Raw genomic sequence first — 48593 nt, 5'->3', positions numbered from 1 at the left:
GTAATAGCTGATATTCCTTATAATTTAGGCAACAATGCTTATGCTTCATCTCCTGAATGGTATATAAATGGGGATAATAAAAATGGAGAAAGCAAAAAAGCAAACAAGGCGTTTTTTGATACAGATAATGATTTTAGAGTTAGCGAATTTATGCACTTTTGCTCTAAAATGCTTATAAAAGAACCTAAAGAATGCGGTAAAAGTCCTTGCATGATTGTTTTTTGCTCTTTTGAACAACAAACAATGTTAATTGAAGTAGCTAAAAAATATGGCTTTAATCATTATATAAATTTGGTTTTTAGAAAACAAGGATCATCTCAAGTTTTAAAAGCAAATATGAAAATAGTTGGAAATTGTGAATATGCTTTAATCTTATATCGTGAAAAACTTCCAAAATTTAACAATGATGGAAAGATGATTTATAACTGCATGGATTGGCAAAAAGATGAAGGTATTCCTAAAGTACATCCCACACAAAAGCCTGTTAAATTACTAGAAAGATTAATCACTATTTTTACAGATGCAGGTGATGTTGTTATAGATCCATGTGCTGGAAGTGGTAGCACTCTTTTAGCAGCGACAAATTTAAACCGCAAAGCTTATGGCTTTGAGATTAAAAAAGACTTTTTTAAAAGTGCTAATGAAATTATGTTTAAACATATAGAAAGAAGTCTATTTGCTTAAGTTAGAAAGGATAAAAAATGAAAGAATTCAAAGAATACATAAAAGCTAAAATAGCATTAGAAAAAGAGCTAGAAAATACGCAAGAAATGTTAAAGCAAACGATAAAAGAAATGTTGCTTTTAAGAAACGACAATGCTTTTAATCAAAATGCAAACGATGAGATGTTAAAAGCTATTAATAAAAATTGGAAAATAACAGCTTCGCTTGAGAGTTTAAGTGATACATTAGAAATTAAAGTGCTAGAACAAAGCACGAGCTATAATCGCTTTTGTTTTGGTGATGTTTTGATTTTAATCAGCAATTTTTTAAGCTATGAAGAGCAAAAAGCAATTATTGCAAAATTAGGCTTTGATTTAGAGAAAGGAGTATGAAATGGCAAAATTTGGTAAGATAGAAAAATTATTATCAACAAAAGAAGTAGCGGAGTATTTGGGTATTTCGCAATATCGTATAAGATTTATGCGAATGCGAGTAAATCAAAATAAATTTAATTTTCCTAAAGGGATTAAAATAGGTCCTACTTTTAAATATGAAAAAGCCGAAATTGATAAATGGTTGCAAACTTGCAAGGTGATTTAAAAATCCCCTGCAAGTTTTTCGATATAATCTCCCCACCACTGCATTAACTTTCTTTTTAATTCTATATTTTCACTACGATTATAAGCTTTTAAAATGGCGTTTTTTTGCTCGTGTGCTAAACACTGCTCGGCTATATCCATACTCACACCATGATCTAATTGATGTTCGTTGGCTAAACTTCTAAACATAGCACGAAAGCCATGTGCACTTTGAATGCCTTTATATCCTAGTCGTTTATTGATATTACAGGTAATATTCTCGCTATTACACCCATTTTTTGAACTTCCAGCAAATATATAATCATTGACTTTCATTTTCTTTTGTTCTTTTAAAATTTTAAGCACTTGAGAATTTAAAGTGATAATATGTTCTTTTCTCATTTTCATTTTTTCAGCTTTAATAGTCCATATAGCATTTTTTAAATCAATTTCATCCCAAGTTGCTTTTATAACATTACCGGGGCGTTGTGCAGTCAAAAGATTAAAAAGCATTAGATTTTTATGTGTTTTTTTAAGATCTGAATTTTTTAAGGCTAATATATATTCTTTAATTTTATCGTTTTCTAGTAAAGTTGGCTGATGAATTACTTTTGAAGCTTTTTTAAAAACTATGGAATTGTCAATACTTGTCACAGGGTTATTTTCTACGATTTCAAGTTGCAAAGCATATTTAAAGATTTTGTTAATCCAGCCTTTAGCTTTTATAAGTGTAGGGATTTGATGCTCTATGGTTTTAAGTGTTTCGATGACATGTGAACGCTTGATGCTTTCTATATCTACATCTTTGAAATTCTTAAAAACGCCATTTTTGTATTTTAATCCTCTTTGTATTTCTTTTAGGCTTAATCCATCAGCCTTACATTTTTCTAAAACTTCATCATATATATCGCCAAATTTAAGTCTTTTAGCGTTTTTTATGTTTTGTCCTTTTGCTTTTAGCTTAAAAGCATTTAAAGCGATTTCTCTAAGCTCTGCTAAGGAAAGTAAAGGATACTCTCCTATTTTTATATAAGTATCATTTGCTTGTCTTATTTTAAATAATTTTTTACCACTAGGATAAATAAAAACATATAAGCCTTTTAAACTCGGATCAGCAAATTTTATAAATTTTTTATCACTTTCGCATTTAATGCTTTTTAAAAAACTATCGGTAAGTTTGTTAATTTTTGCCATTAATTTTCTCTCTTTTTTAGTGTCTATTTTGGTGTAAAAAGTAGCCCATTTTGTAACCCATTTTTATAAAAGTGACCCACTTTTTACGCAACATTTTAACACAAAAAACAACAATATACAATAAGCTTTAAGACATTTTATTATAGGCATTTGATTAAGATATTAAAGCAAAATAGGGATTTGATAAAAAAGAGTAATGGTGGATTTAGCAGGACTCGAACCTGCGACCAACCGGTTATGAGCCGGTTGCTCTAACCAACTGAGCTATAAATCCGCCTAAGTTGAATTAAAAGATAAAATTATATCTTATTAATGCTTAAAAATATTTTATTTAGCCTTTATATCCATCCAAAAATATCTAAAAGTGATTAAATGCTGTAAAATTCCAAAAAAAATCATAAAAATAGTAAAAGAACTTCCACCATAACTAAAAAAAGGCAAAGGGATCCCAACTACTGGTGCAAAACCTATAGTCATTGAGATATTTACTGCCGCATAAATAAAAATAAATAATGCAACACAATTAATAGCAACTCTAGTAAAATAATCATCTTTAAGTTTATAATTTAAACTAAGTAGATGAAAAATAAGTAAAATATAAAATATAATTAATGTCAATCCCCCAATAAATCCAAATCTTTCTATCATATAAGCGAAAATAAAATCACTAGTTGAAATAGGTAAAAATTTAAAATGAGTTTGCGTAGCTTCATCTTGAGATTTTCCAGTTAAACCACCATTTCCAATAGCTATCATTGATTGGGCTACTTGATAACTTGGTTTTTCTGAAATAAAATCATGAATTCTTTGCTTTTGGTAGGGTTTTAAAAGATGTGTATAAATAATAGGAGAGCTAACACTTATAGCTATAACAATACTTAACCAAATTTTATAATGAACTCCCATGATAAAAAGCACTCCAAAACCAACAAGTAGTAAAACCATAGCACTTCCTAAATCAGGTTCTTTTGCAATTAGCAAAAAAGGCAAGATGATGTAAAAGCTAAGTTTGATGAATTGTTTAAGTTTGTATCCATTTTTTGGAGGAGGATTTTGATAAATAAGATAGGCAAGCATTAAAATAAAACTAGGTTTAAAAATTTCAGAAGGTTGTATAGTAAAGTGAGTAAAAGGAATTTCAAGCCATCTTTTAGCACCTAATTTTTCAACCCCAAAAATATCTACGCTTAGCAATAAAAAAATATTAATCCAATAAGCAACAGGAATAATCCAAATAAATTTCCTTATAGGAAAGAAGAAAAAAACCATAAAAGCAAACAATCCCACACAGGCATAAACAAACTGTTTTTCTGCTAAAAAAGGATTAGCTTCAAAGATCAAGAAAAATGAAATAAGAATTATGGGTAAAAATAAAATGGGTTGCATATAGTCAAAATGAGTTAAAATTCTTCTATCTAATCTAAACAAAATTTGCCTTCAGTTGGTAATATAAAGCTATAATTATAAACTAAAATTTTAAATTTATCAAAACCTCCAAGGAAAAAATGCAAACTTTTTTAGTAGATGAAAATTCAAGGCTTGATGTGTTTTTGGCTAAAAAATTAAACCAAAGTCGCAATCAAGTTGCTTTACTTATAGAAAAAGATTGCGTACAGGTTAATGATAAAATTCAAGATAAAAATTCATTTAAGCTTAAAAATGGTGATATTATTTCTATTGCAAGTTTAAAGCTTTGCAATGAGATAAAACCTCAGTTTGAAGTGGATTTTGATATTGATGTGTTATACGAAGATGAAGACTTGCTTGTTTTAAATAAACCTTCAAATTTAGTCGTTCATGGAGCAAGTAGCGTTAAAAATGCCACTTTGGTGGATTGGTTAATAGAAAAAAAATATACTTTATCAAATTTAGGAGGAGAGATAAGAGCTGGTCTTGTTCATAGATTAGATAAAGATACAAGCGGAGCTATACTAATAGCGAAAAATAACTTCACCCATCAAAAATTAAGCGAACAGCTTGCAGATAAAAGCATGGGAAGAATTTACCTTGCGTTAATTGATTTGCCACTAAAAGAAGATAAAATTATAGTAGAAAAATTTTTAATGCGTTCGCCTTCTAATGCTATTAAAAAAATAGCCATAGATAAGGAAAATAAATTCAGTAAAAATGCAAAATCAGCTTTCATAAATGTAGTAAAAACTGAAAATTTAACTCTGATGGCTGCTAAGCTTTTTACAGGAAGAACTCATCAAATTAGAGCGCATTTGGCTAGTTTAAATCGCCATATTTTGGGCGATAGTTTGTATGGTTATAAGGGTAAGTATGATTGTAGGATAATGTTGCATGCCTATTTTTTGTATTTTATCCATCCAAAAACTAAAGAGCAAATTTTTGTTAAAGCACCTTTGATGGAAGATTTTAAAAACATTATGTTTGAACAAATTAATTTAGGAGAGAATGATGAAAAGATTTCGCTTGAGTTTTTACTTGAGTTTTTTAACTCTTTTGCTTAGCGCTTGTAGTGTTTCGCAAATGAATTCGCTAGCTTCAAGTAAAGAGCCTGCCGTAAATGAAAGCTTGCCAAAGGTTGAAAGTTTAAAAAGTCTTAGTGATATGAGTAATATTGCTTTTGAATGGGAGCCTTTATATAATGAAAATATCAAAGGATTTTATTTGTATCGTTCTAGTGATGAAAATCCTGATTTTAAACTTGTAGGCACTATTAAAGATAAGTTTCAAACTCATTATGTAGATACTAAATTAGAGCCTGGTACTAAGTATCGTTATATGATGAAAAGCTTTAATGAGCAAGGACAAATTTCAGAAGATGGCAAGGTTATAGAAGTGAGCACAGCTCCAAGACTTGAAGCTGTTCCTTTTATTCAAGCTGTGACCAATTTGCCTAATCGTATTAAACTTATTTGGCGTCCGCATCCTGATTTTAGGGTTGATTCTTATATTATTGAAAGAACTAAAGGTGATGATAAAGAATTTAAAAAAATTGCAGAAGTAAAAAATCGCTTAAACGCTGAATACATCGATAGTGATTTAAAACCTAATGAAAATTCAAGTTATAGAATTATTGCTGTGAGTTTTAATGGGATAAAGAGTGAGCCAAGTCAAGTTGTAAGTTCTACAAGCAAGGCTTTACCCCCTCAAGTTGAGCATTTAAGTGCTAGCACAGATGGTTCTAATAAAATCATTTTAACTTGGGATGCTCCTACATATGAAGATTTTTCTTATTATAAAGTTTATTCTACGAGCTCAAGCTTCCTTCCTTTTAGTGTTTTGGCAAAGACTGATAAAAATTCTTATGAGGATATAGTAGAAGGAGCAGGTAAAAGCAAGTATTATAAAGTAACAATAGTGGATAAAGATGGTCTTGAAAGTCCTATGCCAAAAGATGGTGTAGAGGGTAGAACTTTAGATAATCCTTTGGCTCCTAGTATTATTTTGGCTCAAAGCACAAGCGAAGGGATAAATTTAGAATGGAGTGATAATGATACTAGAGCTGTTGAATATGAAGTAAGACGCTATGGTGGAGAGCAAAATGCAGTTTTTAAAGGCATTAAAGAAAAGCGATTAAAAGATGTAAAAGCTTTACCAGGGGTGGAATATAGTTATGAAGTTATTGCTATTGATTCGGCTGGGCTTCGTTCAGAACCTTCAAGCAAAGTTAAGGCGGCTCAGTAGTGCCAAATTTTAGAAGCAAAAAGATCAAAGAAATGAATCTGCCTTATAGCAAGGATGATGTTGAATTTCTTTGGCTTGCTAAGAATGATAATGTTAGTCTTATTTATACAAAGGTTCAAGAAGAGAGTTTTTTTCTGCAGATTAAAAAAGCACAAAATGGTTTTGTGATTAAAGGCGATAAACATACAAAACCTTCTAAAATAGGTTATCTACAAAAGGCTTTAAAAATCTTTAAAGAAGGTTTTTGTGAGGATATTATCAATGAAGCTTTTGGACTTAAAAACAATGCTTTAATTGAAAAAACACCATTTATCGTTGATAACTTTGATGAACTTTTATCTAGACTTCAAGGTAAAATTTATATAGAAATAGGCTTTGGATCAGGAAGACATTTGCTTTATCAAGCAAAAGAAAATCCGAATGTTTTAATTTTAGGGGTGGAAATTTACAATCCAGCTTTAACTCAAGTAGCTAAACTTGCTAAGGCGCAAAATGTAAATAATATTTTGCTAATCCAAAGTGATGCGAGATTGTTATTGAGTGTATTAAAATCAAAATCAGTTGAAAAGATTTTTTTACATTTTCCTGTTCCTTGGGACAAAAAGCCTCATAGGCGAGTTATTGGGAAGGATTTTTGCAAAGAATGTGCTAGGGTTTTAGTTCAAAATGGTCGTTTTGAGCTTAGAACAGATAGCTTTGAGTATTTTAATTTTACTTTAGAGCAATTTTTGACTTTTCCTGCGCCAAAATTTAGTCTTAGAAAAAATGAAAATTTAGAAATTTCAAGCAAATATGAAGATAGATGGAAAAAGCAAGAAAAAAATATATATGATCTTTGGGTGTGGAATTTTAACCAAGAGTGTAAAAACTATGAGTTAAATGAATTTAATCTCTCATCGGTTGAATTTTCTAAAGAGGATTTGAAAAAAATAGAGCAGAACTTTAAAAATATTACTATAAAAAAAGATGATTTTTTCTTGCATTTTGAAAGCATCTATAAACAAGATGAGAATTTGCTTTTAAAGGTTGCTTTTGGAGCTTTTAATAAGCTTGAACATTGTTATTTGCATCTTGATAAAACGATTGATTTTGCTTTTAAAGAGCCATTTAAAATTCAAGAAAATATTAAAGCGATAAATGAATTAAAAGAAATTTTAAAAGTTCAGTTTAAAATATAATTTTTCTTGAAAATTAAGCAAAAATAAAGCATAATTTAAAAATTTAAAAAGGGAAATTAAGGAAAAAGGATGCCTAATTTAATCCAAGCAAATAAACTTACTTTAGGTTATGATGAACTAGTTATTAAAGAAGCGAGTTTTGCTTTTAAGGATGATGATTTTGTTTTTATTACGGGTAAAAGTGGGAGTGGTAAGAGTACGCTTTTAAAGTCTTTTTATGGAGATTTAGAACCTATTTCTGGTAAACTTGAAGTATGTGGATCTTTGATGAATAAAATTGGAAATTTAGAACTTTTAAAATTACGTCAAAGAATAGGGATTATTTTTCAAGATTATAAACTTGTACAAGAATATAGTGTTGAAAAAAATGTTATGTTGCCTTTAATGATTAAAGGTTATAGCAAAAAAGTATGTCATGATCAAGCTGCTAAGCTTTTAAAGCATGTAAATTTAACTTTTAAAGCAGATAAATTGCCTAATCAACTTAGCGGTGGTGAGCAACAACGCGTCGCTATGGCTAGGGCTTTAGCTCATAATCCAAAGCTTTTGCTTTGTGATGAGCCAACGGGAAATTTGGACGAGTATTCTTCTGATATTATATGGACTCTTTTAAAATCTGCTAGAGAGCTTTTAGGAACTTGTGTTATAGTGGTAACACATAGAATTCCTAGTAATTTAAGAGTGGATTATCGTCGTTTTAATATAGAAAATGGAAAAATGAATGAAATTTTTTAAAACACATTTATCTTTAATTTTACCTTTACTTTTTATGATGTTTGCTTTTGAATTTATTTTGGTTACAAATGCAACTTTAAAGCATTATGAAGAACTTGTTAATAAAGATTATAATATTATAGTTGTCAGCAAAACTGAACTTGATCAGAATGTAGTAAAAACAAAAGTACCATTTTTTGCTGGACTTGAATCTTTAGATCCTAAGGGTTTAATCGATCGTTTGAAAAATGATGTTTCTGAAAAGAATTTGAAAGTTTTAAAAGATTCTCTGCCGAAATTTTATACTTTAAAATTAAATTCTTTGCCCGATCAAAATGAACTAAATTCGATTAAAAATCAACTTTTAAATATTGTAGGTGTTAGTAAGGTTGAAACTTTTTCTAAAACCCATGATAAGATATACTCTTTGCTTATTTTGATGAAATTTGTTTTTTGGTTGTTTTTATTTATCATTATTTTGCTTGCCTTTGTTTTGTTTTTAAAACAGATGAGAATTTGGCTTTATGAACATACCGATCGTATTGAAATTATGTGTTTATTTGGAGCTCCGTTTTGGTTTAGATCTTTTATGCTTTATAAGGTGGTTGTGGTTGATTGTTTTATTGCTTTTGTTATTTTACTTGCCTTTTTTACGCAAATTTTTGATCTTTCTATTATCCAAGAAAGTTTAAAGGCTGTAGATATTATTTTTCCACCTATTAATTTTATTTTACATTTGACTTTAATTTTTTTAGCTACTTTGTTTATTTGCTTGTTGTGTGTAAATACGGTTATGTTTAAGGTTAAAAGATGAGAAAAAATATTCTTATCTTTTTTTGTTTTTTTTTGTTTGTTGATATAAGTTTAGCAAACGCTATAAATGAAAAAACAAAAAGTTTAGAAGAAAATAAACGCATACAAGAACAGTTAAATAAAAAACTTGAAGATTTGGCTAGCGATATTTTAAATGGTGAAAAAAGTTTGAAAGATCTAAGTTTTCAAATTGAAAGCTTAAATTCACAAACTTCTAAGCTTGAAGCAAGCGCTAAGGCTCAAAATCAAGAGTTAAACACCCTTACAAGCCAAAATGAAGATTTGCTTAAAAGTAAATCAAATATGGAAAGTAAGCTTATATCTTTAATGGCTAAAGATTTTGCTTATGATTTACCTATCCCTCAAGGCTATATTGAAAGTGAAGAAAGTTTTATGGCTTTTGAAATTTTAGGAAGTTTAAACAAAGTTTTAAATGAAGAAATTTTAAAAATTTCTAAAGATTATGAGGGAGTAAATAGGCTTATTGATGATAAACAAGCTCAGATTAAGAAAATCAATGATAGTCTTAAGGATTACAACGCTCAATTAGCTAAACTTCAAAGTTTAAAACAAAAACAAATTAGCGAAATCAACAAACAAAAAACAGATCGAACCATATATGCAAAAAAACTTGATGACTTACAAGCTCAGCAAGAAGAGCTTAGAAAAACATTAAATCAATTAAAAATTATTAATGATAAAGAAAATGTAAATTCAAGCAAAAATGATACTAAAATAGTAAAAAATAATCAACAAATAAGGCAATTAGGTTCAAGCTATCAAGGAGGTTCAGTCAAGCGTTACACAGGAAAAAAAACCATAGCTCCATTGGATTCTTTTACTGTGAAGCAAAAATTTGGAAATTATGTTGATCCTGTTTACAATCTTAAAATTTTTAACGAGAATGTAGTTTTAAGAAGCAATAAAAGCGATGCAGTTGTTAAAAATGTGCTAGATGGAAAAATAGTTTTTGCCAAAGATACTAGTATGTTAGCTCGAGTTGTTATTGTTGAACATGATAATGGCATACATACAATATACGCACATTTAGATAAGATTGCTCCTAATATTAAAGTTGGTAAGAATATTAAAAAAGGTGCCGTAGTGGGTAGAATAAAAAATGATCTTACTTTTGAAGTAACTCAAAAAAATTTTCATATCAATCCTTTGGAACTCATTAGCTTAAATTAGCTAAATTTAATGGAATTTAAAATATAATTTCAAGTTAAATAAGGAGAAATAATGCAAGAGAGAAAAAGAGTTTTAGTAAAATTTTCAGGAGAGGCTTTAGCAGGTGAAAATGGCTTTGGCATAGAAAATTCTATTTTAAAATTCATAGCTTCAGAGATTAAAGAACTTGTAAAAAATCAAATAGAAGTAGGCATAGTTATAGGTGGTGGCAATATTATTCGTGGAGTAAGTGCTGCTAAGGGCGGATTGATTAAAAGGACAAGTGGCGATCATATGGGAATGCTTGCTACGGTTATCAATGCTATTGCCATTCAAGAAGCCTTGGAAAGCTCTGGGCTTGAAGTGAGGGTTCAAAGTGCTATTCAGATGGAAGCATTTTGTGAAACTTATATTATGAGAAGAGCACAAAGACACTTAGAAAAGGGTCGTGTTGTGGTTTTTGCTGCAGGCACTGGAAATCCTTATTTTACTACAGATACAACAGCTATTTTAAGAGCTGTAGAAATTGATGCAGATATGGTAATAAAAGCTACAAAAGTTAATGGAGTTTATAATAAAGATCCAAAAAAATTTGATGATGCAGTATTTTTAAATACTTTAAGTTATGATGAGGCTATGCAAGATAATATTAAAGTGATGGATGATACAGCGATAGCTTTAGCTAAAGACAACAAACTTCCTATAGTGGTTTGTAATATGTTTGAAGAGGGTAATTTGCTTAAAATTATACAAGGTGATACTAGCCTTTGTTCAATCGTTAAAAATAATTAAGGAGAAAATTATGGATAAAAGAATAGAAGAAGTAGCGGCAAAAGCTTTGGAAAAAATGGGCAATGATAGATATCGTCTTTCTTTAGTGGTGGCAAAAAGAGCAGAGCAATTAGCAAATGGTGCGACTCCTTTAGTGGATTTTGATAAAAATAAAAATAAACTTGCAGATATAGCTTTATATGAAATTGCAGAAAATAAAATCACTTTAGAGGGTTTAGTTGAAACCAATCGATGAAGAATTATTACTTGAACAATTAATCGATAATGTAAAAAATTGTAAAGATTTAGAAGCTGCTAAGGTTTTACTTTTCGAAATTTGTGGCCATGATGCCATTCTTGAAAAAGCAGTAGATTACTGTATATTTTGCCATGAAGGGCAGTTTAGAAAAAGTGGAGAGCCTTATGCGGTACATCCTATTTTAGTAGCAACACTGGTTGGATTTTTAAGTGAAAATAAAAGCAATATTTTAGCTGCTTTATTGCATGATGTGATCGAAGATACAAACTGCACCGAAGAAGAACTTAGAGAGCAGTTTGGTTCTGAGGTTTTAAAACTTGTTTTAGGGCTTACTAAAATTATAGAAATTAGAGAAGATAATCTCATTTCATCAAAATCTAAAAAAAGTTTAACTAAATCAGCCTTGACTTTCAGAAATATGCTTTTAGCAAGCATTGAAGATGTTGGGGTTTTGATTGTGAAGTTATGCGATAGGTTGCATAATATGCTTACTCTTGATATTCTAAGAGAAGATAAGCAAAAAAGAATCAGCGAAGAAACTTTAGTTGTATATGCCCCAATAGCTCATAGACTTGGTATTTCAAGCATAAAAAATTATTTGGAAGATCTTAGTTTTAAATATCTTATGCCAGATGAGTATAAGCTTATTGACAATTATATCAATTCCAATAATCAAGAAATGCAATTAGGTTTAAATGAATTTATTTCCAAAATCGAACTTTTATTTTTGAGCAATGGCTTTAGACAAGGTAGTTTTGAAATTCAAAAACGCATTAAGCATAGTTATTCTATTTATCTTAAAATGCAAAGAAAAGGCATTGGTATTGAAGAAGTTCTTGATTTACTTGGGGTAAGAATTTTGGTTGAAAAAGTAAGTGATTGTTACTTGGCTTTGGGAATTTTACATACGCATTTTAATCCCTTGGTTTCGCGTTTTAAGGATTATATAGCCTTGCCTAAACAAAATGGTTATCAAACCATACATACCACACTTTTTGATACTAAAAGTATTATAGAAGCACAAATTCGAACTTTTGATATGCATAAAATTGCGGAATTTGGTATAGCAGCGCATTGGAAATATAAAGAAGATGGCAGCGTGGTTGCACCTCGTCTTGATTGGCTTACAGATATTTCAATGCAAAGTATAAACAATCTTGAAAATGCAGAAGATTATAATGCTATTGAACTTTATGAATATGCTAAAGATAGTCTTTATGTTGAAGATGTTGCAGTTTATTCTCCTAAGGGAGAAATTTTCACTTTGCCTCGTGGTGCAACGGTTCTTGATTTTGCTTATGAAGTGCATACCAAAGTAGGGCTTCATGCAAAAAGCGCTTATGTAAATCGTATTAAAGTGCCTTTGTTAACTGAGCTTAAAAATGGCGATATTGTGCGAGTGGTTACTAGCAATGATAAATTTTATCGCTGTTCTTGGATAGATAGTGTTAAAACAGGAAAAGCAAAAGCAAGTATAAGGGAATTTTGTAAGCAAAAAATCAGAGAGATTAATCTAGCAAGTTCTATTAATATGTTAAGTTTTATTTTTGGAGTTGATAAAAACAGAATTGAAACTTGGATAGAAAAAGAAAATTTAGCCAGACGTATTAGACAAGTAGCAACAGATAGTGCTTATTTGAAAGATATAGTTAATGGTCTTAAAAAATACGCCAAGAAGTCATATTGGTTTGATAAATATGAGATTAAAGAACAAAAAATAGGAAATTTTACTCTATATTGTAACCATAAAATTGCTAATGTGGATTTTGATTTTTGCTGCCATCCAAAAAGAGGTGATGCTGTTTTAGCTTTTGTTAAAGGTGGTAACGCTATTGTCCATCATAAGCTTTGCGATAGAGCTGATAAAATGATAGATAATAATCAAGATATGGTATTTATAAAATGGGATTCTAACATCCCTAAATCTTATAAATTGATTTTTTCTTTGGAAAATAAAAAAGGTGTTTTAGCGGAATTTTTGGCATTTTTAGCTAAAATGCAGATAAATCTATTAACAATTAATTTATCAAGTGATTTAAATTCGGCGGTAGATTATTTTGAGATTACAATGGAAATTCCTGATAATATCAATCCAGATAGTGTCAAGGATAGGTTAAAATCTCGTTGTAAAATTTTAGATTTTACATCTTTAAATGATGCTTATAAAGAAGGTTAAAAAGGTTTATTATGGATATAAAAAAAATATTAGCAGAAGTTAAGCGTGGCTGTGCAGAGCTTATTGATGAAGAAAGAATAGAAAATTTAATTAAAAATTATTATGAAAAGGGTGAAAATTTCTTTATAAAGGCAGGGTTTGATCCTACAGCGCCTGATTTACATTTAGGCCATAGTGTGGTTTTAACAAAAATGGCTTTTTTGCAAAAACATGGAGCTATTGTGCAGTTTTTGATTGGAGATTTTACGGGACAAATTGGCGATCCAAGTGGAAAAAGTGCAACGCGTAAAAAGCTGGATAAAGAGCAAGTTTTAATCAATGCTAAAACTTATGAAACGCAGGTTTTTAAGGTTTTGGATAAAGAAAAAACACAGATTAAGTTTAATTCTACTTGGCTTAATGAACTTGGAGCTGCGGGTATAGTAGAGCTTACTTCAACTTTTAGTGTAGCTAGAATGCTTGAGCGTGACGATTTTACCAAGAGATTTAAAGAGCAAAGCCCTATTTCGATTTGCGAGTTTTTGTATCCTTTACTTCAAGGATATGATAGCGTGGCTTTAAAAAGCGATATTGAAATGGGCGGAACGGATCAAAAATTTAATCTTTTAATGGGAAGACAGCTTCAAAGGGTTTATAACATAGGAAAAGAACAAGCTGTGATTATGATGCCTTTACTCGAAGGTTTAGATGGTGTAAACAAAATGAGTAAGAGTTTAAATAATTACATTGGTGTTACAGAAAAAGCTAATGATATGTATGCTAAAATTTTAAGTATTAGCGATGAATTGATGTTTAGATATTATGAACTTTTAAGTCAAAAAAGCCTAGAAGAAATCGCGCAAATAAAAAAAGATATAGAACAAGGCAATTTACATCCTAAAAAAGCTAAAGAAAATTTAGCTTTAGAGATTACGGAGCGTTTTCACTCCAAAGAAGAGGCTAATAATGCTAAGTCTGAATTTGATAGGATTCATTCTCAAAATGCTTTACCAAGTGATATGGCTGAGTTTGAAATACAAGGAAAAATTTGGCTTGCTAAGGCTTTGGTTGAATGTGGTTTGGAAAGTTCTACTTCTGCAGCAAGAAGAAGCATCATCGCTAATGCAGTAAGTGTAAATTCTCAAAAAGTTAGCGACGAGCAAATGCATTTAGAACAAGGAGAATACATCTTACAAATAGGTAAAAGAAAATTTGCAAAATTAAAGGTAAAAGAATGAATTTACAACCCTTACAAATAGGAAAACATACTATAAAATATCCCATTTTTCAAGGGGGAATGGGACTAGGCATAAGCTGGGATAGATTAGCTTCTGCAGTTTCTTTAAATGGTGGACTTGGGATCATTTCTTCTGTGGGAACAGGATATTATGAAGAAAGAAAGTATGCGAGTAAAGAATTAAACGCTAAGCCTTATGGAAGTGAAAATTTTTACTCACGCAAGGGTTTGCAAGCTTTAATTAATAATGCAAGAAAAGTTTGTGGCGATGCACCTTTGGGGTGTAATATCTTATGTGCAAGTAATGATTATGCAAGAATAGCACGCGATGCTTGTGAGGTTGGTTTTAATGTGATTGTTTCAGGCGCTGGGCTTCCTACAAATTTGCCTGAATTTACTGTAGATTTTCCTGATGTGGCTTTAGTGCCTATTATTTCATCTGCAAAGGCTTTAAAAATTATTTGCAAAAGATGGCAAAGCCGTTACAACCGCCTACCTGATGCAGTGGTTTTAGAAGGGCCAAAAAGTGGAGGTCATCAAGGTTTTACTTATGAGCAGTGCTTAGATCCAAATTATCAGCTAGAAAAATTAATCGCTCCTGTGGTAGAAGAGGCTAAAAATTGGGGATCTTTTCCTGTGATTGCCGCAGGTGGAATTTGGGATAAAAAAGATATAGAAAACGCTATTTCTTTAGGAGCTAGTGGTGTTCAAATGGGAACGCGTTTCATAGGAACTTTTGAATGTGATGCAAGTGAAGAGTTTAAAAGTGTTTTGTTAGCTTCCAAAGAAGAAGATATAGAGCTTATTAAATCTCCTGTGGGCTATCCTGCTCGTGGAGTTAGAACCAATCTTTTAAATTTGGTAGATAAAAGAATGGGTCCAAAGATCAATTGTATAAGCAATTGTGTAGCACCTTGTGGACGCGGAAAAGAGGCGACTAAAGTAGGGTATTGTATAGCAGATAGGCTTTTTGATGCGTGGTCAGGTAAAAAAGAAACGGGGCTTTTCTTTACAGGTGCAAATGGATATCGTTTAGATAAACTTATCAGCGTTAAAGAACTTATGGAAAAATTGGTTAATGGTGAATAATGGCTAAAATTTTTGTATTTTTAGTATTTGTTTTCACAACTCTTTTTGGAGCTTATGAAAATGAACTTGCAAATTTCGATAAAAATTTTATCAGTTCTAAAAGCGAAGTGCAAGTAAAATTTCATCATCAGCTAAAAAGCCTTTATATACAAAGTGTTATCAATGAAGATGAAAAAACTAAAATTGAAATCTTAAAAAGATTGATCATCAGTTCAAATACTTTAAATTTAGACGACAAGTCATATGCTAATGAGTTAAAAGAAAGTGGTATAAGTGAAGCAAGTATCAATGCTTTAAGAAAGGCTGTTATTAAAGATATTAAGGTTCAAAATATTTCTCAAGATACTGAAAAGTCAACTTTTAAACCTGTAAAAACAGTTCAAAAAAGTGAAAAAAAATCACCTAATGAACAAATAAAAAATATAGAAAAAATAGATTCTAAAACTTCACAAGAGCCAAAGAGTAGTATCGTTTCTAAAACAAAAAGTGATGATAAAATTTACGTTTTAAGGTCAAGTAAAACAAGCCAAGGTGTAGAGCTTGAACTAAATGCAAATTTAGATAAGAATCAATTAAAAAGTTTTGCTTTAGATGAAAAAGGAAACTATCGTTTTATTAGTGATTTTGATGGGGTTTTAGAAGGAGGTAAAAAAGAGTTTAAATTTGATGACTATCGTTTAGTGATTTCACAATTTAATCCCAAAACCATACGCATAGTGGTTTATGCTAAAGAAAAAATTCCTATTGATATATCTTTTAAAGAAGAAAAAATAATTTTTTCAAAAGAAATTACTAGCCAAAAAAAGACTGAGCAAGTTAGTAAAATTTCAGAGAAAAAGCAGGATCAAAAAACAGAAATTAAAACCAAAGTTTTAGAAATAAAAAAACAAGATAAAAAAACCAATAACGAAAAAGAAGATCAAGGACCTTTATATGTTTTAGATGTGGATAAAATTTCTAACGCTGTGGTGTTAAATTTGAGCGATGATTTGGATGAAAAAGAAATAGCAATATTTGAAACCAAAGATCAAAAATTCCGATATGTTGTAAGTTTTAAAGGTGTGTTAGAAGGTAATAGAAAAAGCTTTACCTTTGGACAAAATACAATTGTCGTTACGCAATATAATCCAAAAATTGTTCGTGTGGTTTTGAGTGCTCCTAAAGAATTTAAACTTTTAAAAAAGTTGGATAATAAAAATCTCACTTTAGGTTTTCATGCGCAAACTTCAAGTCAAAGTGTAGATAAAAAAGCAACTCAAAGCTTTAATAAAACCTTAAGTACGAGATATAAATCAGGAAAACTTATAGTTATCGATGCGGGGCATGGTGGAAAAGATAGCGGTGCTCTAAGTGATAAAAAAGGAAGTTTAAAAGAAAAAGATATAGTTTTAAGCGCGGCTTTAAAACTTGGAAATGAACTTAAAAAACGCGGTTATAAAGTGCTTTACACTAGAAGTTCGGATAAATTTATCAATCTTCGCGATAGAACTAAATATGCTAATGATAAAAGAGCGGATTTGTTTATTTCTATACATGCTAATGCAGCACCCAATGCTGCCAAGGCCAAAAGTAGCGAAGGCGTGGAAACTTTCTTTTTAAGTCCTGCAAGAAGCGAAAGAAGTAAAAAAGCAGCAGAAAAAGAAAATCAAGGAGATTTTGAAGAGATTAATTATTTCTCAAAACAAAGTATTTTAAATTTCTTAAATCGTGAAAAAATCGTTGCTTCAAATAAACTAGCCATTGATGTACAAAAAAATATACTCACTCAAACACGCAAAAAGTATAAAATTGTAGATGGCGGTGTAAGAGAAGCACCTTTTTGGGTTTTAGTGGGTGCGCAAATGCCTGCAATTTTGATTGAAATTGGCTATATCACACATCCAAATGAAGGTAAAAGAATCGCCAATAAAGCTTTTCAAGATTTATTGGTTAAGGGTATTGCTGATGGAGTTGAGAGTTATTTTTATAACAACCGATGAAAAAAGCTAAGCTAATTTTTAAGGATAATACTCCTTTTTCTTTGGATTTTGATGATTTTTATTTTAATTCCAAAGATGGCTTAAATGAAAGCAAATTTGTTTACACTCATTCTTTTGAATGGAAAAATCAAGAAAATTTTATTATCGCAGAGAGTGGTTTTGGTATAGGTTTAAATTTTTTTCTTACTTTGAAACGCTTTTTAGAAACCACTCCTTCTAAGCGTCCCAAAAAACTTTTTTATATCAGTATAGAAGCTTTTTATATCGAAAAAGAACAATTAAGAGAAATTTATCAAAAACTAGGATTTTATGAAGAGTTTAAAGAGTTTTTAGAGCAATTTTTAAAATTTTATCCTAAAGCTAAAGAAGGAATTTATCGTTTTTATTTTGAAGATTGTTTTTTAGATCTTGTTTTTGAAGATATTGCTATTTTAAAAGAATTAGATTTTAAAGCTGATGTTTGGTATTTAGATGGATTTTCTCCAAATAAAAACTCGCAAATGTTTGATGAAAATTTAATTTTTGAAGTGGCAAGACTTTCTAAAAAAAATACACAAATTTGCACCTTTTCTTCGGCAAGTTTTTTACAAAAAAATTTAAAAAAATATGGCTTTAGAGTAGAAAAAACCAAAGGTTTTAGAAAAAGAGAAATGATTAAAGCTTATTTGGAAAATGAGCTTGAGTTTAAAGATAAAGAAGCGTATTTTTCAAGAACATTTTCATCTTTAAAAAATAAAAAAGTAGCTATTATTGGTGCAGGTATATCAAGTGCTGTTTTAGCTTATGAGTTTAGTTTAAGGGGTTTTGAAATAGATGTTTTTGAAAAACATTTAGAATTAGGCAAGGGTGCAAGCGGAAATGAAAGTGGAATTTTAAGCTCTTTAATCTTAAAGCCTAAGGTAAATTTAGGGGAGTTTTCAGAGCTTTCTCTTATAGAGGCAAGTCGTTTTTATAGACAAATTTTAGATTTAGAATTTAAGGGTGTAGTCGAGTTTGCACATAATGATTTGATGCAAGAAAGATTTGATACACAAAGAGAAAATGTTTTGTTTAAAATTTCAAAAAATCAAGCTTTTTTAGAAGATGGTGGAGTGATTTTTCCAAAAAATTTGGTTAAAAATCTTTTTGAAAAAAGTAAAGCTTGTATATATTTTAATCATGAATTTCAAGCTTATAAATTTGAAAATGAGTGTTTTGTTTTAAAATTTAAAAATAATATTGTTAAAAGTGATTATGCGGTTTTGATTTATGCTATGGGTGCAGATACAAAAGATTTTGTTTTTTATGATGAGATGAAATTAAGTAAAGTAAGAGGTCAAGTTACACACCTAAAACCTTTTTTAGACTCTCCATTTCCTTTATCTTCTAAGGCTTATATTTGTCCTATAAAAGATGATTTGCAAGTGATTGGAGCAAGTTATGATAGGCTTGATACAAGTTTAGAATCAAAAGAAGAAGATGATAAACAAAATATAGAAAATATAGCCGAATTTATAGATAAAAATATAAAATTAGAAATCATAGGTTCTAAGGTAGGTTTTAGATCTTATTCGAGTGATCGCTTTATGATAGTTGGAAATGCTTATGATGAAGTGTTTTATAAAGAAGAATATAAAGCTTTATTATGGACAAAAAACAAGGAGCAAAAACCAGCTAAAATGTCTTGTAATTTGTATTTTAATTTTGCTCATGGATCAAGGGGTTTTAGCACAAGTGTTTTAGCGGCAAGGTATTTGTGTGCATTGATAAATAATGAACCCTTGTGTTTAGAAAAAAAATACATCCACGCTATTCACCCTGCAAGATTTTTGATTCGCAAACTCAAAAAAGGCTTATGATTAAACTTTAATTAAGATTGATACTAATATTTGCTTATGAGAGTAAGTTTTTAATTTTATTTTAACTTCCTTTATTTTATTATTATAGAGAATAAATTTCATATTATAAAGGAAATATAATGATTGATTATCATCAAATAGAGTCGCGTTTATCGGCTCTTGAAAAGCTTCCTTCTTTAAAAGACAATGATAGCATTGCAAAAGCATTAGAAAAGTCAGGTTTTTCTAGAAGGGATTTTATGAAATGGGCAGGTGCTATGACGGCATTTTTGGCTTTACCAGCGAGTTTTACTCCTATGGTAGCAAAAGCTGCTGAGCTTGCTGATAGACTTCCTGTTGTGTGGCTTCATATGGCTGAGTGTACAGGCTGTAGTGAGAGTTTGTTAAGAAGTGATACTCCAACGATTGATAGTTTGATTTTTGATTATATTTCTTTAGAATATCACGAAACAGTGATGGCTGCAGCAGGTTGGCAAGCTGAAGAAAATTTAGAAAGTGCCATTCAAAAACATAAAAATAAATACATTTTAATGGTTGAAGGTGGCATCCCTATGGGTGATACAGAGCATTTTTTAACCATAGGTGCACATGGAAAAACAGGCTATGAGCTTTCAAAAATGGCAAGTGAAAATGCTTTGGCTATTTTTGCTATAGGAACCTGTTCTAGCTTTGGAGGAATCCAAGCAGCAAGACCAAATCCTAGTAATGCGCAGCCTTTAAGTAAAGTAACAAGCAAAACTGTGATCAATGTTCCAGGCTGTCCTCCAAGTGAAAAAAATATAGTGGGTAATGTGCTTCATTATTTATTATTTGGTGAGTTACCAGCACTTGATGTATATAATAGGCCAAAATGGGCTTATGGCTTAAGAATTCATGATCTTTGTGAAAGACGCGGACATTTTGATGCGGGTGAATTTGTGCATGCCTTTGGAGATGAAGGAGCAAAACAAGGTTTTTGTCTTTATAAAGTAGGCTGTAAAGGGCCTTATACTTTCAATAACTGTTCAAGAGAGAGATTTAACCAGCACACTTCTTGGCCTATCCAAGCAGGGCATGGTTGTATAGGTTGTTCCGAGCCTGATTTTTGGGATACTATGGGACCTTTTGAGGAGCCTATGGCTAGTCGTAAATTTGATACTGTTTTTGGTTTGGGCGCGGATAGTGTTTCAGATAAAATCGGCATAGGCGTGCTTACGCTCACAGGTGTTGCTATAGCAGCGCACGCAGTTATATCTTCCATGCAAAAAGATAAGGAATAAAAATGAGTCAAAAAATAATTGTAGATCCTATTACAAGAATTGAAGGGCATTTAAGAGTTGAAGTTGTTGTTGATGATAACAATGTGGTAAAAGAAGCTTATGCGGGCTCTACTTTGTGGCGTGGTATTGAAACCATAGTAAAAGGGCGTGATCCAAGAGATGCGGGTTTTATGACACAAAGAATTTGTGGAGTTTGTACTTTTTCACATTATAAAGCAGGTATAGTTGCTGTTGAAAATGCTTTAGGTATTACTCCACCTTTAAATGCGCTTTTAACAAGAACTTTAATGAATGCAGCTTTATTTTTACACGATCATATCGTGCATTTTTATCAACTTCATGGGCTTGATTGGGCTGATGTGGTAAGTGCTTTAAGTGCTGATGTTAAAAAAGCAAGCGATGAAGCTTTTAAATACACTCCAAATCCTTATGCAACAGGTGCGGATAAACTTCTTGAAGTGCAACAAAGACTTAAAACTTTTGTAGATAAAGGAAATTTAGGACCTTTTGCTAATGCGTACTATGGTCACCCAACTTATCGTTTAAGTCCTGAACAAAATTTAATCGTTCTTTCTCACTATTTAGAATGCTTAAGAATCCAAAGAATCATTGCTCAATGTATGGCGATTTTTGGAGCTAAAAATCCACATCCACAAAGCTTAACTGTTGGTGGTGTAACTTGCGTTATGGATTTACTTGATCCTGCAAGAATGGGTGAATATATGGTTAAATTCCAAGAAGTACAAGACTTTGTTAATCGTGCGTATTATCCTGATCTTGTGATGGCAGGAAAAGCTTATGCACATGAAGCAAGCGTTTTAAATGATATAGGGGTAAATAATCTTTACACCTTTAAAGAATTCCAACTCGGAAGAGATGAATGGCTTTTTGAAAGTGGTATTATCAAAAATGGAGATTTAAGCAAGGTTTATGAAGTAGAAGAAGATAAGATTACTGAAGAGGCAACTCATTCTTGGTATGCAGACAATGAACCTTTACATCCTTATGATGGCAAAACAAATCCAAATTATACAGGACTTGTAGATGGGGAAAGCGTAGATCATCATGGAAATAATGTTCATTCTAAAGTGTTTGATACTAAGGGTAAATATAGTTGGATTAAAGCTCCACGCTATGAAGGAAACCCTATGCAAGTAGGACCTTTAGCAAATATCGTTGTAAATTATGCCAAAGGTAATCAAAATGTTGTTCCTGTGGTTGATGAGTTCTTAAAAGAAACAGGACTTCCTTTAAATGCTGTATTTAGCACACTTGGAAGAACAGCTGCGCGTTGTATTGAAGCAAAAATCGTTGCAAACAATACTTTAAAAGCGTTTAATAATTTAGTTGAAAATTTAAAAGTAGATCAGAGTACTTGTGCGCCTTATGTGATCGATAATTCTAAAGAATACAAAGGACGCTATATGGGGCATGTGCCACGCGGAACATTAAGTCATTGGTGTAGAATTAAAAATGGCGTCATTGAAAACTGGCAAGCTGTGGTGCCTTCTACTTGGAATGCAAGTCCAAAAGACGCAAATGGCGTAGGTGGAAGTTATGAGCAATGTTTGATAGGACTTAAAATCGCTGATGTAAAACAACCGCTTGAAATCATTAGAAAAATTCACTCTTATGATCCTTGTATTGCTTGTGCGGTGCATGTAATGGATACTAAGGGCAATAATCTAAGCGAATATAAAGTGAATGTCAATTTATAAGGAGGCTTTCATGCAAAACAAAGAAGAAAAATTGCAAAGAAAAGCTGAATATGAATTTAGCATAGGTTTGCGTTTAACGCACTGGGTAAGAGCTATTGCTATAGTGATTCTTATTGGCACAGGGTATTATCTTTCTTATGTGTTTCAAAGTCCTATTAGCAACGGCGAACCCGTAAATTTTATGCAAGCAAAATACCGTTTAGTACATCAAGCGGTGGGTTTTGTTTTAATCGCTTGTATTATTTTTAAAGTATATTTGTTTTTCTGCGATAAGGTAAGTGCAAAAGAACGCAGAAGTGTATGGGATATTTTTAATATCAAATTATGGATAGAACAAGTAAAATTTTACATTTTCTTAGGAAAACATCCGCATTTAAAAGGGGTTTATAATCCTTTGCAATTTGTAACTTATTTTTTCTTTTATCTTGTGATGTTAGGTATCATTCTTACAGGGCTTATTCTTTATACTCATACTTACCATGAGGGCTTAGGTGGGCTTTTATATCATATTTTAAGACCACTTGAAGCTGCAATGGGCGGTTTGGCTGATGTAAGAACTTATCATAGAATTTTGATGTGGGTGATTATGATTTTTGTACCAGTACATATTTACATGGCGATTTTTAACGCAGTAAAAGGTAAAGATGGTGCTATGGATGCTATTATTAGCGGATATAAATTTGTAAAAGAAGAAAAGCATTGAAATTCTTAGTCCTTGGAATAGGCAATATCATGTTTGCAGATGAAGGCTTAGGCGTTCATCTTTGCAAACAACTTGAAAAAAACTACAAATTCACTCATCCTGAATTTACTTTAGATTTTATTGATGGTGGAACTTTGGCTTTGCAACTTAGCTATATCATCGCTAGGTACGATAGACTTATCGTTTTAGACTGCATAGAAGCGCAAGATGCGAGTATAGGAGATGTATTTTTCTTTCCTTATGATGCTATGCCTAATAAAATTAGCTGGAGTGGAAGTGCTCATGAAATAGAAATGCTTCAAACCTTGCAATACATGGAGCTTGCAGGAGATTTGCCTAAAACACACATCTTAGCTTGTGTGCCAAAGCGTATTGAAGCGATGAGTTTTAAGCTTTCAGATGAGCTTATACAAGGGGCTAAAATCATGGAAAAAACTTTACTTGATTTTTTAAGCAAGGAAGGTTTTGTTTATGAAAAGATTGCAGATTTTTCCTTGCAAGAATTAGCCGATATTTCTTATAAAAATTTCTAAATTTTTGTTCTAAAATTCATAGCTTTATTTAAAGAGATTAAATCCACATTTTCTAAATTTACACCACTTGGAATTCCTTGAGCGATTTTACTAAAAGTTAGGTTTAAATCTTTAAATTTATCTTCTATAAAAAAGATAGTTGCATCAGAATTAATGCTATGTGTCAATGCAAAAATGAGCTCAGAGATATTTAGCTTAAGTATGATTTGCTTTAGTTTTTCAAGTTTTTCTTCATTTAACTCATCTAAAACAAAATATAGCCCATTGTAACTTTGACTCTCTTCGAGCGTTAGTATATCTTTTGGACTTTCAACTATACATAAAATGTTTTTATTTCTTTCTTCATCACTGCAAATTTCGCAAAGCTCATTTTCGCTTAAAGCACCGCATTGCTCACAAGGTTTTATAAAGCGGATAGCATTTTCTATATTGTGTGCGAGTTTCATACCATCGATTTGATTATTTATGCAAAGGTGATAAGCAAGCCTTATGGCAGTTTTTTTCCCTATGGTAGGTAAATTTGCAAAACTTTCAACAAGTTCGTTGAATTTTTCTAGGCCTTTTGCCATTATTTTTCTTTATCTCCAAAGAAAATTTTAAAACAATGCTTTCCATCATCATAAAAATAAATCAAATCAAAATTATGCAGTTTACATACCTCTGAAACTATATAAAGTCCTAGCCCCATACCTTTGACCTGATTGTGTTTTTCTCTTGCGAAAGCTTCAAGATAATGTTCTATAGGCTCTGCTAAAGGCTTGCCTGGATTTTTAATGGTAAAACATTCTTTACAACAAAAAAGCTCACAAGTGCCATTGTTTGAGTATTTTAAGGCATTATCGATAAGATTTTTTAAAATTACAGAGAAAATTTCCATATCAACATTGATTAAAGCATCATCTCTGATATCGACTTTTACAACTTTATTAAAATCATCTCTCATAAGGTGTTCTTTAGCTTCCTCAAGTATAGTGCTAAAACGACTAGGTTTAAAGTGTAAGTTGTAGTTTTTTGAAAATAAATTTTCGATTTTGGCAAATTCATTGATCAAAGAATCCATACGTAAAAATATAGCGATAAGTCTTTCTTTTTGTCTGTCTTCTTTGATCATTTCAGAAATAATTCTCCCTTTTCCTATAGGGGTTTTTAACTCATGCATAATTGTTCTTAGGAAAAGTTGTCTTGATTGGATTAATTCTTGATTTTTTTTAAAAGCTTTTTGAAATTCAAAGGCGATTTTTCCTACTTCATCTTCTTGATAATCTAAAAAATCAGGTTGCTCCCCATTTGCAACTTTAGCAACTTGCCTTCTTAATTTTTTTAAAGGTTCTAAAGATTTTAATACCGAAAAATACATAAAAACAACCAACAAAGAAAAAGAAAAAAATCCTATTAATAAAAGATTATAAACTCTATCGCTAGTATTTTCTTCATATAAGCCATCAAAATCTTTACATTGAACATCAAAATAAAGATTGCTATGATATTTTAAAGAAGAAAGGGTGCAAAATTCTCCATTTGCTTTAAAAAGTGATTGTCCATTATTTCTTATGCTTTTTACAAGATAGGGATTTTGTATAGTATTAAAACCGCTATTTTCAAGATAGGATCCTATTTTAGCACCTGAAGTGTTTTCATAGGAGATGAGTAAATTTTTTATAAGATTTTCTTGTTTTAAACTTTCTTCTTCGTTGTAAGCACTTCCTTCTATTTTCAAAAGAACGATAAAAAGCACACAAACTAAGAAAAAAGTAACAACAAATAAAATAATTAGCTTGGTATAAATAGAATAATTTTTTGTCATCCTATTAGTTTATATCCTATACCTCTAACAGAAAAAATATGTTTTGGAGATTTTGAACTATCTCCTATTTTTACTCTTAATCGACCAATGATAACATCAAGACTTTTAGAATCTTTATCTTTTAGATTTTTACAGCGACTTACAAGCTGTTCTCTTGAAACGCTATATCCGTGCTGCTGGATAAGGTATTCTAAAATTTCAAACTCAGCAGGAGTAAGTGTTAAAACCTTATCTTCATAGGTGATCTCATGCCTTCTCTCATCGATTTTGAAAGCAGAATTAATATTTTCATTATTTGCGTGTTCAACTCTTTTTGTGCGACGAATAAGACTCATAATCCTTGCATACATTTCTTTTGGATCGTAAGGCTTTGGTAGGTAATCATCAGCACCAATTTGAAGCCCTACAACCTTATCGCTTAAGTCGCCTCTAGCTGATGAGATAATAATGGGAATATTGCTTTTTTGTCTGATTTCTCTACAAACTTCAAGACCATCAATTCCTGGTAAAGTTAAATCCAAGATTAGACAATCATAGCCTTGGATGCCTACATTTAAAGCACTTTTAGGATTTTCAAAATTTGTGATTTTAATATTAAATTGCGCTAAATATTCAGATAATAATTGCGCAAAATCAGGATCATCTTCTATCATCAACACGTTAATCATTTTGGCATCCTTTAAATTTTTATCTAAGATTTATAATATTTGCATAATTTTATTTAAAATTTGATAAATTATTGATTTTATTTTTGCTAAAATTAGATTTTTGAATTTTTAAGATTAAAATTCTAGCAAAATTTTAAATTTTTTAAAGGAATAATGTGGAAATAAGTTATTATGAAATTCTTGAAATCACGCAAAGTGCTGATAAAGAAACCATAAAAAAAGCCTATAGAAAAATGGCTTTAAAATACCATCCCGATAGAAATCAAGGCGATAAAGAAGCAGAAGATAAATTCAAGCTTGTTAATGAAGCCTATGAAGTTTTAAGTAATGATGAAAAGCGAGCTATTTATGATAGATATGGAAAAGATGCTTTAAAAGGCGGTGGATTTGGTTCTAGTAGCTCAGGTTTTGGTGGTTTTGAAGATTTAGGAGATATATTTTCTAGTTTTTTTGGAGAAGGCTTTGGCTCATCATCGCGTCGTAGAAAAAGTTCAAATGATGAGAAAATCCCTTCAGATTTTATCGTTAATTTAAAATTAAGTTTTAAAGAAGCGGTTTTTGGTTGTAAGAAAAATATAGACTTTACTTATAAATGCTCTTGTAAAACTTGTAATGGAACAGGGGCTAAAGATGGAAAACTTCAAACTTGTCCAAAGTGTCAAGGTAGGGGACAGGTTGGAATTTCTCAAGGTTTTATTACTTTTGCACAAACTTGTCCTGATTGTCAAGGAAGTGGAGAAAAAGCTAGTGAAAAATGTAGCGATTGTAAAGGTTTAGGTTATAATGAAAGCAAAGATAGTGTCGAGCTTAATATCCCAGAAGGTGTAGATACAGGTATGAAACTTCGTGTCAATGCTAAAGGCAATATCTTAAAAAATGGCACTAGAGGGGATATGTATGTTAAGATCATCGCTGCTGAAGATGATACTTTTATAAGAGATGATGATGATATATATATAGAATTTCCAGTGTTTTTTACTCAAGCTATCTTAGGAGAGAGTATAAAAGTACCTACCATACGCGGTGAAGCAAGTTTAAATTTACCAAAGGGTGCTAAAGATGGGCAAAGATTTGTTCTTGAAAAAGAAGGAGTAAAAGATGTTCATAGTTCTCGCATAGGAAATCAAATCGTTCAAATTTCTATCAAATTCCCAACTTCTTTAAACGATGAACAAAAAGAACTTTTAGAAAAACTAAGTGAAAGTTTTGGTATCAAAGATGGTATGCATCAAGAGCAAAAAGGGCTTTTTGAAAAAATCGCTAATTGGTTTAAGTCCTAATTTTCCTAAAGCTTTTTAGCTTGGGAAAATCTTTTTTTTATATAAATTTAAGTTTTAAAAATCAGGCATAAAAAAAGGCGGGGTAAAATCCCGCCTTAAAGTTAAACTTGAAAACCCCTTAGAATTTGTAAAGAGCTTGAAGTCTTACAGCATCGTGATGAGTGCTTTCAGGATCTGTATTAACATTTACATAAGAGTAGAATGCTGAGAAGTTAAGTTTTGGAGAGTATTTGTAATCTACTCTTGCAACAGCTTCAAGTTTCTTACCACCATTGCCAATTTCCCCTGTTTTTGTTCCACCGTATACAAAGTCAGCACCAACGCGAACTGTTTCATTAAAAGTATATCCAGCAGTTACATAACCAAAGATATTTCTACCAATATCGCCATTTAAATTAGAACCATTAGTATAGAAAATTTCTTCACCTGCAAGCAAAGAGCCAAGATTACCTTGATCTTCAATTGTGGTTAAAGTAACTTTATCTTTTTTACCATAGTATAAACCACCAAGGCTAGCATCCCAACCATTTAATTCAACACTACCTCTTAAAGCGAAGAAATTACCGTTAGCTGCATGATTTGAAAGTGCATTTTTAAGTTTGCTATCCAAGGAATTTCCTAGGTAAGCTCCTTCAAGAGTCCAGTTGATTCCATCAAAGATAGTTGTGCTATAAGCTGCATCTACAGCATATAAGAATGCATTATCACTCATATAAGCTAACCATAATTGAGGATTAAATTGTCCACCTAAGAATTCATAAGAACCTATGGCAGCAGCACCATAAAGATTTTTATCCCAGTTTAAAGCACCGCTTGTATCGCTATCACCTTGAGGATTTCCACGATTAAATTGAACTCCTGTAATTTTATTACTAGGATTTTGAGTGATTATTACAGTAGAGTCTGAAGCTTCGTTGAAACTATCTACTGCAAAAGCAGCTAGAGTTAAACCATCGATGCTGTTGTTTACTACTTTAATACCTGTTCCAACTAAACCATCAACTCCATTATCAGTCCAGATAGTGTTTAGTTGTTGTTTACCAGCGATTACGCTTGTTGCAACATCTTCATTTGTATAAGTTAAATATAATTGGCGAACACTTAAGGTATCACTTGTGTTGCTGATGCTATTTTCACCATAACCACCATCTTTCGAATTATAGTCAAATTGAACAAAAGCTTTGAAGTTATCAGCTATAGCGGCATTAAAGTTAACTTGTGCTCTGTATTTATGATCTTGTTTACCAGAAATACCAGAACCAAAATTATCATTGCTCCATGGATTGCTACTTTCATATCTGTATCTTAATACTCCAGATACATCGATATCTTTGATCGCTTCTTCAAGTGGAGTAGCGTTAGCTGCTGAAAAAGCACCTGCAGCAAGAGCTGCAACTAAACTAAGTTTAACTAGTTTCATGAGAATTCTCCTTGTCAAAAATTAATAAAACATCGTAATTGTAGCACATAAATTTGGAGTTTTTTCTTAAGAAGCACTTAAAATAGTAAAAATTTTAAATCTGAAGGATAAAAACATCTAAAGAAAAGCCTAGCTAAAGGGATTTAAGCTAGGCGTGTAATTTTAAGGAGTTTTTCTTATGAATGTTTTTCGGTTCGTTTAGAAGTATAAGTCTAAAAAGTAAACGAGAAGTAATATATAGTTGTTTTAAATTATTTTGATAAAAAAACAAGTAAATTTTTACAAGCTAGGGATAAAATTTTATAAGTTTCATCAAAATTCCCACTATACCAAGGATCAGGGACTTCATCATAGTTTAGACTAGGACTAAAATCAGTGATTTTTAAAACTTTGTTTTGGGTGTTGGTGAAGTTTTTTAAAACATTTTTGAAGTTAGAATTGTCCATGGTGATTAAAAAATCGCTTTCATCGCAAAGCTTTTGAGTGAGTTTTTTGCTTATGAAATTTTTGTGTTCTATGTTAAGTTGGGCAAGTTTGTTTTTGGTACCATAGTGCATACCTTCTCCATCGTGTTCTCCTGAAGTTCCAGCACTGCTTATAAAAAATTCTTTTTCTAAATTTGCTTTTTTGACAAGATCTTTCATGATAAATTCTGCCATAGGCGAACGGCATATATTGCCTAAGCATATAAAGAGTATTTTTTTCATTTTTATCCTTGAGTTTTAATTAAAAATTATAAAAAATATCATACAATAAATCCATGGAAAATTTCAATAGAACTTTGCTTGTGTGTTGGTTTGGTGTTTTTACCACAAGCATGGGGCTTAGTCAAATCGCTCCGATTTTGCCTTTTTATATCAAAGAACTAGGACATGTTGATACGAGTGAAATAGCGTTTTACTCAGGACTTGCTTTTGGGATCACTCCGCTTTTTATGGCTGTTTTTTCACCTTTATGGGCTTTTTTGGGTGCAAAGTATGGTTATAAAAATATGCTTCTTCGTGCAAGTTTTGGAATGTCGGTTTTAACCTTATGGCTTAGCTTTGCTCATAGTGCTTTAGAAGTGGTTTTTGTGCGGGGTTTAACAGGGATAATTTCAGGTTTTACTTCTGCTGCTGTTGTGTTTATCGCTGTGATAGCGCCTAAAGAAAAAGTGGCTTATGCTTTAGGAACTCTTTCTACGGCTTCTATAAGTGGAAGTTTGCTTGGGCCTTTGTTTGGTGGCTTTGTGGCTGAATTTTTTAGCATTAGTGCGGTTTTTGATGTGGTGGCTTTTTTGATCGCTTGTTCTTTTGTGACGATTTATTTTTTTATCCATGAGAGAAAAATTCAAAAAGAGGCGAAGAAAAATACTCAAAAAGTAAAAGAAAACAAAACCCTTATCATCGTTCTTTTTATCACTACTTTTGTGATACAATTTGGCACTTTTGGAGTGATGCCAATTTTAAGTATCTATGTTGAGCAAATTCATCAAGGTGGAAATTTGGCTCTTTGGGCAGGTATAGTAGTGGCTGCAAGTGGGATTAGTAATCTTTTTTTTGCACCAAAACTTGGAAAAATCGCTGATAAGATAGGGCCTAGTAAGATTATTTTGATAGCTTTGATATTTTGTGGAATTTGCTTTTACTTGCAGGCTGTAGCAAGTAATGTTTATATGCTTATTTTCGTGCGTTTACTTATAGGTGTAGGACTTGGAGGGCTTTTGCCTTGTGTGAATGCCTTGCTTAAAAAAAGCGTGAGTGCTAAAAATTTAAGTGTGATTTTTGGTTTTAATCAAACTTGTCAATTTTTGGGAAATTTTTGCGGTGCTTTTGGTGGAGGGCTTATGGCTTCTCATTTTAGCGTGGAATTTGTTTTTACTTTTGTGTGTTTGATTTTTATCATTAATGCTTTTATTTTCTTAGCGTTTGAGAAAAAATATATCTTTTCAAATCAAGGTTTATAAATTTAGAAAGGTTTAAAATGGAAATGATTTTATTTGTTTTAGTGATGATTTTACTTGTACTTTTGTTTGTAGTGCTTTTTAGGCAGTATAAAAGCCCTAAAATAGAAGAAAAAAGCACGCAAAGTTTTAGCGATATCATGCAGCTTAAATCCATAGGAGAATTAAGTGTTTTTCAAGTTTTTAGTAAAGAGATTGTCACTAAAAAAGATAGCGCTTTTAATGGAATTTGGAAAAATCTTTTAGGATGGTCTTTGAGTGAAAGACAGATTGCTTTGATTTTTGAATTTGAGATCACTTTCTTGTATGATTTAAGGGATAAAAACTTTGATATTTTGCCTTTAGGGGACGATGCTTATAAGATCATCATGCCAGAGTGTAGATATAAACACAGCATCATAGATATGAAATTTTATGATGAAAAAAATGCTAAATTTTTACCTTTTTTACTACCTGATTCTATCAATAGTACGGGGATTAGTTTTAGCGAAAGTGATAAAAACAAACTCATAAAAGAAGCCAAAGATGAGGTTAAAGACTTGTCTTTAAATCTTATCCAAAATTTAGAAAGCAAAATTCATAAAAGCGCTAAGGATACTTTAGAAGCTATTGCTAAAGGTTTTGGGGCTAAGAGAGTGGAATTTGAATTTAAAGATAACACACAAAAGTTAGATGTAAACTAGCTTTTTTTCTTTTCTTGCTTGGGTAATGCTTAGTTTGCTATTTTGTAAATTTTTTGATTATTTCATAGTTTTGTAAAAGCTGTTCAAAAGAAAAATTTAAATTTGCAGGAGAAGTTGAGGGTAGGGCTACGGCTTTTAAATGAGAGTGAAATTTAGTAAAAAATTTATAAGCACTTTGTCCGGTGGTAAAAATGGCTTGGATTTTAGCTTGAGAAAGGATTAGGTTTAAATCATTGGCTTTTGCATAGCTTATGGTTTTATCATCTGAATTTTTTATCTTGCAACTTTGAAGTACATCCCAAAGAGCGATATGTTTTTTTCTTAAAAAGGCTTGTTGTTCTGTGATATTTTCTAATTTTACATCAAAAAGTGTTTCTAGTATAGGCCAAAAACGATTTCTTGGGTGTTGATAATAAAAGCCGTCTTGTCTTGATTTGATAGAAGGAAAAGAGCCCAAAATTAAGATTCTAGAATCCTTGTCAAAAAAAGGCTCAAAAGGGTGAGTTAGAAATTCACTCACTCGCACAAATCCACAGAAATTTTTCCATTTTTAATTTCGCTGATTTTAACTTTTAAGCTTTGGTTTTCGCTTAAATTAAGATGCTTGCTTTTTGAACTATGCAATAAACCATCAACACCATTTTTAAGTTCCACAAAGGCTCCAAAAGGAGCGATTTTTTTAATAATACCTTGAAATTCTTGCCCAAGTTCAAAGTCTGATATATCTTTGTCTTTAGAGCCTTTTTTAGTTCCTTTTTGAGAGCTTGTGATATTTATGATGTAGTCTTTTGCGGCTTTGATTTGCTCGTTTTGATTACCTGCTATTTTTACTTCACCTTTTTCGCGATCTAAGTCTATAGAAACGCCAAATTTTTCTATGATTTCTTTGATGGTTTTTCCAGCTTGCCCTATGATATCAACGATTTTTGAAGGATCAACGCTAAAAAGCTCAAGTTTAGGTAAAACTTCTTCATTGACTACGATTTCTTTGGCAGCTTCTTCCATGATATTTAGGATGTGAATTCTTCCTTCTTTGGCTTGGTATAAAGCTTGTTTTAGTGTTTCTTGATCGATTCCGCCTAGTTTTATATCCATTTGAAGAGCAGTAACGCCGTCTTTGCTTCCTGCTACTTTAAAGTCCATATCCCCATCATGATCTTCAAGCCCCATGATATCTGTTAAAACAGCAAATTTGCTATCTTCAAAGATAAGCCCCATGGCTACTCCTGCAACAAGTTTTAAGCTTGGCACTCCTGCTGCTTTTAGGGCTAAAGATCCGCCACAAACCGTTGCCATAGAACTTGAGCCATTGCTTTCTAAAATTTCACTGACTAAGCGGATTACATAAGGATAGTTTTCATCTATGCTTGGATAAAGTGCTCTTTTGGCTAAATTTCCATGTCCTAGCTCTCTTCTTCCTGGAGCTTTGATAGGACTTGCTTCGCCTACTGAAAAACCTGGAAAATTATAATTTACCATAAAGCGTTCGCTTATAGGATTTTTTTCTGTAAGCAAGTCTATCATTTGAGCATCGTTTTCTCCGCCTAAGGTTGCAACCACTAGAGCTTGAGTTTGTCCACGAGTGAAAAGACAAGAGCCATGAGCGTTTGGCAAGAGATTGGTTTCTATACTGATAGGACGCACCTCGTTTAAACTTCTACCATCAGCTCTTTTGCCTTCATTTAAAATTTGCTCACGAATAAGTTTGCGTTTGACTTTAGCTAAGGTATTTAAGATACTTTCTTCGCTCCAGTCTTTAGCGATTTCAAGATTTAAAATTTCTTTAGCAATTTTATTTAGTTCGCTTGCTCTTTCGCTTTTTGCCATTTGGTTGATGGCTTCTTTGATTTGTTTTTGGAAATTATTTTCTATAAAAGCTAAAATTTCAGGATGTTCAATCTCATTTTTTAGTTCGATTTGAGAATTTTTTTTGTGTTTGCTAAAGGCTTCTTCATAAGCATTTGAGCCATTTAATATAGCTTTTTGAGCTAAATTTAGAGCTTCTAAAATTTCATCTTCGCTAAGTTCATTCATATTTTGTGAAGTGGTTTGAGTTAAAACATCAGCATAAGGAGCTTCGATAAAAATTTCATTTTCTTTTTGATCAGGTAAGGCTCTCATTTCTATCATCAAAAGCTCATCTTTTACACCTGCTACATAGAGATCTAGAGTGCTATTTTGAAGCTCTTCATTGTTTGGATTGAGTATGAAATTTCCATCTATCTTTCCTATGCGAACACCACATACTGGAGCTTTCATAGGTATATCACTAAGATAAAGTGCCACGCTTGCGGCATTTAAACTCATTACTTGCAAATCTACTTTAGGATCGGCTGAGAGAACCATCACAACGATTTGAGTTGGATAAGCATAGCCTTTTGGAAAAAGAGGGCGTAAGCTTCTATCAATGATGCGTGCTGTTAAGGTTTCTGCATCACTTGGCTTGGTTTCTCTTTTGACATAACCACCAGGGATTTTGCCCGAGGCATAAGCTTTTTCGATGTATTGGACGGTTAGAGGTAAAAAATCTTCTTCAACTTGTTTTTCTTCTCTTGCAACTGTAGCTAGAACAACGCTTTTGCCTTGTCTCATTAAAACAGCACCAGCAGCTTGTTTGGCGACTTTATCTATATCAAATATTTCTGTATTTTTGTTAATTTCTATGCTGTATTGCATTATTTTTCCTTTTTTACCAGATAATAAATTCGTAAAATTTTTTAAAATATTTAGCAAATTTCATCCTTTTTAAATTTTGTTTTCACTTTCTGCTAAAGAGAAATCGTATTTTACTCCTCCTAAAGGATAGAAGTTGAAAATAAAATAAACTCCGCTTTGATTTTTAGCTGTGATACCACCACTTGTGAGTTGTGGATCGATTCTTTCTCTATACATTAAAGAATAGTTCCAACATTTTCTTTGATAGGTATAGCCAAGTTCCCACATGTTTGCATGAGCTCTTTGAGTATCAAACCAAATTCCACCAAATAAATTGTAATTAGGTGTGGCAATATAATTTGCTCTTGTGCCAATAAAGCTATATTTTCCATACTCATCGTTTTGATAAGCATGAGAAAACATCCAATTAAATTTTGAATTTGTATTGACTTCTATTTGGCTGATGACATTGGTAAAGCGACTTTGCTCATAAGAGTAAAGCACTTCGCTGTTGAGATTGATGTTTTCATTAAAATAATAAGTTAAAAGATTTTCAAGTTCATAGAATTTATTTTGTTTATTGAGATAGTCAAGTGAAAATCTGTGTTTGAGTTTTTTTTGTCCTTCGTTGTTATAGAAATATTGTACAGCATAAAGACTTGTATGTTCGTTTTCTTTGTCGTATTCTTCAAGATAATCTTGCGTGATTTTACCTGATTTTGCTCCTGGTAAAATGTAATTCACTCCTAAATTTAAAGTATGAAAGAAATTTTCATAAGCTTTTGAAAGATCGGTGTAGAGATTAAAATCATGAGTGTTTCTAAAATAATGCTCATGGTTTCTTTCGGGATCGTTGCTATAATTTACAAAAGAAGCATAAAATCTTTCTGTAAAAGTAAAGTGTAAAAAGTTTCCAAAAAAAGCATTGTGATACGAGATAGGCAAGTCTAAATTTAACTCATTTGCATAAGAACCAGCAGGTCGGTAAAAATTATGAAATGAAGCATCAAATGAATAACGTAAGCGTTCATCAAAAAGGTTATTTAAAAATCTATGATATTGAAAGCTTGGATATTCTTGCAAGGTTGTATTGTTGCTAAGTTTAGATGTGTCGATATAATATCTTGCATAAGCTCCATAAAAATTGTTTTCATCAGCTAAAAAATAATTGATTTTGGAGGTTACAAGCGAGTTAAGATCTCGATAATCTCTACTTCCTAAATTTAAATAATCCACATCGTTGAGATAGGTTGCATCTATCCATAGACCTTCTTGAAAATTATCACTGAGCAAAGATTTGATTAAATCATCTCTTGAGTATTTTAGTTCTATTCCATAGTGGGTTTGGTTTTTCAAATTTTCATCGTGAAAATAGGAGCTATTTTCTCTAAAAGCACCAAAATTTAATTCTCCTGTTGAATATGGAGAATCAAGAAATCTTAAAGTAGAATAAAGTCCAAAACCACGGTTTGTTCGAATTTGTGGATCAAGTTCTAAATCCCAATTTTCTTGAGTGGCAATATAAATAGGTTGTTCATAGTATAAGCCTTCGCTACTTTTTAAAACGATTTTTGGGATTAAAAGTCCGCTTTGTCTATGAGTATCAGCACTAAATCCAAAATAAGGTAGATAAAAAACCGGGGTATTTTTAACATATAATCTTGCATTGTAAAGATGAACAAAATTGGTTTCCCGGTTAAGCCAGCCTTTTGAAAAACGAATTTCCCAATCAGGATCTTCAACATTGCAGCTTGAAACTGCTGAAATTTTACTTTCAAAGACTTTATCATTTAGATGGCTTGTTTTGCTTTGAAACCATACTTCAAGATTGTTATTGGAAAAGAAAAAATTACTAAAATCGGCTTGATTGGAATTTAGGTTGATTTTAGCATAATCAGAATGTGATCTTTCGTTTTGTCCCCTTAGGATGTTAACATCGCCAAAAAGCTCAACATCTCCGGTTTTTTCATTGTAAATTGCTTTATTGGCAGTGATGAAATAAAAATCAGAAAAAATAATAACATCATTGTTTGCAGTAAGAATATCACCTTCTTTTTTTGCATCAAGAGCGTAAATATCAACTTGTGCTGCACTTAAAGCTATGCTAGTTCCTAGCAATAAGGAAAATTTACGCCACATCGACTACTATTGTCCTTGCTAGATAATCCTCCCAAGCTTTGCGTAAATCATTGCTTAAAGCCCAAGCAAATCCAAGCATAAATGCCATAGCACTAACCTGTCTTATGGCAGATCTGATGCAACTTTGGATGAGATTGGGTTTGTCAAGAAGATTTTCATCCAAGATGATAATTTTGCATAATATTTTTCCCAAACTTGCCCCATAAAGATAAGTAAAAATTGCTTGATAACTAAAATGAAGCAAGATGAAGCCAAGATAAAAATTTCCTATAATTTGAGTTGTTTCAAATAAATCTTTTGCTTGGATTAGACGATCATAAAAAATGATAAACACAATCAAAGAAATAATCATATCATCGATTAAAAAAGCTAGAACTCTTTTTCCAAAACTTGCTATTTTTAGATTTTCACGCTCTAAGCGGTCTTGTAAATTTTCTTTCATTTAAGAACCTGATGAGCGATGTCTTTTCTGTATTGCTTTCCTTTGAAATTTACATTATCACAAAGTTTATAAGCATTTTTTTGCGCTTCTTCTATACTTTTTCCTGTGCCAACGCAAACCAAAACTCTTCCACCATCAGCCATTAATTTGCCATCTTCTAGGCTTACTCCAGCATAAGAGATATGAGAGTTTTCAGGAATGTTATTTACAGTAATTTCACTTTTTGGTGAACTTTTGTAAGGATAGTTTTCACTCGCGCATACAACCCCTACTGCAAATTCTTTTTTGATTTTGATTTTTGTGTGTCTTAAGCGTCTTTGAGTAGCAGCTAAAATAAGCTCCAAAGGATTTTCGATTAAAGGCATTAAAACTTCACATTCAGGATCGCCAAAGCGAACATTAAATTCTAATACATAAGGTTTATTTCCAACGATCATAGCACCTATAAATAAAACACCACAAAATTCCGCTCCTTCTTTTTTCATGCCTGCTAAAGTCGGTAAAATAATATCTTTTTGAACTTTTCTAAGCAAGCTTTCATTCGCTAAAGAGCTAGGAGCGTAAGCACCCATTCCGCCAGTATTTGGCCCTTGATCATTATCGAGTAATTTTTTGTGATCTTGTGCTGCAGGAAGTAAAACAAAATCATTGCCATCACATACTGCAAAAATGCTTAATTCATAACCATCTAAAAATTCTTCAATTACAACGAGTTTTCCAGCATCTCCAAAGCTTTCTCCGCTCAGCATTTTAGCTGTTTCTTCTATAGCTTCTTCATGAGTCTTAGCTATGATAACACCTTTTCCTGCACAAAGTCCATCGGCTTTTACTACTATAGGAGGGGTTAAACTATGTATAAAATTTTTTGCTTTTTCAATATCATTTGTGTTTAAAAATTTGGCTGTTTTGATACGGTATTTTTTAAGAAAGCTTTTCATAAAAGATTTTGAGGTTTCAAGCATTGCAGCAGCTTTACTTGGCCCAAAAATAGCAAGTCCTTGTTGTTTAAAAATATCTACAACACCTTCAGCTAAAAAACTTTCACTTCCTACTATACAAAGATCAAAACCTTTTTCTTTCGCATAGGTTGCTAAAACTACTGGATCTTTTAGGTTTAAATTTGTTCCAAGACTTTCGGTAGCGCCATTTCCAGGAGCAAAATAAAACTCTAAATTTTTGTCTACTCTTCTTAAGGCTAAAGCAATAGAATATTCTCTTGCACCACTACCCAAAATCATTATTTTCATTTATATCTCCTTTTAAACCCAAACAGCCGTTTAACAAAGATTGACCCCAAAAAGTCAAAGAAAACCGCTAGGTAATTTTTAAAGGCTGCAACTTCTCGCTTTTTTCAAAGCTCAAACGATGCCACAGAACACGGTAAATCACACAATCGCAGTTAATAAAAATGTGTTGGATCACTTTAAATACCACAAACTGTTTAGGCAAGGAAATTATAACTTAATTTAGCTTAAATTTCTATGTCTTAAATCAGTTTAAATTTGGTTTTTCCTGATTTGTCAAAATGCTTTCCTTGTAAAATAATATCGGCAACATTTTCCCAAACATGTTTTTCATCAATATAGACTATATCAAAGGTGTTATCACGCATTAAAGACTGATAATTCACTTTTTTAGGTGCGTATTTTACTAAATAATACGGATTTTGTGAAAAGTTTTCAATTTTTAATTTGCATAATAAATCTAAATCCGATGTGACAACTAAAAATTTTTTTCTTTGTTCTTTTGTAATTTTTTGAATATACACTAAAAGTTTTTGATCAAAAGGATTTAGAGCGGATTTATTTAAGCGACTTAAGTAATGTTCTGCAAAAGAAAGAGAACAGAAAGAATTTTCTATATTGCTCATGGTAAAATAAGAATTTTTAACCCCTGATGATTTTAAAGATAAGTGCCAAATTTTAACATCCATTATGGTTGCACATAGATTTAAACCTGTGACAATTTTTTTAAAAAGCTTTTCTCGTGAAAGCTTAAAAGCATTTTCGAAAATATTGTAATTTTTCTTATAAAAATCTTCCCTTATAGCATCAAGTCTTTTTAGTGTTGTTCTGTAGTATTCTGCTTCTTTTTGTAGTTTAGCCAATCTTTCTTGTCGTGCTTTAAGTTTTTCAGGGTCTGTATTGGCCGCATTGCTTTTAAGATTTATTTCAGATTGCAAAGTTTTCATTTGTGCTTCAAGTGAGGCTAGACGATTTTTTCTTGTATCTATGGTGGCTACTAAAGCTTGGTAATGACACTGCAAAGATAAAAAAGTTTCGTTAAAAATTTTAGTGATATTTGGTTTTTGATCAGCTATCATTTGCTTATATGAATTCTCTAAATGCATCATGATACTTTTTAACGCGCTAAATTGGGTTTGGTCTATGCTATTATCCATAAAAACTAAAGTATCATAAGCTTTAAATAAAAATCTTTTAAGTATAAGATAATCAAGTATGCAAGGAATTTCCTTTTCATCTTGTAGATTGGCTTGAAGTGTTTCTACGGATAAAATTTCATGGGCAAAATATTTTTGTATAGCTTGAGGTATAGTAAAAGAAAGAGGAATTTTTTCTATACTGTCAAAGTCTGTTGTTCTATAGAGTTCTGTTATATAAGCACTTCTTCTTGAGTTTTGCAAGTCTTCTAATTCATCATCATTATCAGTTTTCCAAAAATCATGCTCAGTGATAAAATCCCCTTCTTTAAATTCTTGAAATTTTGAAGGTTTTATACCCGTTATGGTTTTGCTTGTTTGAACGGGCTTGCCGTCTTCTGCTTTTTTTTCGCTAGAAAGAGTTCTAAATTCCACAAGCATACCAACACTTGGCATACTTTTTTTATCATTCCAAATTTGGCGATTGAAGTCAAAAAAGGTATTTGCTGAGTTTGTAACGGTTCCACGTCCTGTAGAATCCATATAAATAGCTATTTTTCCATGCATATTTCTTCCTTGAAATTTCTTAAATAAATTCTAGCCTTATTTTTATAAAAATTTTATAATAAAAATAAGAGCTAGAAAAAATGAATCATTCCCATTCTATGGTTGCAGGTGGTTTGCTTGAGATATCATAAACAACGCGGTTTATACCTTCTACTTCATTGATGATACGGCGACTTATGTTTTCTAAAACTTCGTAAGGTAAATGCGAGAAAGTAGCTGTCATACCATCACTTGCATCTACAACGCGTATGCAAACTGCATTATCATAAGTGCGGTTATCCCCCATAACCCCAACACTTTTAACATTTAAAAGCACACAAAATGCTTGCCAAGTTTTATCATACCAACCTGTGCTTTTAAGTTCTTCAAGTAAAATTACATCAGCCTTACGCAATAGTTCTAAGCTAGGGCGATTTACTTCTCCCATAATGCGTATAGCAAGCCCTGGTCCAGGGAAAGGATGGCGATAAACCACTTCTTTGCTAAGTCCAAGCTCAAGTCCTAGGGCACGCACTTCATCTTTGAAAATTTCTTTTAAAGGCTCTATGAGTTTAAGATTCATTTTTTCAGGTAAGCCCCCTACATTATGATGGCTTTTAATGGTTTTGCTTGCACCTACAACAGAACTTTCTATGATATCAGTATAAAGTGTTCCTTGAGCGAGATATTTTACATCTTTATGTTTTTTTGCTTCTTCTTCAAAAACTTCTATAAAGGTATTTCCTATGATTTTTCTTTTTTGCTCAGGATCTCTAACATTAGCCAAGCGACTTAAGAAAATTTCACTTGCATCAATGCTGATAAGATCGATACCTAAGGTATTTTTAAACATAAATTCAACTTGTTCTTTTTCTCCGCTTCTTAAAAGTCCATTATCTACAAAAACTACTATAACTTGCTCTTTTATAGCACTGGCTAAAAGTGCAGCAACTACACTACTATCTACTCCGCCACTTACAGCACAAAGCACTTTATCACTGCCTACTTCTTCACGGATTTTTTCCGCTTGAGTTTTTGCAAAAGAACCCATATTCCAAACGCTTTCACAATTACAAGCGTATTTAGCAAAATTTTTTAAGATATTTTTGCCAAATTCACTGTGTTGTACTTCTGGGTGAAATTGCAGAGCAAAAAATTTCTTATCTTCGTTGCCAAAAACACAAAAAGGACTATTTTCACTTGTGGCTAAAACTTCAAAACCTTGAGGTAAATTTTCTACTTTATCAGAATGACTCATCCAAACGGTTTGTTTTTTTGGAAGATTTTTAAATAAAGCACTATCTTTTTTAACTTCTATGTTTGCTTTACCGTATTCTTTATGTCCTGCAGGTGCAACTGTAGCTTTGTAATGATGTGCCATAAGCTGCATACCATAACAAATTCCAAGAACAGGTAAACCTAAGTCAAATATGCCTTTATCGCAAAAATACGCATCAGTTGCATATACGCTTGCTGGACCTCCGCTTAAAATAATACCTTTTGGTTCTTTTGCCTTAATATCAGCTAAACTTACATTAAAAGGTAAAATTTCTGCATAAACTCCTTGTTCCCTTAGGCGTCTTGCTATAAGCTGAGTGTATTGAGAGCCAAAGTCTAAAACTAAAATATCTGCTTTTTTCATTATTTACCACCTATGTAATTGTTCGTATTTTTTAATGGTTTTTACCGAACCATTTTGTTCATAGCTTGTGTATTGAGGGTTGCCTTTATATCCGCAAGCACAGAAGAAAATTAAGAAAAGAAATGCTAAAATCATCTTATGAGAAAAAGAAATAATATTAAGATGACTAAAAACGCTAGTGCTGTTATTAATGAATTGATGGATAAACCTCATTATAAGCCTTTAAAAACCTTATTTTTTTGCAAAGATTTTTTAAGTTCTTTTCCGCTTGCCAAGCAACGTTTGATTGCTAAAATTTATGTAAAAAATCATATTTTAAATATAATAACCTTACATCCAGCAGCTTATCAAGAATTAAATCATGATGATAGCAAAATTTATATTAAATTTCTCATAAAAGCATATGGGCAAAAATATCCTTTAAGCGGATTTGTTGATATAAAAGATATAAAAATTTTTTCCCAAAAATACACTTATGCAGTAAATAAAAACAAAAATGATGAAAAACTCTCTAAAAATTCTTATTTGGAGCTTTCTAAGGGTGAATTTAAAAATTGCTTTAAAGATGAAAAATTATTTAAGAAATTTGAAGATTTAAGAGAACTTATAAAAAAAGGTTCTAATCTTGACTAAAGAGAATTTAGAAAATGAGCTAAAAACTCTTCCCAATAGTGCTGGAGTTTATCAATACTTCAATCAAGAAGGAAAGCTTTTATATGTAGGTAAGGCTAAAAATCTTAAAAATCGTGTCAAATCTTATTTTGCTTTTGCTCCAAATTTACATGCAAGTCCAAGAAATTCTTTAAGAATTCAAAAAATGATTGAAGAAACAGTGCATTTGGAATTTATCTCTACTAATTCAGAGGCTGATGCTTTGATTTTAGAAAATTCTTTTATCAAACAACTGCATCCAAAATATAATATTTTACTAAGAGATGATAAAACTTATCCTTATATTTATGTGGATTTTGAAGAAGAATTCCCACGCTTTGAGATCACTAGAAAATTGGTAAAAAAAAGCAAAATCAAATATTTTGGTCCTTTTTTTAAAGGTGCTAGAGAGCTTTTAGATGCGCTTTATTTATATTATCCTTTAAAGCAAAAAGCAAGTTGTAAATCCCCTTGTATTTTTTATCAAATTTCTCGTTGTCTTGCGCCTTGCGATAAACGCATCAGCAGGGAAAAATACCTTGAAATTTTAGATGAGGCTATGCACGCACTTTTAAATCCTAGTATTTTAATAAAAAATTTAGAAAAACAAATGCTTGTTTTAGCACAGAATGAAAATTACGAAGAAGCAGCTAAAGTAAGGGATCAGATTGCAACGATTAAAGATTTGGAAGTTAAGGTTGAAATAGATATTGCAAAATTAGAAGATTTTGAAGTATTTGCTTTAGCCTTTGAAAATTCCATGCTTTCAACCTTACGCTTTGTGGTGCAAAATGGAAAAATTATCAGTGCAAATTCTAAGATTACTCCTATAAAAAATGATATACAAGAGGATAAAAATGAAATTTATAAGCAATTGATTTTAGAAAATTTTAGTATGGACATTCCTTTGCTTGCAAATGTTATTTATGTTTATGAAGAATTTGAAGATAGAGTGCTTTTAGAAGAAATTTTAAGCCAAAGATTTGATAAAAAAATCAGTATTAAAATCCCTAAAATAGGAGAAAAAAGAAGAATTTGTGATTTGGCTTTTCAAAATGCCCTTTTAAATATAGAAAAAGAGCAAAAAAATCATGGTTTTACTATACAAAAAGAATTAAAGTCTTATTTTGAGCTTGAAAATTTACCAAATGATATAGAAATTTTTGATAATTCTCATTTGCAAGGCGTGGCAAATGTTGGAGCTATGGTAGCTTATAGAATAAATTCTTGGGATAAGTCAAAATATCGAAAATTTCATTTAAAACATAAAAATGATTATGATCAAATGCGTGAAGTTTTAACGCGTAGGGCTTTGGACTTTGATAAAATACCCCCTCCTGATTTATGGCTTATAGATGGAGGAAAGGCTTTGCTTGATTTGGCTAAAGAAATCATTGTAAGTAGTGGAGCTAATGTCGATATTTTAGCTATTTCAAAAGAAAAGATCGATGCAAAAGCACATAGGGCTAAAGGAGGTGCTAAGGATAAAATTCATTCCTTAAAAGGAGAATTTAGCTTAAGTATTAACGATAAAAAACTACAATTCTTACAGAAATTAAGAGATGAAGCACACCGTTTTGCTATCAGCTTTCATCAAAATACTAAGAAAAAACAGGACTTGAAAAGTTCTAAGCTTGCAAATTTAGGACTTAGTTCAGGGGTTATACAAAAACTTTTAGCGTATTATGGAAATTTTGAATCTATATATAAGGCTGATTTTAAAGATCTTGCAATGCTTGTAGGCAAGAAAGCGGCGCAAAAAATAAAGGAAAATTGATTTGATATTAGCAGGGATAATTTTTATTTTTAATCTAATTTTAGCGTATTTAAGTATTGATATCTCAAAGCTTGATAGTGTTGCTGAACAACTGAAAATAGGTATGTTTTCTAGCATTTTTGTTTTATCTTTAACACTTTTTATTTTTGCTTTTAGACGAAATAGAAATATAAACAAAATATATCAAAAAATTTTTTGCATGCAAAATGATTTTTTAAATTTTCAAAAAAAGATTGATGTTGATAGTGCGCTTGATTTGTTAAAGGAAAAATTTGAAACTACGGGACAAAATTTAACTAAAATATCCCATGAAAAAGACAGATATTTGCATTTATTAGAAGAAAATTTATATCAGCTTGGAAATATATCCAATGCAATGCGTTGCTTAAATGAAGGGTATAATAAAGAAATTAATTCTTTGATTTTAAATGCCTTAAATTCTCAAAAAGATCAAATTAGATTAGAATTAAATGAGGCTTTAGAGCATCATAAAAGCATTATAGGGACATCTCATGGAAAGGTTTTGCAGTTTGAAGCAAGTGTGGCTATAGTTAATAATGATGAGCTTGAAAATTTTTTACTTGCAAATTTACTTTCGTATTTTGGCATAGAAAGTACTTGTTTTAAAAATTTAAGTTTTGATGTTAATGACTTTCATTTGATTTTTATCAAGGATAAAATTTTAAATGAAAATGTAAAGAAAAACTATGATTTTATAGTGATGGGTCGGCATAAAAATACACATTATGAGTATTTTTTAACTTTACCTTTTGAAAAAAAAGATCTTGAAAATATTTTGCAAAACAAGCTTGATAAGGTTTGCACTTTAAAATTTAAAACCCCTTATCAAAATAATGTATTGCTTTTTAAACAAAATGATTTTGATGCAACCTTATTTTTCAATATAATAGAAAAACAATGCGATAAAAATATATGTATAAATTCTTTTAGTCAATTAAAACAAGAATTAAGCAAGGAGACTTATCGTTTGATTTTGCTTGATTATGAATTAATTAAATTTGATCTTGAGCAAATGAGAAATTTGCTAAGTGCTTATAAAAAACAGCATCCACAAAGCCATATCATCTTTTTTTCAAAGGAAAAAGTTAGGGATTTTGATTGTGTGAGTGAAGTTTTAAGTGATGTAAGTAGAAATGATCTTATAACTTTACTTAGAAAGTATTTACCAAAGGTCTAAACTTTATAAAATTTAACTCCAGCTAAATCGAGAATTTTTACCTTTTTTTCTTTGATAAGTTGATTTAAGAGAGTTTTGGATTGTTCATCAAATTTCACTTCAATGTCTATTTCGCTTTGTGAGCGTAAATGAAGCATTTTTAATAATTCTTCTTCATTGAAGCTTAGTTTTTCACCTTCATAATGCCTTTTGGCTAAGAGTACAGGAGTAGAATCTATAAGTTTGGAAAGTTCTAAAAGTTTTTCTTCGCTTACTTTTTTAACGGCATAAGCAGGAGGTCTATCTATGGTACTTAGATCAACTCTTAAAGGTATGATTTTTTTTAAAGCTTGATTGAGCGCTTTAAATTCTTCTTCGTTGTCATTAAGATCTTTAACAACTAGAATTTCCATAATCAAATCTCCATTAAACCTAGCTCTAAAATCTGCCATTTTTTCTATCATTTTTTCTAAGTCAATGTTTTTTAAAGCTCTATCAATACGATAAAAAGTTTTAGCAACTGCACTATCTAGGCTAAATTTGACCACATCTAGTTTTAGCAAAGCATTAAATTTGTCTTCATCTAATACAGCTGTGCCATTGCTTAAAATAAGCAATTTTTTATCTTTAGCAATGCTGCGTAAAGATAAAATAAGCTCATTTAAATAAGGATAAAGACTAGGCTCTCCGTTGGCAGTAAGGGTAAGAAAATCAAATTCAACATTTTTTTCAAGCACAACTTTAACTTCGGAGATAATTTTATCTATGCTGATAATTTCATCCTGTTTTTCTTGGGCTTTTTTTGGATCAAGCTCACAATAAACACAATCAAAATTGCATTGTTTTTTACTAGGGCTTAAATCTATACCCAAAGATCTTCCAAAACGCCTTGAGCTAACAGGACCAAAGAGTATTTTCATTTAGCTGAACTTTCTTGTACAAGCTTGATAAAATATTTTGCATTTTCAACAGGAATATCAGGCAAGATCCCATGTCCTAAGTTGAAAATATGAGCTTTATTTTGCATGGTTTTTAGTATTTTTTCCACTCCTTCTTTGATGGCATTTTTATCATAAAGTCTGCAAGGCTCCATGTTGCCTTGAAGAGTGTATTTGTGTGATAGTTTATCACGTGCTAAATCAAGCGGAGTGCTCCAATCAACCCCAAAAACATCAAAATTACCATCGATTCTATCCAAATAACCGCTAATGCCTTTAGGGAATAAAATTACAGGTATATTTGAGTATTTGCTTTTAATAAAATTTGAAATTTCAAGCATATAATTAAAAGAGAATTCAAAAAACTTATCGTATTCTAAAGCACTTGCCCAGCTATCAAAAATTTGTACAGCATTGGCACCTGCTTTAATTTGCTCTTCTAAATAAAGTTTTAAAACTTGAGTTAGTTTGTTTAGAATTTTATGTAAAAGTTCTGGGTTTTGATAGAGCATTTTTTTACACTTTGCATAATTTTTACTTCCGCCTCCTTCTATCATATAGGTAGCTATAGTCCAAGGGCTTCCGCAAAATCCTATTAAAGCCTTGTTTTGAGATAATTTTTCTCTAGTAAGCTTTAAGGCATCATAGACATAATTTAATTTTTTATGCGCATTTTGATCGTCAAGTTTTTCTAAGTCTTCTAGGGTTGAAATAGGATTATCAAAAATAGGCCCTTCTCCTTTTTCAAAGCGTAAATTCATGCCCATTTCGAGAGGAACAACTAAGATATCTGAAAAAATGATTGCTGCATCTACATCTAAAATATCAATAGGCTGTAAAGAAACTTCAGAAGCTTTTTTATAGTCTTTACACAAAGAGAGAAAATCGCCCGCTTGTTTTCTTACTTCCATATATTCTGGCAAATATCTTCCTGCTTGACGCATCATCCAAATAGGGGTATAGGGTGTAGGTTTTTTAAAGCAAGCATCAATAAAAATCATTATTTTCCTTTGTTTTTGGCAAAATTATAACAGAAATTGATAAATTAAATTGGTCAATTTTTCTATATTTGCTTCATATAAAGGAAATAATAAATTTTTTCATTTTATCTGGAGTTATTAGAAAATTTACGAGAATTATTGGAATTCTCGTTTATGTAATTTGAGTTTTGATTGATTTGTATATTAAGCCTTTGTATTGTTTGTGGCATTTCCTGCGTCAATTGTAGCAAAAAGCTTATTTAGCAAAGTCTCCTCATTTTTTTTGTATTGATCTTCTTTCATTTTTTGCCAAGCATAAGATCTAAAATCTTCTCTAACAGCACCAAGATCAATGTCTTCGTTGGTAAATTTGCTTGAACTTGTTTTTTCTTCTTCCTTTTCTTCTTTGTTTTTTGCTTCATTTAATGTGGCTTGAAATTCATCTGCTGAAGTATTTTTCTCTTTAACCTTTGTTGTGGTGCTAAAAATAGCATTTGATGTTTTTTGAGTATTATCTACTACCATTTTCTCCTCCTTTATTTAACTTTACATTAAACAAACAAGCAATTTCTATTCCAATTTATATCTTTTTTAAACTTTTTCTTTGAAATTTTTTATAATTTAATTTATCTTTGGCAAAAAGTAAGGCAAAAATCAAAGCAGGGCTTACAAAAAGTGCCGAAAATAAAGCATTAAATTCTATGCCCAATCCTGCTAAAACAATCCCACCTAAAAAACTTGCTAAAGCTATGCCTACATTAAAAGCTGCTTCATTTACACTTACTGTGCTGTCTATGACTTTATAAGTATGGCGTTTAGCTTTAGCAATGCTAAGCATTTTTAGCGCAGGTATAGTGGAAAAGGCAAAAAATCCTATCAAAGCTACGCTAAAAATGATTAAAATTTTAGAATGCATGGTGAGAAATACGCTTAAAAATACTAGAACTTGTATGCTTAAAATAAGACGCAGGGAAAAAATAGCACCTTTTTTATCTACTATTTTTCCGCCCCATAAATTTCCACAAATTGCACAAATTCCATATAAAAGTAAGATATAAGCTGTATCTTGGACTTTAAAACTGCTTATTTCTACGAGTAATTTTTGCAAATAAGTATAAAGAACAAATTGAGCCCCACAGCTACAAATGGTTATAGTATAAGTTTTTAACAAATTTTGATGCGAAAAAGCAGGGATTAGATTTTTAAGACTTGTTGGACTAGGATGTAAATTTTTGGGCATCATATGCCATACTCCAAAAAATGCTAGGCTTGTAATGATAAAAATAAGTAAAAAGATAAATTTAAAGCCAAAATAATGCCCTATGAAAGTTCCAAGTGGCACTCCAGTAACCAAGGCTACAGTAAGTCCTGTGACCATTATAGCTAGAGCGCTTGATTTTTTATCATCTGGGGTTATAGCACTTACAGCTAAGGTAGCAATGACAAAAAATACTCCATGTTGTGTTCCTGCTACAAAACGCGCAAACGCTGTAAGATAGAAATTTTGGCTAAAAAAGATAATGAAATTTGCTAAAGCAAAAATTCCAAGATTGATTAAAAGTTGTGTATGTCTGTGAAAACGACTTAAAGGTATAGTAATAAGAGGAGCACCTATAACAACACCTATAGCATATAAGGTTGTAAGATAGCCCGCAGTTTTTGCATCTACGCTAAAATACGCTTCAACATCAACCAAAACTCCTGCCATAACAAATTCGGTTACACCCATACAAAAAGCACTAAGAGCTAGTGCAAAAAGAGCTTTTTTGTAATTTTGCATTTTAATTTCCTTATAAAAATAAAAACGCATTATAATAAAATAAAGGCTTAATTTCCTTAAAAAATTCAAAATATTTTTGTTAAAATAAAATAAAAATTTTAAAGGTAAATAATGAAAAAAATTATTTTATTGCTTGGTTTAAGTTTGGTGAGTTTAGGGGCTTTGAGTTTTGATGAGCTTATGA

General features: G+C 31.3%; 44 protein-coding genes, 1 tRNA gene and 1 pseudogene (1 of these 46 running past the window's edge). 27 read left to right on the top strand and 19 right to left on the bottom strand.

The window, feature by feature from the left end; all coding sequences use genetic code 11:
* The 3 genes from AJ884_RS08945 to AJ884_RS08935 form a co-directional block, all read left to right on the top strand.
* Window positions 1-684, top strand: a 684-nt coding sequence (locus AJ884_RS08945; RefSeq protein ID WP_070286504.1) for a DNA-methyltransferase, incomplete at its 5' end; no start/stop codon positions are given.
* A gap of 17 nt (window positions 685-701) precedes the next feature.
* The gene (locus tag AJ884_RS08940; protein WP_002787307.1) at window positions 702-1055 is read left to right on the top strand and encodes a hypothetical protein; all 354 of its coding nucleotides are present in this window, start codon (window positions 702-704) and stop codon (window positions 1053-1055) included.
* 1 nt (window position 1056) lies between these two features.
* Window positions 1057-1263 carry a helix-turn-helix transcriptional regulator gene (locus AJ884_RS08935; RefSeq protein WP_044780132.1) on the top strand — a complete coding sequence of 69 codons (207 nt, stop codon included), beginning with the start codon at window positions 1057-1059 and terminating at the stop codon, window positions 1261-1263.
* On the opposite strand, the gene AJ884_RS08930 is transcribed toward AJ884_RS08935, so the two are convergent.
* From AJ884_RS08930 to AJ884_RS08920, 3 genes are all read right to left on the bottom strand, one after another.
* Window positions 1260-2435 (bottom strand): tyrosine-type recombinase/integrase, encoded by a 1176-nt coding sequence (locus AJ884_RS08930; RefSeq protein ID WP_070210339.1) that lies wholly within the window; start codon window positions 2433-2435, stop codon window positions 1260-1262. The genes AJ884_RS08935 and AJ884_RS08930 overlap by 4 nt on opposite strands.
* 197 nt (window positions 2436-2632) lie before the next feature.
* A tRNA-Ile gene (locus AJ884_RS08925) sits at window positions 2633-2709 on the bottom strand.
* A 53-nt stretch (window positions 2710-2762) separates the two neighbouring features.
* Window positions 2763-3863, bottom strand: coding sequence for an FtsW/RodA/SpoVE family cell cycle protein (locus AJ884_RS08920; protein WP_044780131.1), 1101 nt, complete (start codon window positions 3861-3863; stop codon window positions 2763-2765).
* Between the two features lie 77 nt (window positions 3864-3940).
* Here AJ884_RS08920 and AJ884_RS08915 point away from each other — a divergent pair, with 77 nt between their 5' ends.
* The 17 genes from AJ884_RS08915 to AJ884_RS08835 all read left to right on the top strand — a co-directional run bounded on the left by AJ884_RS08915 (window position 3941) and on the right by AJ884_RS08835 (window position 23505).
* A complete protein-coding gene (locus tag AJ884_RS08915) occupies window positions 3941-4909 on the top strand; it encodes an RluA family pseudouridine synthase (protein WP_070275058.1) in 969 nt (322 codons plus the stop codon).
* The gene (locus AJ884_RS08910) at window positions 4854-6089 is read left to right on the top strand and encodes a fibronectin type III domain-containing protein (RefSeq protein WP_074470159.1); all 1236 of its coding nucleotides are present in this window, start codon (window positions 4854-4856) and stop codon (window positions 6087-6089) included. The genes AJ884_RS08915 and AJ884_RS08910 overlap by 56 nt, the downstream gene beginning before the upstream one ends.
* Entirely contained in the window at window positions 6089-7267 is a 1179-nt protein-coding gene (gene trmB, locus AJ884_RS08905; protein WP_070242764.1) for a tRNA (guanosine(46)-N7)-methyltransferase TrmB, read from the top strand. Before AJ884_RS08910 ends, trmB begins: the two co-directional genes overlap by 1 nt.
* Window positions 7268-7336: 69 nt before the next feature.
* Entirely contained in the window at window positions 7337-8002 is a 666-nt protein-coding gene (locus AJ884_RS08900) for a cell division ATP-binding protein FtsE (protein WP_002856386.1), read from the top strand.
* Window positions 7989-8795, top strand: a complete 807-nt coding sequence (locus AJ884_RS08895) for an ABC transporter permease (RefSeq protein WP_002860478.1) — start codon at window positions 7989-7991, stop codon at window positions 8793-8795. Before AJ884_RS08900 ends, AJ884_RS08895 begins: the two co-directional genes overlap by 14 nt.
* Window positions 8792-9985 (top strand): murein hydrolase activator EnvC family protein, encoded by a 1194-nt coding sequence (locus tag AJ884_RS08890; protein WP_070242765.1) that lies wholly within the window; start codon window positions 8792-8794, stop codon window positions 9983-9985. Before AJ884_RS08895 ends, AJ884_RS08890 begins: the two co-directional genes overlap by 4 nt.
* 51 nt (window positions 9986-10036) lie before the next feature.
* Window positions 10037-10756, top strand: coding sequence for a UMP kinase (gene pyrH, locus AJ884_RS08885; RefSeq protein WP_070242766.1), 720 nt, complete (start codon window positions 10037-10039; stop codon window positions 10754-10756).
* A gap of 10 nt (window positions 10757-10766) precedes the next feature.
* A complete protein-coding gene (locus AJ884_RS08880) occupies window positions 10767-10991 on the top strand; it encodes a DNA-directed RNA polymerase subunit omega (RefSeq protein ID WP_002853464.1) in 225 nt (74 codons plus the stop codon).
* On the top strand, window positions 10975-13170 hold the full coding sequence (locus tag AJ884_RS08875; RefSeq protein WP_052949229.1) for a RelA/SpoT family protein: 2196 nt from the start codon (window positions 10975-10977) through the stop codon (window positions 13168-13170). Before AJ884_RS08880 ends, AJ884_RS08875 begins: the two co-directional genes overlap by 17 nt.
* Window positions 13171-13181: 11 nt before the next feature.
* A complete protein-coding gene (tyrS, locus tag AJ884_RS08870) occupies window positions 13182-14387 on the top strand; it encodes a tyrosine--tRNA ligase (RefSeq protein WP_070242767.1) in 1206 nt (401 codons plus the stop codon).
* Window positions 14384-15475, top strand: a complete 1092-nt coding sequence (locus AJ884_RS08865; protein ID WP_002861964.1) for a nitronate monooxygenase — start codon at window positions 14384-14386, stop codon at window positions 15473-15475. The genes tyrS and AJ884_RS08865 overlap by 4 nt, the downstream gene beginning before the upstream one ends.
* Window positions 15475-17454 (top strand): N-acetylmuramoyl-L-alanine amidase, encoded by a 1980-nt coding sequence (locus AJ884_RS08860; RefSeq protein ID WP_002871031.1) that lies wholly within the window; start codon window positions 15475-15477, stop codon window positions 17452-17454. Before AJ884_RS08865 ends, AJ884_RS08860 begins: the two co-directional genes overlap by 1 nt.
* Window positions 17451-19292: a bifunctional tRNA (5-methylaminomethyl-2-thiouridine)(34)-methyltransferase MnmD/FAD-dependent 5-carboxymethylaminomethyl-2-thiouridine(34) oxidoreductase MnmC gene (gene mnmC, locus AJ884_RS08855; protein ID WP_070242768.1), complete on the top strand. Its 1842-nt coding sequence runs from the start codon at window positions 17451-17453 to the stop codon at window positions 19290-19292. Before AJ884_RS08860 ends, mnmC begins: the two co-directional genes overlap by 4 nt.
* Before the next feature lie 119 nt (window positions 19293-19411).
* A complete protein-coding gene (locus AJ884_RS08850; RefSeq protein WP_002861961.1) occupies window positions 19412-20551 on the top strand; it encodes a hydrogenase small subunit in 1140 nt (379 codons plus the stop codon).
* Between the two features lie 2 nt (window positions 20552-20553).
* Window positions 20554-22269, top strand: coding sequence for a nickel-dependent hydrogenase large subunit (locus AJ884_RS08845; protein WP_002871028.1), 1716 nt, complete (start codon window positions 20554-20556; stop codon window positions 22267-22269).
* Between the two features lie 10 nt (window positions 22270-22279).
* Window positions 22280-22972: a Ni/Fe-hydrogenase, b-type cytochrome subunit gene (cybH, locus tag AJ884_RS08840; protein ID WP_002855770.1), complete on the top strand. Its 693-nt coding sequence runs from the start codon at window positions 22280-22282 to the stop codon at window positions 22970-22972.
* Window positions 22969-23505, top strand: coding sequence for a HyaD/HybD family hydrogenase maturation endopeptidase (locus tag AJ884_RS08835; RefSeq protein WP_044780122.1), 537 nt, complete (start codon window positions 22969-22971; stop codon window positions 23503-23505). Before cybH ends, AJ884_RS08835 begins: the two co-directional genes overlap by 4 nt.
* Here AJ884_RS08835 and recR read toward each other — a convergent pair.
* From recR to AJ884_RS08820, 3 genes are read right to left on the bottom strand one after another with little or no spacing between them, the layout of a single operon-like run.
* Entirely contained in the window at window positions 23502-24074 is a 573-nt protein-coding gene (recR, locus tag AJ884_RS08830) for a recombination mediator RecR (protein WP_002861957.1), read from the bottom strand. The genes AJ884_RS08835 and recR overlap by 4 nt on opposite strands.
* Window positions 24074-25309 (bottom strand): ArsS family sensor histidine kinase, encoded by a 1236-nt coding sequence (locus tag AJ884_RS08825; protein ID WP_002861956.1) that lies wholly within the window; start codon window positions 25307-25309, stop codon window positions 24074-24076. Before AJ884_RS08825 ends, recR begins: the two co-directional genes overlap by 1 nt.
* Window positions 25306-25977, bottom strand: coding sequence for a response regulator transcription factor (locus AJ884_RS08820; RefSeq protein WP_044779034.1), 672 nt, complete (start codon window positions 25975-25977; stop codon window positions 25306-25308). Before AJ884_RS08820 ends, AJ884_RS08825 begins: the two co-directional genes overlap by 4 nt.
* Window positions 25978-26132: 155 nt before the next feature.
* On the opposite strand from AJ884_RS08820, the gene dnaJ reads away from it, so the two are divergent.
* Window positions 26133-27257 carry a molecular chaperone DnaJ gene (dnaJ, locus tag AJ884_RS08815; protein ID WP_070233574.1) on the top strand — a complete coding sequence of 375 codons (1125 nt, stop codon included), beginning with the start codon at window positions 26133-26135 and terminating at the stop codon, window positions 27255-27257.
* A gap of 118 nt (window positions 27258-27375) precedes the next feature.
* Here dnaJ and AJ884_RS08810 read toward each other — a convergent pair whose 3' ends face one another.
* Both AJ884_RS08810 and AJ884_RS08805 read right to left on the bottom strand, forming a co-directional pair.
* A complete protein-coding gene (locus AJ884_RS08810; protein WP_070242769.1) occupies window positions 27376-28677 on the bottom strand; it encodes a major outer membrane protein in 1302 nt (433 codons plus the stop codon).
* Window positions 28678-28928: 251 nt separating this feature from the next.
* Window positions 28929-29384: a low molecular weight protein-tyrosine-phosphatase gene (locus tag AJ884_RS08805; RefSeq protein WP_070242770.1), complete on the bottom strand. Its 456-nt coding sequence runs from the start codon at window positions 29382-29384 to the stop codon at window positions 28929-28931.
* Window positions 29385-29437: 53 nt separating this feature from the next.
* On the opposite strand from AJ884_RS08805, the gene AJ884_RS08800 reads away from it, so the two are divergent.
* Together AJ884_RS08800 and AJ884_RS08795 are read left to right on the top strand one after the other, a co-directional pair.
* Complete coding sequence (locus AJ884_RS08800; protein WP_044779037.1) at window positions 29438-30622, top strand: MFS transporter; 1185 nt, start codon at window positions 29438-29440, stop codon at window positions 30620-30622.
* 17 nt (window positions 30623-30639) lie between these two features.
* Window positions 30640-31302: a DUF4230 domain-containing protein gene (locus tag AJ884_RS08795; RefSeq protein ID WP_002853958.1), complete on the top strand. Its 663-nt coding sequence runs from the start codon at window positions 30640-30642 to the stop codon at window positions 31300-31302.
* A gap of 37 nt (window positions 31303-31339) precedes the next feature.
* Here AJ884_RS08795 and AJ884_RS08790 read toward each other — a convergent pair whose 3' ends face one another.
* The 7 genes from AJ884_RS08790 to guaA form a co-directional block, all read right to left on the bottom strand.
* Window positions 31340-31822 (bottom strand): DNA-deoxyinosine glycosylase, encoded by a 483-nt coding sequence (locus AJ884_RS08790; RefSeq protein ID WP_053872627.1) that lies wholly within the window; start codon window positions 31820-31822, stop codon window positions 31340-31342.
* Window positions 31819-33978: a polyribonucleotide nucleotidyltransferase gene (locus AJ884_RS08785; RefSeq protein WP_044780134.1), complete on the bottom strand. Its 2160-nt coding sequence runs from the start codon at window positions 33976-33978 to the stop codon at window positions 31819-31821. The genes AJ884_RS08790 and AJ884_RS08785 overlap by 4 nt, the downstream gene beginning before the upstream one ends.
* A gap of 69 nt (window positions 33979-34047) precedes the next feature.
* Complete coding sequence (locus AJ884_RS08780) at window positions 34048-36096, bottom strand: LPS-assembly protein LptD (RefSeq protein ID WP_044780114.1); 2049 nt, start codon at window positions 36094-36096, stop codon at window positions 34048-34050.
* Window positions 36086-36538 carry an RDD family protein gene (locus AJ884_RS08775; protein WP_002871012.1) on the bottom strand — a complete coding sequence of 151 codons (453 nt, stop codon included), beginning with the start codon at window positions 36536-36538 and terminating at the stop codon, window positions 36086-36088. Before AJ884_RS08775 ends, AJ884_RS08780 begins: the two co-directional genes overlap by 11 nt.
* On the bottom strand, window positions 36535-37785 hold the full coding sequence (gene purD, locus AJ884_RS08770; protein WP_052857438.1) for a phosphoribosylamine--glycine ligase: 1251 nt from the start codon (window positions 37783-37785) through the stop codon (window positions 36535-36537). The genes AJ884_RS08775 and purD overlap by 4 nt, the downstream gene beginning before the upstream one ends.
* A 239-nt stretch (window positions 37786-38024) precedes the next feature.
* Window positions 38025-39485, bottom strand: a complete 1461-nt coding sequence (locus AJ884_RS08765) for a hypothetical protein (protein ID WP_070278229.1) — start codon at window positions 39483-39485, stop codon at window positions 38025-38027.
* A gap of 85 nt (window positions 39486-39570) precedes the next feature.
* Entirely contained in the window at window positions 39571-41106 is a 1536-nt protein-coding gene (guaA, locus tag AJ884_RS08760) for a glutamine-hydrolyzing GMP synthase (protein ID WP_070286643.1), read from the bottom strand.
* Window positions 41107-41244: 138 nt separating this feature from the next.
* On the opposite strand from guaA, the gene AJ884_RS08755 reads away from it, so the two are divergent.
* The 3 genes from AJ884_RS08755 to AJ884_RS08745 are packed head-to-tail and all read left to right on the top strand — an operon-like array spanning window position 41245 to window position 44732.
* On the top strand, window positions 41245-41739 hold the full coding sequence (locus AJ884_RS08755; protein ID WP_004305626.1) for a hypothetical protein: 495 nt from the start codon (window positions 41245-41247) through the stop codon (window positions 41737-41739).
* Window positions 41732-43534 (top strand): excinuclease ABC subunit UvrC, encoded by a 1803-nt coding sequence (gene uvrC, locus AJ884_RS08750; RefSeq protein ID WP_044780110.1) that lies wholly within the window; start codon window positions 41732-41734, stop codon window positions 43532-43534. Before AJ884_RS08755 ends, uvrC begins: the two co-directional genes overlap by 8 nt.
* Before the next feature lies 1 nt (window position 43535).
* Window positions 43536-44732 carry a hypothetical protein gene (locus AJ884_RS08745; RefSeq protein WP_070286642.1) on the top strand — a complete coding sequence of 399 codons (1197 nt, stop codon included), beginning with the start codon at window positions 43536-43538 and terminating at the stop codon, window positions 44730-44732.
* On the opposite strand, the gene AJ884_RS08740 is transcribed toward AJ884_RS08745, so the two are convergent.
* From AJ884_RS08740 to AJ884_RS08725, 4 genes are all read right to left on the bottom strand, one after another.
* On the bottom strand, window positions 44729-45631 hold the full coding sequence (locus tag AJ884_RS08740; protein WP_070286641.1) for a radical SAM protein: 903 nt from the start codon (window positions 45629-45631) through the stop codon (window positions 44729-44731). The two genes, AJ884_RS08745 and AJ884_RS08740, sit on opposite strands and share 4 nt — an antisense overlap.
* The gene (hemE, locus tag AJ884_RS08735) at window positions 45628-46650 is read right to left on the bottom strand and encodes a uroporphyrinogen decarboxylase (protein WP_070283102.1); all 1023 of its coding nucleotides are present in this window, start codon (window positions 46648-46650) and stop codon (window positions 45628-45630) included. Before hemE ends, AJ884_RS08740 begins: the two co-directional genes overlap by 4 nt.
* 183 nt (window positions 46651-46833) lie before the next feature.
* The gene (gene ciaC / locus AJ884_RS08730) at window positions 46834-47154 is read right to left on the bottom strand and encodes an invasion antigen CiaC (RefSeq protein WP_070286640.1); all 321 of its coding nucleotides are present in this window, start codon (window positions 47152-47154) and stop codon (window positions 46834-46836) included.
* A gap of 55 nt (window positions 47155-47209) precedes the next feature.
* Window positions 47210-48409 carry an MFS transporter gene (locus AJ884_RS08725; protein ID WP_002861936.1) on the bottom strand — a complete coding sequence of 400 codons (1200 nt, stop codon included), beginning with the start codon at window positions 48407-48409 and terminating at the stop codon, window positions 47210-47212.
* Window positions 48410-48520: 111 nt separating this feature from the next.
* Between AJ884_RS08725 and AJ884_RS08720 the strand changes: the two are divergent.
* Window positions 48521-48593 (top strand): annotated as a pseudogene (locus AJ884_RS08720) (hypothetical protein) (it continues 459 nt past the right edge of the window).

Source organism: Campylobacter sp. BCW_6463 (assembly GCF_001762785.1).
Classification (GTDB): Bacteria; Campylobacterota; Campylobacteria; order Campylobacterales; family Campylobacteraceae; genus Campylobacter_D; species Campylobacter_D jejuni.
The sequence above is the reverse complement of the archived record's forward strand: the minus strand, read 5'-3'. Positions and strand labels throughout refer to the sequence as shown.

Bases quoted from the DNA above. Each gene is read 5' to 3' on its own strand.
- AJ884_RS08940 (WP_002787307.1), top strand. From the start codon at position 702: ATGAAAGAATTCAAAGAATACATAAAAGCTAAAATAGCATTAGAAAAA.
- AJ884_RS08935 (WP_044780132.1), top strand. From the start codon at position 1,057: ATGGCAAAATTTGGTAAGATAGAAAAATTATTATCAACAAAAGAAGTA.
- AJ884_RS08930 (WP_070210339.1), bottom strand. From the start codon at position 2,435: ATGGCAAAAATTAACAAACTTACCGATAGTTTTTTAAAAAGCATTAAA.
- AJ884_RS08915 (WP_070275058.1), top strand. From the start codon at position 3,941: ATGCAAACTTTTTTAGTAGATGAAAATTCAAGGCTTGATGTGTTTTTG.
- AJ884_RS08910 (WP_074470159.1), top strand. From the start codon at position 4,854: ATGATGAAAAGATTTCGCTTGAGTTTTTACTTGAGTTTTTTAACTCTT.
- AJ884_RS08900 (WP_002856386.1), top strand. From the start codon at position 7,337: ATGCCTAATTTAATCCAAGCAAATAAACTTACTTTAGGTTATGATGAA.
- AJ884_RS08895 (WP_002860478.1), top strand. From the start codon at position 7,989: ATGAAATTTTTTAAAACACATTTATCTTTAATTTTACCTTTACTTTTT.
- AJ884_RS08890 (WP_070242765.1), top strand. From the start codon at position 8,792: ATGAGAAAAAATATTCTTATCTTTTTTTGTTTTTTTTTGTTTGTTGAT.
- pyrH (WP_070242766.1), top strand. From the start codon at position 10,037: ATGCAAGAGAGAAAAAGAGTTTTAGTAAAATTTTCAGGAGAGGCTTTA.
- AJ884_RS08880 (WP_002853464.1), top strand. From the start codon at position 10,767: ATGGATAAAAGAATAGAAGAAGTAGCGGCAAAAGCTTTGGAAAAAATG.
- tyrS (WP_070242767.1), top strand. From the start codon at position 13,182: ATGGATATAAAAAAAATATTAGCAGAAGTTAAGCGTGGCTGTGCAGAG.
- AJ884_RS08865 (WP_002861964.1), top strand. From the start codon at position 14,384: ATGAATTTACAACCCTTACAAATAGGAAAACATACTATAAAATATCCC.
- AJ884_RS08860 (WP_002871031.1), top strand. From the start codon at position 15,475: ATGGCTAAAATTTTTGTATTTTTAGTATTTGTTTTCACAACTCTTTTT.
- mnmC (WP_070242768.1), top strand. From the start codon at position 17,451: ATGAAAAAAGCTAAGCTAATTTTTAAGGATAATACTCCTTTTTCTTTG.
- AJ884_RS08850 (WP_002861961.1), top strand. From the start codon at position 19,412: ATGATTGATTATCATCAAATAGAGTCGCGTTTATCGGCTCTTGAAAAG.
- AJ884_RS08845 (WP_002871028.1), top strand. From the start codon at position 20,554: ATGAGTCAAAAAATAATTGTAGATCCTATTACAAGAATTGAAGGGCAT.
- cybH (WP_002855770.1), top strand. From the start codon at position 22,280: ATGCAAAACAAAGAAGAAAAATTGCAAAGAAAAGCTGAATATGAATTT.
- recR (WP_002861957.1), bottom strand. From the start codon at position 24,074: ATGGCAAAAGGCCTAGAAAAATTCAACGAACTTGTTGAAAGTTTTGCA.
- AJ884_RS08825 (WP_002861956.1), bottom strand. From the start codon at position 25,309: ATGACAAAAAATTATTCTATTTATACCAAGCTAATTATTTTATTTGTT.
- AJ884_RS08820 (WP_044779034.1), bottom strand. From the start codon at position 25,977: ATGATTAACGTGTTGATGATAGAAGATGATCCTGATTTTGCGCAATTA.
- AJ884_RS08810 (WP_070242769.1), bottom strand. From the start codon at position 28,677: ATGAAACTAGTTAAACTTAGTTTAGTTGCAGCTCTTGCTGCAGGTGCT.
- AJ884_RS08805 (WP_070242770.1), bottom strand. From the start codon at position 29,384: ATGAAAAAAATACTCTTTATATGCTTAGGCAATATATGCCGTTCGCCT.
- AJ884_RS08800 (WP_044779037.1), top strand. From the start codon at position 29,438: ATGGAAAATTTCAATAGAACTTTGCTTGTGTGTTGGTTTGGTGTTTTT.
- AJ884_RS08795 (WP_002853958.1), top strand. From the start codon at position 30,640: ATGGAAATGATTTTATTTGTTTTAGTGATGATTTTACTTGTACTTTTG.
- AJ884_RS08785 (WP_044780134.1), bottom strand. From the start codon at position 33,978: ATGCAATACAGCATAGAAATTAACAAAAATACAGAAATATTTGATATA.
- AJ884_RS08780 (WP_044780114.1), bottom strand. From the start codon at position 36,096: ATGTGGCGTAAATTTTCCTTATTGCTAGGAACTAGCATAGCTTTAAGT.
- AJ884_RS08775 (WP_002871012.1), bottom strand. From the start codon at position 36,538: ATGAAAGAAAATTTACAAGACCGCTTAGAGCGTGAAAATCTAAAAATA.
- purD (WP_052857438.1), bottom strand. From the start codon at position 37,785: ATGAAAATAATGATTTTGGGTAGTGGTGCAAGAGAATATTCTATTGCT.
- AJ884_RS08765 (WP_070278229.1), bottom strand. From the start codon at position 39,485: ATGCATGGAAAAATAGCTATTTATATGGATTCTACAGGACGTGGAACC.
- guaA (WP_070286643.1), bottom strand. From the start codon at position 41,106: ATGAAAAAAGCAGATATTTTAGTTTTAGACTTTGGCTCTCAATACACT.
- AJ884_RS08755 (WP_004305626.1), top strand. From the start codon at position 41,245: ATGAGAAAAAGAAATAATATTAAGATGACTAAAAACGCTAGTGCTGTT.
- AJ884_RS08740 (WP_070286641.1), bottom strand. From the start codon at position 45,631: ATGAAAATACTCTTTGGTCCTGTTAGCTCAAGGCGTTTTGGAAGATCT.
- hemE (WP_070283102.1), bottom strand. From the start codon at position 46,650: ATGATTTTTATTGATGCTTGCTTTAAAAAACCTACACCCTATACCCCT.
- ciaC (WP_070286640.1), bottom strand. From the start codon at position 47,154: ATGGTAGTAGATAATACTCAAAAAACATCAAATGCTATTTTTAGCACC.
- AJ884_RS08725 (WP_002861936.1), bottom strand. From the start codon at position 48,409: ATGCAAAATTACAAAAAAGCTCTTTTTGCACTAGCTCTTAGTGCTTTT.